This is a genomic window from Dorea sp. AM13-35, from assembly GCF_003473885.1.
In the GTDB taxonomy this organism is placed as follows: domain Bacteria; phylum Bacillota; class Clostridia; order Lachnospirales; family Lachnospiraceae; genus Dorea_D; species Dorea_D hominis.
The window spans coordinates 114,150-171,820 of record NZ_QUCZ01000006.1 but is presented as its reverse complement, the minus strand read 5'-3'; the positions used below and the strand labels follow the sequence as shown (position 1 = coordinate 171,820).

Here is a 57,671-nt window from a genome sequence, read left to right as displayed (position 1 = left end):
AGCCTGTCCTGCCGGTGTGCCTGCGACACCACCGATACCCGTCTCACGAAGAGTAACATCCATCTTATCTCCAACATCTTTCATTGCATCAATCACCTGATCGATCGGAATCTTACTTGTAATTCCAGCCAGCGCCATATCTGCAGCTGCCAGTGCATTCACTGCACCTCCGACATTTCTCTTCACACATGGGACTTCTACCAGTCCCGCTACCGGATCGCATACCAGTCCCATCAGATTCTTAATCGCCATTGCACATGCATTGGCGATCACTTCACTGTTGCCACCACGTACATGACAGATTGCACCTGCTGCCATTCCGGAGCCGGAACCGATCTCAGCCTGACATCCACCTGATGCACCTGCAAGATATGCTCTGTTGGCTATGATCTGTCCCAGACCTGCTGCTACATATAATGCTTCTATCATCGTTTCCTCCGGCACCTGATACTCTCTGTAATAAGTAACAAGAACTGCCGGAAGTACACCACATGCTCCAGCAGTCGGTGCTGCTACTATTCTCTTCATGCATGCATTATTACAGCCCATTTTCAATGCATTTGCCATAACTTTTGCCATAAAATCGCCACATAACGGTTTCTCATTCTCTCTGTAGGCATCCATCTGACCGCCGTCTTTTCCGACCATTCCACTTTGTGAAACCAGATTCTCTTCATAGGCATCCAGGTTTTCCAGCATAGACTGCCACATACCTGTCATCTGTTTCCAGGAGTTTTCCAGTGTAACTCCTCTTTCATTTGCATCTTCTATCTGTACAGCCTTCCAGAATGGAATGCCATCTTTTTTGCAGCGTAGCTGCGCTTCTTCCATTGATTGATATGACATACGCTTCTATCTCCTTTTACTATTCTTACTCTACTCCGTTCGGATCCAGGAATTTTACCCGGATAATTCCCGGCTTACTTTCCAGATCTTCGATTGCTTCCTTCGGAATCACCTGATCTGTCTCAACAACCATTACTGCACAGCCGCCACGTTTATCGCGAAATACCTGCATTGTCGCAATATTAATTTCCGCTTTGGAAAGTGCTGCTGATACATCCATGATCCGTCCAGGTTCATCTATATTTCGAATAATCAAAGTGCATGTCTCACCGCTGAAATTCACGTCTATTCCATCCAGCTTGCAGACTTTGATACGACCACCACCGATGGAATGTGCCTGCATCTTCATCGTCGGAACACCTTCTGCTTCCATCACAATCTGTGCTGTATTCGGGTGTGCACCTTTAATGTCCTTGTTCTCAATTGTAAATTCCATGCCTTCTTCTTTTGCTACATCAAAACTTACCGGAATCCGCATATCATCTGGCAGCATCCCCAATAATCCTGCGATCAGTGCTTTGTCCGTTCCGTGTCCTTTCCCCGTTGCAGCAAATGAGCCATGCAGATATACTGTAGCTTTCTCTGGCTGTCTCCCGAACAATTGTCTTGCAATAAGACCGATACGCGCTGCACCTGCTGTGTGGGAGCTTGATGGACCGATCATAACCGGTCCTAAAATGTCAAAGATATTTCCCATTTTTTTACCCTCTCTTTTCTATTTTTTGACACATATCTACTTCTTATTATACGTTTTCTCACCTCTCTTTACAATCTTTTTCTGTACGCCGTTCTACTTATTTTCTTTCTCTTTTTTGTTATAAAAATCACATAATTTCCACCGCACTTTCCACTCCTGTATTCATCTATTTTGACACTGCAAACTTGTAAACAAAGTCATGATATGCTAACATTGAAGTCAGTCTGAAAAAGGGAGTGTATGACCTATGAACAAGAAAGAAGTACTGGAAATCCGCAAGCAGTTCACGCCGGAAAACTGTGCAATTACACGTATTTGCGGCTGCTATGTGGATCACGAGAAAGAAAAAAAGACAGAACTGAAAAAGGCTTTTCTTTCCATGCCGGAAGAAGAAGCCTTCAAATATTTTGATATTTTCAAACATACGTTATCCGGAACACTTGGGAAAAATCTGATGAACATGGAATTTCCGACAGAGCAGGAGATGCCGGGTGGAACGCAGGAATTTCTCTTAAAGCTCCGTGACAGCAAGCTTACCGATGATCTTCTGGTTGAGGAATTTTACGATAAGGTCATTGAAAATTATATTTACCCGGAAAATTATTACATCATACTGATCCATGCGGTCTATGATGTGCCGGGCAAATCTTCAGACGGTCTGGAGATGTTCGATGCTTCCGATACTGTATATGAACATATCATGTGCAGTATCTGTCCGGTAAATCTTACCAAAGCGGGACTTACATACAATGCAGAGACGAACAATATTGAGGACCGTATCCGCGACTGGTTTGTGGAATTACCTGTCAAAGGTTTCCTCTTCCCGGCATTTAATGACCGTGCAAGTGATCTTCACGGAGTTCTGTATTACTCCAAGAAACCAGAAGAGCTGCAGCCGGACTTCATTGAAAATGTTCTCGGAAGCCAGATCCCACTTACCGCAAAAGATCAGAAAGCATCTTTCCAAACGATCATCAGTGACACACTGGGGGAAGATTGTGATTATGAAGTTGTAAGAAATATTCACGATAATCTGAATGAAATGATCGAAGAAGCCAAAGAAACACCGGAACCGCTAGAACTCGGCAAACCGGAAATGAAGAATCTTCTTGCCAGAAGCGGCGCTTCCCAGGAACATCTCGAAACTTTCGATGAGGAGTTTGAGGAAGTGGTCGGCGAAAAACAGACATTACTTGCCGCCAATATTGCAAGCAGAAAGACTTTCCAGATTGAAACTCCGGATATTGTTCTGAAAGTAAACCCGGAGCGGTCTGATCTCGTTGAAACCCGAGAAATTGACGGACGGAAATGTCTCGTTATTCCGATTGATGAACATCTGGAAGTCAATGGAATTGAAGTTCATTAAGCATGGGATAAAAAGTATGGACTTTCGTTTTGCAATTGAATGCAAATAAAAATTTGCATATTTTTTCAAAATAATGAAAAAAAACATTTGCATTATCTGCCAGAATGTGATATTATACTTTTTGTCAGCGAGCGGAGATGGCGGAATGGCAGACGCGCTAGATTCAGGTTCTAGTGGGAGTTTATCCTGTGAGGGTTCAAGTCCCTTTCTCCGCACTAGCGATAAGAACTCTTGAGTAATCAAGAGTTTTTTTTATTGTAACGAAGCAAATGCATCATATTTGCATGACAGCATTTAACGACCGCTAATCAGAGCAAGATTCTCGAGAGCGTATCTTGTCTCTGTGTATACGATGAGCCAAGTACAGATTTGTGCTTGCACAAGGATCTGTATTTGGCGAACAAAACAAAAAACTTCACTCTGGGCACGCCCAAAAATGAAGTCTTTTTCGTTCCCTTACTATTTTCCTGCGAAACTTATTTAATAGCATCTCTCCATGTTGCAGGCTCAAACTTGTCCTGGATTGGGATCAGTCTCTGGTCAACATCGATCTGTAATACAGAGTTGAAATTATTTGTTGCCATCATCTGGCATGCAAATCCAACAATAACTACGATCTCTTTGTCAGTGTAATATTTCTTTAACTCTGTAAATGTCTCGTCAGATACTTTTGTAGGGTTCTTAACGATCTGCTCTGCAAGACTCTTCAGAAGTGCTTCTTTCTCAGTTGGTTCAAAGTTAGATGGATCAATTCCAATCTCTGCCAGGTCGCTTACGAAGAATAAGGAGCACAGAAGACATCCGTTTGTTGAAGATACAGAATGTGCATAAACAATTGCTGCACGCTGTCCAATAATTTCAACCAGTCTGTTCCATGATGTATACCATCCCATAAATGCGTCATATGTTGCATAATCCTGAAGCAGTGCTTCTTTCATATTTGTTAATTTTCCCTGATTCTTTAACTCAAGATAAGCTTCCAGTTCTTTTCCTGTAGCTTCTTTTTCATTTGTAAATGCTACTCTTGCCATTTCTTAATGCCCTCCATTTTATAACATATTCTTTCAGTAGGTTTATAGGAACATAATACTACTTTCCACATTTTCCGTCAATCATAATTCACATTTTCTCACTTTTTTGTTTGTTTTTTTGGTGTTTTGACAAATGTATTTCTGTTAAAACGATGTAAATTTACTTTATTACATATAAAAGCACTTGCGCCTCATTATCGAAAAGGCTATAATATTCTACGGGAGATTTTGCAATTTTCGCAATAATTCCAACAATCATTTCTAAAATTATTTTAAAGGCAGGTGAACAGCATGGACGGTTGTGATAGTCACGGGCGAAGTAAGAATATAGAATCGGGAACAAGCAACAGTCGATGCTGTTGTTTTCTATAATTTTTGATTCTATTTTCCATGCCCTGATTTTCATTTCTTAAGACAGCACAAATTCATTTCTTAAGGATATTTAAACAACTGAAAATCACACAGCAACTTGGAGGTAAAAATGGAAAATAAAACACAGAATTACACACCGGAGATTCTAAAAATCATCCGGAGCAACACCTCTCCGGGCATTATGCGAAACAAACTGGAAGACTACCACGAGAATGATCTCGCAGAAGTTTTTCCGGAACTGACCGTAAAAGAGCGTGTCAAACTTTGTCGTATTCTCGACCTGGATATGCTTTCTGATATCTTTGAACACACCGATGAAAAAGAAGCAGCAGAATATTTGAATGAAATTGATGTCAAAAAAGCGGCATTAATTTTGTCTGCAATGGAAACAGATGCCGTTGTAGATGTTTTGCAGATGGTTCCAAAAGACAAAAAGAATCTTTTTATCGAACTGATGGATGATGATGCCAGAAAAGACATCGCCGTTATTGCTTCTTTCGACGAGGAAGAAATCGGTAGCAAAATGACAACCAACTGCATTATGATCCGTGAAAATCTCACGGTCAAGCAGGCAATGAGCAGCCTTATTGACCAGGCGGCAAAAAATGATAATATTTCTACTATATTTATGGTGACAGACAAACAGACTTTTTATGGTGCTATGGATCTGAAAGATCTGATCATCGCAAGACAGGATCAGCCGTTGGAAGACTTGATCGTAACGTCTTATCCTTATGTATATGGAAATGAACTGATTGATGATTGTATTGAAAAGTTAAAAGATTATTCCGAGGATTCTATCCCGATTCTTGACAATGAAAACAAACTGCTAGGTGTCATCACATCCCAGAGTATGGTAGACCTGGTTGATGACGAGATGGGTGAAGACTATGCAAAGTTCGCCGGATTGACCGCTGAAGAAGATTTGAAAGAGCCATTGCGCGAGAGTATTAAAAAGCGACTTCCATGGCTTCTGGTTCTGTTAGGTCTTGGCATGGTTGTTTCTTCTGTTGTCGGATTATTTGAAACAGTTGTAAGCCAGCTTACATTAATTATGTGTTTCCAGTCACTGATTTTGGATATGGCCGGAAATGTCGGTACACAGTCGCTTGCTGTTACGATTCGTGTCCTCATGGACGAGTCATTAACCGGAAAACAAAAATTTGAACTTGTATTAAAAGAAATGAAAATTGCATTTTCCAATGGTTTTATCCTTGGTGTTCTGTCCTTTGTATTAATTGGATTGTATATTGCACTTTTCAAAGGAAAGAGTTTCCTGTTCGCCTATGCAGTCTCCGGCTGTATCGGTGCTTCACTGTTATTGGCAATGGTTATTTCCGGCGCCGTTGGCACATGTATTCCTCTCTTCTTCAAGAAAATACATGTCGATCCAGCTGTCGCATCCGGTCCACTTATTACAACCGTCAACGACCTTGTTGCCGTCGTATCCTATTACGGACTTAGTTGGATCCTTTTAATCAACCTGATGCATTTAGCAGGTTAGAAAAGGGGACGGGGATTTTCTAAAAAGGGACAGGTGCAACCGCAAAAGGGGACGGGGATTTTCTAGAAAATCCCCGTCCCCTTTTGCGGTTTTTTACATTTTCATCATGCCAGACATGATACACCCACCAATTGCTCCACATTTTCCCAATTCTATCCACTGGTCCATGTGGAATTTTATTCCACCGATTCCATATACAGAAATATCCACAGCTTCACAGACTTCTCGTAAAAAGAGCAAGCCTCTCGGCGGCAGCCCTTTTTTGCAGTCTGTAGCGTAAACGTGCCCTGCTGTTATGTAGGTTGCACCGAGTTTTTCTGCTTCTATGGCCTCTTCTACAGAATGTACAGAAGTGCCAAGTTTCGCAAATTTTTCTCTCCACCGCCCAGATGCACTTTTCCCAGCCGTCACTTCCCGTAACAATGGCAGTGGCAAATGAAGGCCGTCACACGGCAATTCCATCGCCACTTGATAGAATGTATGCAAAATACATGGAACCTGATACTCTTTGCAAATTGCCAGCACTTTCTCTGCAAGATCTTTATATTCTTTTTCGGTCAGATCTTTTTCCCGCAAAATTATGGCATCCGGTCCCCATTCACAAATTTTTCGGATCTGTTCTAAATATGGTCTCTTGCTTAATGTACGGTTTGTCACTGCAACTACATGAAACCCTTGCACTTTCTCATTTGTACATCTATCATCCGTATTTTTTATTTCTTTACACATACTATAATCTCTTTATATCTTTTACTTGTTCACACATAAAATATAATCGCTTCGTGCATTTTATTTCTTTACGAAAATATAATCGCTTTATATCTTATAATTCTCTATACATAAATATAATCACTCATGACCGGCTGCAGATCATTTTTCAGCAATGCATCATAAACTTCCTTCACACTTCTGCCATCAGAAATTTCAAACTGATCATCGCCTTTGTCCTCGATGTCTTCCACATGGCTTCCGATTCCGGTGCTGACTCCTGCAGAAATCTTAGTAGCCGCAATACCTACGAGATGATCTCGCACGCGTGCGCACTCTCTTGTTGACACGGTAATGCTTGCAAATGGCATAAAGAGACGATATGCGCAAACAACCTGCAATAGCTGTGTCTCATGCACATCCATCGGGTTGATCCGGTCGTTATTGATGATCGGACGCAACCGTGGACAGGAAAATGCAATTTCTGCATGTGGATATTTTCTCTGTAATAAATATGCATGATATCCGGTTGCAAATGCATCTTTGCGGAAATCATCCAATCCCAGAAGTGCGCCGAATCCGACACCACGCATGCCACCTTTTAAAGCACGCTCCTGTGCATTAACACGATATGGATAAATACGTTTATGTCCTGCCAAATGTAATGTTTCATATTTATCAGAATTGTATGTTTCCTGGAATACGGTCACATAATCTGCACCACATTCGTGTAAATATGCATATTCGTCTGAATTGACCGGATAGATTTCAAGTCCGATTACTTTGAAATATTTTCTTGCAATCCTACATGCATTTCCGATATATTCCACTGTGGACTTACTTCTGCTCTCCCCAGTCAGAATGAGAATTTCCTGTAATCCAGTTTCTGCAATTGCCTGCATTTCTTTCTCAATTTCTTGATCATTTAACTGCGCACGGTTAATTTTATTGTGACAGTTGAATCCACAGTAAATACAATAATTCTCGCAATAATTTGCAATATAAATCGGCGTAAACATATACACACTGTTTCCAAAATGTCTGCGTGTCTCGTCTTTTGCTGCCTGTGCAATTTCTTCTATAAACGGAAGTGCCGCAGGTGATAAAAGCGCCGCAAAATCTTCTGGTGTTCTGGATGTGTGTGCGATTGCACGCTTTACATCTGCCGCCGTGTATTTATCATAATCGTAAGCTTGCATAGCTTCTACAACCTGATCCAATACTTCTGAGCCGATATCTTCCATTCCCGGCAAATATGTCATATGATCGATTCTGTTTTTCTTCTGATCTTCCAGAATCTCCTCACTTAATATACTTTCATTGATATGTTGATTTTCCATCTTTTTTACCTTCTTGTATTTTTGCAATTTTTGTTAAGATTAATCCTCTAAAAATCCCGTAAGCGGAGAGGATGCGCTGGCACCTCTTTCGATTGTTCTTCCAAGTCCGGACAGATAAGCACTGCGCCCTGCCTCGATTGCTTTCTTAAATGCTTCTGCCATGACCGGAACATCACCTGCTGTTGCGATTGCTGTATTTGCCATCACTGCCGCTGCGCCCATTTCCATTGCTTCGCATGCCTGTGATGGGCGACCGATTCCGGCATCCACGATGATCGGTAGATCCATTTCATCAATGAGAATCTGTATAAATTCTTTCGTCGCAAGTCCTTTATTGGAACCGATCGGCGCTCCAAGTGGCATAATGCATGCTGCTCCGGCATCTGCCAGCGCTCTTGCCGCATTCAGATCCGGATACATATATGGCATAACTACAAATCCTTCTTTTGCAAGAATTTCCGTTGCTTTTATTGTTTCGTAATTATCCGGCAATAAATATTTGGAGTCGCGGACAACTTCGATTTTTACAAAATCCCCGCATCCAACTTCTCTTGATAATCTTGCGATTCTGACAGCTTCTTCTGCATTTCTTGCTCCGGATGTATTCGGAAGTAATGTTACATTGTCCGGAATATAATCCAGAATATTTGCCAGTCCGCCTTCATTTGCGCGGCGAAGCGCCAGTGTAATGATCTGCGCATCTGCTTTTTCAATGCATGCTTTTACAAGATCCAGTGAAAATTTTCCTGATCCTAAAATAAATCTGGATGTAAATGTGTGTCCTCCCAGACTCCATGTGTCTTTTGTACTCATATGTTTGTCCTCTTTTCTTATTATTTTTTGATTTATATCTCTTCCTCACCAAGAAGTAAGCGTGTGATCATATTTGCTTCATGGGCAGCGCAGATTGCAACTCTTGGCGCCATCAGTCCATTTCCATAACCTGGCTCTGTCACACGGTCACCACACAGGTAAAAGTTCTTCATCAGATGTTCTGTGCGAATTGTATTACTGCTCCCATAGCCTGCCATTCCGGTTGCCGATACCAGTTTCTTTTTCGGAAAATGCTGTAGAATTCCATTTACCAGCATTGCTTTTGCTTCTGGATTATCAAACGCTTCGCATACAATTCCTGCATCTTCAAAAAGAGAAATCAGATTCTCTTCTGTCACTTTCACACAGTCTGTCCGGATATCAAGATATGGATTGATTTTCAAAAGCAACGATTTCAACGCATCGGTTTTATACATTCCAAGATGTTCCATAAAGTACTGCTGCCGGTTCAGATTCGTAATATCCACTACATCAAAATCAATCAAGTGCAAATGCCCGACACCAATTCTTGCAAGTGCATACGCTACATTTGATCCAAGCCCGCCAAGTCCGGCAATTGTCACATGTCCGGCAGATAATTTTTTCTGGATCTCCGGCGAATGACGTTCTTCCAACGCCGCCTGGATCTCTTCTTTTGTTAATGTCTTTGTTGTCTGTCCTTCCATCATTTTCTCCTTTATGTCATTAACTTCCTGGCTCATCTCCTTTTGGTCCGGAACTTCTTTTTCCTCATCGGTTTCCTCACGCAACTGTCATAATCCCTGTGCTCATCGCTTTCTGTCCCGGACTACTCTTTCTTCCGCTTTAGCCTCCTCCGACAAATGTCACAACTTCCAGACGATCACCGTCTTTCAACATCGTATCGGAATATTCATATTTCGGAAGAATATCTCCATTTAACTCTACCGCAATCCTTTTCATCTGATATCCTGCGTTTTCCAGATAAGCAGCAACAGATATTGACTGTTTCATCTGAATCTCTTTTCCATTTACTGTGATCACTTCACCGCACCTCCTTTTAATCTTAGAAAAAAAGAGTTCACAAAGAAACGTACCCGCGGTGGTGCGCCCCTTCATGAACTCTTGTTCACTCTCAATCTTTTATACCTGTTAATAACAAAAACGGAAGATACCAAAGTATCTTCCGCTCATAACATATTCCTCGCGTTCCTACGTTGGCATTATCCAAATCAGGTATATGGGTCGAAGTTTTAAACTTCCTCTCAGCCTATCACATAAGCTCCCCGGTTCTATTTGATTGTTCTTCTCTAGTATAAATATATTTCACAGATCTGTCAAATATATTTTATATCACATCCTTATCTGGAGCATCTGAACTGAAGTTCTTCCCATCTTCTGTCTACTTCTTTCTGGAAAGCCTCTAACAGATACTCATTGCCTTTCTTGAAAAGATGTTTGAATCTTCCCTGTGGTCTTAAGAAATCTTCGATTGGGAGTTTCTTCTTCGGCTCATAGTTCAGAATCCATTTTCCTTCTACGACCTCAAATAACGGCCAGTAGCATGTCTCTACACCAAGTTTGCAAATCTCCATAATATCCGGCGTATTGTATCTCCATCCACGCGGACATGGTGCCATAATATTTAAGAAAGCAGCGCCTGGTGTATAAATCGCTTTTTCGGATTTGATATGCAGATCTTTAAAGTTCTGTACAAACGTTGTCTGTGCCACATACGGAATATCATGCGCAGCAATTACAGATGCAAGATCTTTTCTGTTCTGTGGTTTTCCGTTACTCTCGCTTCCTACCGGTGTAGTTGTTGTATCTGCATACATCGGTGTTGCAGAAGAACGTTGGATACCGGTATTCATGTAAGCACCGTTGTCATAACAGACATATACCAGATCCTGATTTCTCTCCATTGCTCCGGACAGTGACTGCAGACCAATATCATAAGTACCGCCGTCACCACCAAATGTGATAAATTTGTATGTTTCGTCTAATTTTCCTTTTCGTTTTAATGCTTTGTAAGCACCTTCCACACCACTCATGGTTGCGCCTGCATTTTCAAATGCATTATGAATGTAGCTGTCTTCCCATGCTGTGTATGGGTATGTAAATGTGGATACTTCCAGACATCCTGTTGCATTTCCGATGACTGCTTTATCACCTTCATGAAGACCGCGCAGTACATTACGAACTGCGATTGTTCCACCACATCCGGCACACATTCTGTGTCCTGGCGCCAGACGCTCTGATTTATTCATTGTCTCTTTAAAATTATAACTCATCTTCTCTACGGCCCTCCTTATTCTCTAATTCCAAGATAGCGGTAGGTTTCTCCTGCATCGCCATCTGCGATCATCTGTTTCAGGGCTTCAAATACGCCTTCCATGTCTTCTACGCGCACGTCACGTCCGCCAAGACCGTAGATGTAATTCACTGCCAGCGCATCTGCTTTTGCGCGGTATAATGCACTCATCACATCTGCACCTAACGGTCCGCCATGGTTCGTATAGCTTTCTGCACGGTCCATAATTGCAACTGCTTTCATATTTTTGAGCGTCTCCACGATCTCATCAGCCGGAAATGGGCGGAACAGACGGATCTTCACAAGTCCGACTTTCTCTCCCTGTTCTCTTAAGCGGTCAATTGCATCTTTTGTTGTTCCTGCTGCAGAACCGATCATTACAACTGCACGTTCAGCATCTTCCATGCAGTAAGATTCAAACAGACCATATTCACGTCCGGATACTTTCGCAAATTCCTTTGCAACCTCCTCTACAACTGCCGGTACATGTTTCATGCCTTCTGCCTGCGAGCGTTTTGCTTCCATATAATAATCTGTGATCGCATATGGACCAACTGCCATCGGGCATTCCGGATTCAGAAGATAATTTTCCGGTTCATATTCTCCAACGAAATTCTTTACCTCTGCGTCATCCAGTAATTCGATATTTTCTACTGCATGACTGGTGATAAATCCATCCTGACAGATCATGATCGGCAGTCTGACATCTGCATGTTCGGAAATGCGATATGCCTGCACCATGTTGTCATATGCTTCCTGATTATTTTCTGCGTAAATCTGGATCCAGCCTGCATCTCTTGCTCCCATACTGTCGGAATGGTCACAGTTGATGTTGATCGGGCCGGAAAGTGCACGGTTTACAAGAGCCAGTGCTAACGGCAGTCTATTAGATGCCGCAATATATAATTCTTCCCACATGTAGGCAAGTCCGCAGGAAGAAGTCGCTGTCAAACTTCTTGCTCCTGCTGCCGAAGCTCCGATTGCAGCGCTCATGGAACTGTGCTCACTCTCTACCGGAATAAACTCTGTATCTACCTGTCCGTTTGCTACAAAAGAAGCGAAATACTGTGGAATCTCTGTGGACGGAGTAATCGGGAATGCCGGGAACACATCTGGATTAATCTGTCTCAATGCGATTGCAACCGCTTCATTTCCTGATAAACGTTCTCTTTTTCCCATCTTATTTCACCCCTTCCATCTTAATTGCGTCAAATGGACATGCTTTTACGCAAATGCCACATCCTTTGCAGTGTCCATAATCAAAATCCAGTCTCTTCATGTCTTTTACCGGGATGCAGCTGTCCGGACAGACCGGTACACAAAGTAGACACTGTTTACATTTATCTGCGATAAATTCTGGTTTTACTTCTGACCATTCCCCTGTGTTGAACTCTTTGGAGGTTCCTGCACCGGCAACGATCATACCTTCTGTCAGCTCTTCCCATGTTGCTTTTACACCTAATTTACTGATATCTGTAGCCATTAGTGCACCTCCTTAAATGCCATCTCAAGTGCTTTCATATTGCCGTCAATAACTTCCGGCTTGCTGGCGAATTTGTGCTTGAAGGATGCTTTCATTTCTCTTAAGAAAGTCTCCTCATCCATAATCCCTGCTACTTTTACAATTGCAGCAAGAAGTGGTGTGTTCGGGAAATATTTTCCCATTGCCTCCATTGAGACTTTGTGTGCGTCAATAATATAAACTTCTCCTTCGTATCCATGAAGATGCGGAATGATCTCCTCTTTTGTGCGCTGTGTATTTACAAGAATTGCTCCATCTTTTTTCAAACCGCTAGTCACATCCACGGATTCCAGTAAGGATTCATCTACTACAACTACATACTGTGGATCATAAATATTAGAATGTACACGGATCTTTGTATCGCTGATTCGGTTATATGCTGTAATCGGTGCTCCCATACGTTCCGGGCCATACTCCGGAAAACCCTGTACGTATTTGCCTGTCTGGAATGCTACATCTGCCAGCAACAATGCGGCTGTTTTTGCACCCTGACCACCACGACCGTGCCATCTGATTTCTGTATGATTACTCATCTTTCGTATTCCTTTCTTTAAAAATTAGTATTACTCTGATTATACTGTATAAATATGCGCATGTCTAGAGCGCACTCTGTTTTTATGTTTTTTATAATTCTTGAGAATTGCATCTGCATCTTGCTTTTTCTTGCAGATGTAAATACTTTTCCGGCGTAAGACACCAAGAATCAGCTTGTATCTCACAAGTCCACAGAAACATCTCACCACGAAAAAGCACCCCAGAAGATCTGCTCATCGACAATTCTCCTGAGATGCTTTTTCGTGACTTTCGACTGTTATTACGGATATTTACTTTTTCTTATATTTTTACTTTTTCATTCTACAACCCTGGTATCACTATTTGATACCGTTATCTACCTGATACATATGTTTGATCAGGCGGAAAATCTGATTTGTGTACCCCCACTCATTATCATAGAAACTGATAAGCTTGAAGAAATGTCCATTGATCTGGATTCCTTCACGTGCATCAAAGGATGATGCATGGCTGTCTCCGATAAAGTCAGAAGATACTACTTCGTCATCGATATAATCTAAAATTCCTTTCAGATATGTCTCTGAAGCTTCTTTCATTTTCTTACAAATATCTTCGTAACTGGTTTCTGTTTTTAAAGCAACATTCAAATCCACAATGGATACATCTGAAGTCGGTACACGGTAAGAAATCCCATTCATGCGATCTTTTAATGTTGGAATAACGAGTGAAATCGCTTTTGCAGCTCCTGTTGTGGATGGGATCAGGTTGCCAAATACGGCACGTCCTGTACGCCAGTCTTTAAGTGAACGGCAGTCAACTACTTTCTGCTTAGCTGTAGCAGAATGTATCGTAGACATTAATCCATACTCAATTCCGTAATTGTCTTCTAAGACTTTACACAATGGTGCAAGACAGTTTGTTGTACACGATGCATTCGAAACAACATGCATAGACGGCTGATAAAGTTCGTGGTTGATTCCCATTACAAATGTCGGTGTATCCTGGTCTTTAGCAGGTGCGGAAATGATTACTTTCTTCGCGCCACCTTTGATATGTGCCATTGCTTTCTCTGTAGTACAGTAAGCACCTGTCGCATCTATAATATATTCTGCTCCACATTCCCCCCAACGAATGTCTGCAGCATCATTTTCCGAGTATACACGAATCTTCTCACCATTAACGATGATTCCATCCTCATACTTTTCGAGCGTTCCCTGAAAACGTCCGAATATTGAATCGTAACGGATCATATAAAGAATATAATCCAGATCAGCGTTTCTTACGTTGATCCCACAAAGTTTAAACTGCTCCGGCTGATCGATGGCAATACGGAATGCGACTCTGCCAATGCGTCCAAATCCGTTGATGCCAATTGTTATTGCCATAATAAATACCTCCTGTGTATGACATATTAATACTTTTGTATCTTTCCCCATTTGCAATAACAGTCCGCCACAATCTATCGCGAGTGTAACATACTTTTTCCCGGAATACTACCGAATTGACAGTAATTAATCATTTAACGGGATACGTAAATATTTAACAAGATTTCGATTTTTTCACAGATATTTCTGACTGAATATGTTTCCTTCCGACAACCTCCTAATCAGGATTAAAAAGAATAGAAATGAAGTTTCCTATTATATAGAAAATGGTGCCCTGCGTATCTGCGCAAAGCACCATTTTATTCGTATTATATTCTTTATTTATAAATCATTATGCTTAAACCATTTCATACCTGTAAGCACTTAGATTCATTTTATTGAGCCGGGCTTACAACAACTTTGTATGTTGCCTTATTTCCAGCTTTTGTTCTTGCAGTAATAGTAGCTTCTCCTGCTGCGACTGCTGTAACTTTTCCAGTTGCATCTACTGTTGCAACCTTCTTGTCGGAAGAGCCGTAAACAACTTTACTGCTTACACGTGCCGGCCAGCAAGCCAGTTTATTTTCTGCTGCAGAAGCTCCTGCAACAAGCATTTTACCGGAAGCATCTTTGTTTACTTCTTCTGCTGCAAAGCTAAGCTGTGCATAGTTCTTTACAACATCTGCAGATACGTCCTGGATTGGCCATGCAGCTTTGTCTTTCTGCCAATTCAGCTGCCATAACCACCATCCGCCATCATACACGCTGATGTTCTTCACACCATTCTGATAGCAGATCAGGAATGGGATTGTAGCTCTCCATCCGGTTCCGCAATAGAATGATAATTCATTGTCTAAAGAAGAGTCAGACTCTGCAAGAATAGATTTTACTTTGTCGATTCCTACAACTTTACCGTTTTCAACATAGCTTCCGTCATCTGTGTTATGTCCCCATACAGCACCTAAAGGCTCTCCTGCATAGTCGATATATCCATAACCTGTTTCTTCGCCTTCAAATTCTTTTGTAGAACGGATACTTACCAGACGGAAGTTTGCGTCATTCTGTAGTTTGTCTTTTGCATCCTCTGCTGACAGGATGTACTCTGGATGCGCCGGAACAGTTGTACCGAAGCTGTAATTATCTCCTCCGGCTTTCTGCTCGTTTACTTTTGTCTCCACATCGTATCCGGCAGCTTTCCATGCCTGCATACCGCCATCGACAACTTTTACGTCTTCAACTCCTGCATAAAGCATTGAAAACGCAACTCTTGTTACGCTGGAATCAGATGCACTTCTGCCGTATAAAACTACTTTTGTATCTTTTGTAATTCCGTTTCTCTTCAGGAACTCGCTTAACTGTTTACCGCTGCGGATATTAAAGTTATCTTCCGGTTTTACATCTTTTTCGTCATAAAGTCCGAAATCGTCTTTTCCATCTCCATATGGCCATGGAGCACAGTCGTCATATTCTACTGCATCTGAGTTGATATGATATGCTCCCGGAATATGACCTGCATTATAGTTTTTATCTCCTGCTGTGTCTCCCCATGCAACTTCTGATACGAATACATTTTCATATCCTTTCTGAAGTCCGGACATTGCGCTCTTTAACCATTCCGGCGATACATATACCTGCTGTTTGGATACGGATGCAGCTGTTGTTTCTACAGAATTTGTATTCTTATTGTAGAATACTTTATTTCCGTTTGCATCAATGTATGGATTTCCTTCGTTACTCCAGCCGATCCAACCATCGCTGTAAAGAGATACATTATCATATCCTAAAACAAGAGCATCCCACATAGTCTCAGCAGCTCTCCATCCACTTCCGCAGAAGAATGACAGATGTTTGCTTACATCTATACCCTGAGATTTCCAAAGTGTTTCCAGTCCTTCTTTGCTTCTCATAGATTTATCAGCATTACGATAATAGATCATAGAGCTTGAATATCCACGTCCTGATGGGCCAAATACGGATCCCTCGATTCTACCTTTCAGATCATGGTAACTATATCCTGAACTCTTACCGTCCCATTCTTCCTGAGTACGTGTATCTACTAACTGTACGTTATCATCTTTCAGAAGTTCTTTTGCTTCTGAAATTGTATCAATATATTCCGGATGTAAAGGTTTGTCGGTTCCAAAGCTTGCTACTGCTTTTGGTTTGTTGATGCCTTTTTCCATCTCATATCCTTTGGCATTCCATCCAACCATACCTTCGCTCATTACGTGAACATCCTCGCATCCAAGATATTTAAGGATAACACCCATACGTGTTGTTGCCATCGGCTCTGAACCAACGATGATTACACTGCTATCTTTTGTAACACCTTTGTCTGCTGCAAGTTTCAGAAGTGTTGCATCATCATTCAGTCTCCACTCTGAACGGTAGGCTTCGTCTTTTTCCGGTACATATACCTTTGGAGTCTCATATTCATCTGTATTTACATGAACAGATCCCGGTACATGTGCATCTTCATATCCAGATCCTGTATCCGGGTTATTTGTCTCATCTCCCCAGGCTACATCCAGTATTACAATATTGCTTCCACCTGTTACTTTCTTAGCTTCTGAAGAAAGTGCTGTATTCTTTGTAACATGGTCGCTGACATTCTTTACAACTTCTGCCGGAACATACAGATCATAATTCTTGTATGATTCCATTGTAAATGTTCCTTTGTTGATTGCAGATTTTGCATTGTAAATGGAAAGGTCCTTGTATCCTTTTTTCTGCAGATAAGCTGCAACAGTTGCTGCATCTTTTCCGTTTGTATCATAGATTACATAGCTTTTAGCAGTCGTAACACCAATCGCTTTTAACTCCTGCTCGATATAATCTTCTCTTGTAGAATTTTCGGCAGATTGTGACGAAAATCCGGCTGTCATCCACTGTGAAGATACGTTTACAGAATTTTTGATATGTCCGCCTTTGCTGACACCATCTAATGCCCATCCCTGATAAGCATCTGTAAGTCTTGCATCAACTAATACTTTGTTGTCGCTTGCGCTCTTTGCATACTCTTTTACCTGAGTTGTTGTAGCGGTTGCGAAATCAACAACTGTCACCTTGCATGTAGTTGACAGATATTTGCCTTTGCTGTTTTTCTGTGTTGCTTTTATAGTAATTGTTGCTGTACCAGTCTTCTTAGCTGTTACTTTCCCATTGCTGCTTACAGTTGCTACTGCTTTGTTGCTGCTTGTCCATTTTACAGGGCAGTATACGCCAGCCGGTTTTACAGCTGCTTTCAGTGTGTTTATTTTTCCGACTGCTACAGTAGCTTTGGAAGCACTTACTTTAACACTGCTTGGTTTTAAGTTCTTAACAGTGATCTTAACAACTTTTTTCACTTTTTTGTTCTTCTTGGATGTTACAGTAATGTTTACCTTTCCGGCTTTCTTACCTGTTACAACACCTTTGGAAGATACGGTTGCAATCTTTTTGTTGCTTGATTTGTAAGTAACTGCCTTGCTTGCATTTGCAGGCTTTACTGATTTGACCGAAATTTTAGACTTTCCTTTGATATCAACTGTTTTTGTTGTTACCTTCACGGAAAGGCTCTTCGGTGCTTTGGACGCTGCCTGTGCCGGTACGCTTGTACCGAAAACTGCTACAACTGCTAACATAGCAATCATTGCTACCGCAGCCTTTTTCATAAAATTTTTCATGATTTACCCTTCTTTTGTAAATTTGTATCAGGGTATATAATCCCTGATAATATTTTACTGCAATAGAAACTTTCACTCCAATTGGTATTTTTGATATATAAAAGCACTTATAGATTCTTATTGATATTTATTATCAATAATCGTCATCGGATACTATAGCAACAAAATTCCCGACATACACATCCGATTATGTACATGCCGGGAATTTTTTTATTCGTTATTCTCTTCGACTATTTTGTTTTCACTTTTTTAGCAGCTGACCAGCCTGAGTAAATCTTCACACTCTTCTTGCCAACTTTAACTGTCTTATAAGTACGAACTCTTACATAGTAAGTTTTCTTCGCCTTTAATTTCTTCACTGTTTTCTTAACAGTTGTATTTTTAGAAATCGTAGATGTCTTTACAGATTTTGCGAACTTTTTATTTGTAGAATACTGTACCTGGTATCCGCTCGTCTGAGTTTTCTGTGCTTTCCAGTTTGCGGTGAAGCTCTTCTTTCCGGCTTTTACCGACTTTAGACTTGTTCCTTTTGGATCAATCGTAAATGTCTTTGTAACTGTACCCTTATAATTGCCTGAAAATGTTATTTTCACAGTATACTGTCCGACATTTTTGCATCCACTTGAAAATTGTGTTTTATAATCGGAAGATGCAATTGCCTTTCCGGCTTTATTTTTCACGGTCAGTTTTGGCTGCTGTTTCTTTCCATTATAAGTAAATGTTGTCTTTGAAAGCTTTACCTGCGTTGCGGATACTGTTTCTTTATCCACATCCGGTTTGCCATCTGTTTTTGGCCATACAGACACTTGTTTTTCAAAATCAACAGACGCCGGTTTTCCATCAATTGTCTTAAAATACCAGCTTCGATCCTGCTGTGCGGTTGTCACGCGGATTGGCTCCATTTCCAGCGTCTCCTGCACACATGCACGTACTTCCCAGGTGGTATCTGTGCTCCATCCCGGAGAAACTTCAATATAAGCAACACCGGTGTCAGCGTCTGTGTATTCGTTCCATGCATGACTTGGATTGTTGATATCGCGAATCTGGAACTTGAATGCACGACCAATGTGTTTTCCTTTTTTATCACGGATTGTCAATTTCAACGTTGTCAGCTTGTCTGTTTTTTTCAGTCCCTGCAAAGCCTCTTCTAATTCTTTCGCTGTCTGCTGCATCTGGGCAACAGTTCCGGAACTGGTATTTAACATATTTTCTGCTTTTTTTAGAAGGCTTTCATACGGAGTCCATGTTTCTTCTGTATAACGATATCCCTCTTTTGCATTTACTTTTTCATTTGCTTTTGTAAATGCTGTTTCTAATGTCTGTCTTGCTTCTTCTTCGCCCTCTTCACTCAAAATAAATTGAAGTTTCTCTTTTCCGGTTGCCTTTACACCATTTACCGTTTGGGTAACACGAGTTGGTCCGCCTTCAGCACCATAAGTAACCGTATAACTGATTTCTTCCGGTGTTGTTTTCTGTCCGTCTGCCGGTTTGATTGTAATCTTATCATAGATAGCATCAAAATCTTTATGCTTAATAATTAACATTCCATTTTCGTCACTTACAAGCTCATCCTTCGCCACCTCATCCGGTTCATCCGGAAATTCTCTTATTTTCTCTTTTACGAATTTTACACCTTCCAGCGGGATTCCGTTTTTATTTATTACCTTGATTTCAAGGCGGTCCCAGATCGGTGTCTGTTCTGCCGTATTTTCAAACTCCGGATAAGCATCCGGTGTTTCGCCTTTTTCTACCTTCTCTTTATTGCTCTTAATTGCATCAATTTTACCTGCTTTTATATAAGACTTCTGCTCATCCGTTAATTTGTCATAAGCATCCAAGGCTTTTTGTACAAGTTTCAGATCACCGGATGTCATATTGCTGATGCTGAACTCGTCAATATATTTGTTAACTGCGATAGCCGCAAACAAATCATCCTTTTTCGTATTGTCCGGAAGATAAGTCTGTTCTTTATCTAACGATGTCAATTCAGCAAGCGGTTTAATATCTGTAATGCCAGAATCTCCGGTAAGGCTTAAACGCTGAAGAGATTTTACTTTCTCAAGTGGCGAAATATCCGTTAATTCTTTAATATCTGACAAATCAAGGGATGTAAGACTCTTTAAGCCACTCATATCCGGAAGTTCCTTAATCGGATTGTATGACAGATCCAGCGTCCGCAAGTTGGAAAGTTCCTTAATTGGCGTGACATCTGACACCTGGTTCCGGATCAGGCTCAACTGCGTCAGTTTTTTCATGTCCGCTACCGCTGAAATATCTTTGATCTGATTTTCATTTAGCCATAAGCTGTACAAATTCGTCAGATTCTTAATTGCAGAAATGTCTGTAAGTCCATCTCCTTTTAAGAAAAGCTGTTCCAGCTGCGTCAGACCGGAAATCGGTGACAGATCCTTGATCTTCATTCCTTCCTTGTATGCTGTATAACCAATATCAATCTGTTTTGCTGATTTCGCATATTGCAATCCTTCCAGACTCTCCACATACCATGGCATCTTCCAGTCCACAAAGTTTTCCGGATGAGAGCTCTGCTCGTAAGAAATATATTTTACATAGGAAGAGCCTACATCTTCTTTCGTTAATTTCAGTTTTTGTCCGGTTGCATTCATCGCAGCCCGGATCGCCCAGTGAAGTGCCGGATCCTGGATCACATCATCTTTCTCCGGATAGAATACATCTACTTCTTCCAAGCCGCCACAGTTTGAGCCTGCCGCCCGGACATTTCCTGTCCATATCATTGTCGCTATCATTATCCCTGAAATAATCACCGACAGTTTCTTTTTTATCCACATCTTGTGCATAACCTTCCTCCTTTTTGATTGGGGACGGGGATTTTCTAGAAAATCCCCGTCCCCAATTAGAAATGACCTGTCCCTTTTGTCTATTTAACTTTTATTTTTTTCATTACAGACCATCCGGAATACATTTTTTCCACATTTTTACCAATCTTTACTTTTTTATATGTACGCACTCTTACATAATATGTCTTCTTAGCCGACAGTTTCTTAACTACTTTCTTCACAGTTGTACTTTTAGATACAGTTGTTGTTTTTACGGATTTTGTAAATTTCTTATCTTTTGCATACTGTACCTGATATCCGCTTGTCTCTTCCGTTTGCTTTTTCCATGTTGCCGTGAAGCTCTTCTTACCGGCTTTTATAGATTTAAGGCTTGTTCCCTTCGGCAGAATCTTAAATGTCTTTGTATAAGTTCCTTTGTAATCGCCTTTAAATGCTATTTTTACAGTGTACTTTCCGACTTTCTTGCAATCTGAAGCATATTTTACAGTATAAGATGTTTTTGCAATTTTCTTACCATTGCTGTCTTTTGCAATAACTTTTGGTTTCTGTGTCTTTCCATTGTATGTATAGCTCGTTTTTGTGAGCGCTACAGAACCGACTTTCTTCTCTACCGTTGGTTCCGGACTCGGTGTCGGTTCCGGACTTGGTGTATCCACTTTCTGTAATGCTATCTCGGCATTCCTTACTGCCTGAATTGCTTTCTGATATTCTGCATTTGTTGCATCTTCTTTTTCTGCAAGTGCTTTTGCAACTTCGACAGCTATCTGGTATGCTTTCCAGCTGTCTTCTGTATAATCCGATGCTGTTTTCTTCTCCGCTTCTGCAAGCACCTCAGACATTGCTTTTTTGGATTCTTCTGTTACGATATCCTTTTCGATCTTAACAACTTCATTATCTTTTGTTACATAATATCCGTCTTCCGGTTGAGAAACAGTCTCTACACCAACTACCCAGTGATCTGCTGTAGGATAATCCAATACGGATGGCAGTTCTGCGATAAATTTTCTCTCTGTCTCTGTTCCTGTTGCCTGCACTTCTTTTTCATTTACCTTACCTACATAAGTTCCGTTTGCAGAATAGCAATATAATACATAATAAAATGTTGTCGGAAGTTTCGTTCCTTTTACTGTAATTTCTGCTGTATCACCTGCACGTTTTACTTCGGTTCCAGGACCTGCTACTTCTGTAATACTTAATTCTGCTTTTTTTACAACTAATGTTACTTCTTCACCGTTAAATTCTTTGCCATTTACTTTTGCAATATAATTTTCCTTCTTATCTGCATCTCTTGCGATATAAATTTCATTCAATGCCGTCACAACTTCATAATTAGAACCTTCTACCGGTGCAACGGTAAATGGAAGATTAATTCCTTCATGCTGTGTCAGTGTATAGCTAGCCTTTCCATTTGCATCTGTTACATTTTTAAACTGATTATCACAGCAATAAGGAGACGATATATGTAATTGCATTCCAGATATCGGATTACCTTTCTGATCTACAACTTTCACATTTAATGTCTTAAGATCTGCGCTTGGCTGATCCGGTGTTTCACTCCCACCAGTCTTCAGTGCCAGATCCATGGTAGCTCCTGTAAATGCTTCACCGTTAACTTTTGCAATGTAAGGAAAACCATAACCTGCTGTAGCCATCTCTACATCGACTTTCATAGATTCTCCTGCAAGTGCATATGCACTGTCAGAAGATGGTTTTACTTCATACGTTCCGGTTCCTTCTCCACCGGCATCCTGATCTGCAAAGAACATTTCCTGAAGCCCATTTTCGTCTAAAGTAGCTTCTCCATCTTTGTCTGTTGTGTCAAAATCATAAGTCTCTCCATCTTTTTCAAAGATCAGTTCCACGCCACTAAGTGCTTTGCCTGATTCATCCACTGCACGGACTGTCAGCTCTGTCTCATATGACGCTGCTGCTTTCGCCACCAGTGGCCCTGCTCCTGCTAAAGTTCCAATCACCATCGCTGTCGATAGAACTCCTGCTAAAATTTTTGCCTTCAAATTCTTCATTCGTAACTCTCCTTTCTTTGGGGACGGGGAATTTCTAGAAAATCCCCGTCCCCAATTAAAAATGACCTGTCCCTTTTTTATTTAATCTTAATTTTCACCGACTTTTCCACATTACTACCATCCGTTGCCTTTGCTGTGATTTTTATTGTTTTGCCTTTTCCGGCTTTCTTAGCTGTAACTTTTCCTTTTGTGTTGACTGTTGCATACTTACTGTTGGAACTGCTCCATGCAAGTTTTGTGTTAGCATCTTTTCCTGTTGTCTTCACTGTTGCTTTTACTGTTACGAATTTTCCGGCCTTTACTGTCTTTGCTGCTTTCAGTGTAAGCTTCTTCACTGCGGATTTGCGGATTCTGATAGTATAAGATGCACTCTTCTTGCTACCATCCATAGCAGTTGCTGTAATTTTAACTTTCTTTCCTGCTCCGGCTTTGTTTACAGTTACTTTTCCAGAAGCTGTGACAGCAGCATACTTCTTATTAGATGTTGTCCATTTCACTGCTTTGTTTTTCGCATTTACCGGAGACACAACCGCTTTTAATTGTAGCTTTTTGCCTGCTGCGATATCTTTCAATTCGCCTTTAATTTGTATTTTTGTAACTTTCTTGCCTGATATCGGTGTTGGCTCCGGGCTTGGTGTCGGTTCCGGGCTTGGTGACGGCTCTACTACCGCTCCCTTCTCGTATTCCATAACTACCGGATACATTCCCAGACTATGCATTGTGAAATAAATCTGGTCTCCTTCTTTTGTAAATGGAAGTTCCACAAGTTTCTTCTCTCCGTCCAGATAATAAAGATTCTTCACCGTTTTCCCAGATGGTACTTTTTCTGTAACCTGATATTCTCCTGCTGCCAGTTTTGATCTTTCCCAGCGGTGTGGATTCACAACACTGATATCCACTACATCATAATCTTCACCCGAAAGACCCGGCACCGAGTCTTTGCTTAATGTTTTATCATAGAGAAGCATATCTTTGAAATTCAGTCCTGCCACAACCGTATTACCGGATTTACTCATCAATACCGTATCTTCCTGATGTGTCTCGCCTTTGTTCACCAGTCGGAGTTCATCCACTTTGGCACAGCTGGAATGATTATATGCGTATCTCGCCCCTCCATACTCCGACTTATCCTTGGCAACCAGCGGGAAAGAATCGATATCCCAATTATCATTTTCCACTTCTATCATATAATTCTGATCTTCTAATAATTGAGTAAATATTCGTCCGCTTTCACCAGTATTACATTCAAGTGTCTCCGCCGGACTTATCAATTTGATTTTTACATTCCGAAGCATTCCTGTATTATTTTTATAATACACCGGTAAATTAACGGAAACTCTTCTGTCATTTTCCGGGTTTGGTTCTTCTTTATCACGCTTATACATCTGAATGGTATCTACTTCCGGATAATCAAAATCATATTTTCTGTTTCCGTTCACCTCTGTCCAGCTGATTTTCTTGATATTATATAATTTTCCGTCCTTTACCCAGACATACAGACACGGCATACGGTATTCTGTATCTTCTGCGTAAATCATATAGTTGTTATTGTTGATCAAACTCAAATCCGGCAGCTTTCCGTTTTCTGATACAACGGTCTGATCTACTTCCTGCTTTGTCGTATTGTAAATAACAAATTTAATGGATTTTTTTATTGGTACTGTGTAAATCGGATTCATAGTAGCATTGACAACCTCGTCTACTGCAAGGGCTTTAATCGTCACTCGCGCTGTTGTGTACAAATCTTTATACTGATATGCCGGTACCGGTACATCATTGTACTTCTTCTTTTCCAATGCTTCCGTAGTACGTTTTATATCGCCCGACTTCACGCTTCCCAATTGCGTTGTCATCTGTGTTTCTGCTGCCTCTGTTGTCAACAGTGTCCCCGGTATAATTCCGACCGCCATATTACCGACAACTGCTGCACATAACAACTTTGTCAGTAGCTTTTTCCTTTTCATCTTTTCCTCCCTTGTTTCTTGAAAATATCTGATTTTACTGTCCTTTTTCTATCTATTTATTATAATATATCCTGCATTCCCTTTCCAATTGATTGCACTTATATATGTTGTTATTTATTGTTTTTTTCTATATCTATTACCTCCAAAATCCACACCTGTTTCTTAATGTTTTCCATATCTATTATCTCCAAAATCCACGCCTGTTTCTTGATGTTTTTTATATTTACCATATTAAAAATCCCCAGCCTTTTTTGCTTTCTCTCCAGCACATTAAAAACATGTAACTATCGATTTCTCCATATAGCAATAAAACAGTTTTTGTCCTATAATGCTAAATTTTATTCGCTGATTAGCGGCTGTGAAATGTCATCATACAAGCATGCCACCGTTTTCTCTTTTCCTGACAGCAAGTATCCTTTTGCACGAAGAATATTTCCGTAGCGTCCGCGAATCGTGTCTTCCGGAAATCCAATTAATTTTTACACTGAATCTATTGAAACATTTGTTTCTAACAACCGCAGCCATCCTTCTTTTAAAAGTGAAGAATAATGTTCTACGATGATCGTACCAGCTTCCCGTATCTGATTTTCATATAATTCTGTACTCATCCCGTCGCATACACAATAAAAGGGCATTTCGCAAAACGAAACGCCCTTTCACTTTTCCATATTCTTTTGTCAGGCAATCATTTACCTGTTACTTTACAGTCGCTTTCTTAACTGTTGACCATCCGGAATAATATTTTGTACTACCTACTTTTTTATAGGTACGAATACGTACGTAGTATTTTTTCTTTGATTTTAAACTTCCGAGAGTTGCACTTGTTGTACTATTTTTAGAAACCGTCTTTGTCTTGATGCTCTTTTTAAATTTCGCATCTGTTGTATATTGGATCTGATAACCGCTTGTCTCTTTTGACTGTTTACTCCATTTCACAGACAGTTTCTTTTTAGAAGCTTTCAAAGATTTGACGGATGTTCCTCTCGGATTGATCTTAAATGTCTTAGTATAGCTTCCGCTATATGGCTTCTTAAATGTAATCTTTACCTTATATGTGCCGACTTTTTTGCAGCCAGACGCATAAGATACGCTATAGTAAGATTCTGCAATCTTCTTGCCATTCTTCTCTTTTGCTGTCACTGCCGGTTTCTTTGTTTTGCCGTCATAGGTGTAAGATGTCTTTGCAAGGCTTACGGTTCCGACTGCTTTCTTCACATCCGGACTCGGTGTCGGTTCCGGACTCGGTGTCGGTTCCGGACTTGGTGTCGGTTCCGGGCTTGGCGTTGGTGCTTTTACTAACGCTGCGATTGCCGCCTCCAGGTTATTTTTTGCTGTGTCAACTTCCTCCTGGATGGCATTCAGATTCTTTCTTACATTATTGGCTTCCTCAAATACCGGATAAAATGCATTCCACGACTCTACAGTATAATCCTTTTTGTTAAGACGATTTGCAATCAGAAGCTGTTTTTGTAATTCTGTAAAATCTACCGGTGCCTTTTCTTTCTCTGTAAGAACCAGTTTTACTTGCAAATCTTCTTCTGTCTGTACCTGCTTTCTTCCATCCGGCAAAGTTATGCTTGTAATCTTGCTGTTCTGCTCCTCCAGGCGAATTGTAACACCTTCATAATTCTGACCTTCTGCCAGTGTCATCGTATAATAGTTATAATCTTTGCCCTGTGTTGTATAGCTGGCAACACCATTCTCATCAGATACCATTTCCGTTGCACTGGATGTCCAGGAATTCGTTATGTTAAATTTCACTCCGGACAAAAGCTTTCCTTTATCATTTACTAAAGTAATATTTACCGTTTTATAATCTGCACCTTTCACAAGGCCATCAATGGCTTTTGTCAGATTATCTTCTGCTTCATTAATCTCTGCCTGTGTTGCAGCATCATCACTATTTACAATTTTTGCCTGTGTAAGTGCCTTCGTCAACGCTTTATAAGACGCCTCTGTGTATCCATTTTCTTTGATATTCCCTGCCTGCGCAATCACTTTTTCCAGATTCTGCTTATTTATACGAAGTGTCTCTCCGTTCTTCAACTGCAATGTACGACTGACAGATGCTTTATCCACTGCTTTTCCATTAATCTCAATGATTTTTCCATCTGCATCTGCTTCAACCGTAATATCGCCTATATAACCGGTAAATTTTGATGCTTCATCCAATGAAATTGTATATGTAATTGCCTTTACCGCTTCCGGAATTTTATATTCTGCAATTCCGTTTCCATCTGTACTGATTTCAGAAAGAACATCTGCGGATCCTTTCTTTTTCACTTGAAATCTTACATTCTTCAAAGGTTTTCTGTTAGCATCAGCTACATAAATATTCAATGTAGATTTATCGGCGTCGTAGTATTTTTCATACTTATTCAGATCACTGTCTTTCTGAATAACCTTTCCCTGCTCCAAAAGTGAAATATTCTTCTCCGCAACACTGATTCTCTTCTCGTTAATATATGCTTTAGCTTTATCAGAAACCTTATCATATGCTTTTCTGGCTGCCACAACATTTGATTTATCACTCAGTTCTACAGTATTGGCATCGAACTTTTCAATCAGGCGATTGACATCTAATACTTCAAAAAGTAAATTTTTCTTCGTTTCGATCTTTGTCCCGCTTAAATTCAACTTGCTCTTTGTAAGCTTTGTCAACTCCGTCAATGGGGTGATATCAGAAATTTCTTTATTATTACCGAGGTTTAATTCCTGAAGATTTCGCAGATCCTGAAGCGGTGTAATATCAGAAATCTGATTGTTAAATAAATCTAATTCTTTTAACTTTGTCATACCTGCCAAAGCGGATATATCTGTAATTTGATTATCGCTCAGCCACAGCATCTTTTCCATATTCGTAAGACCCTTCAACGCTGAAATATCCTTAATCTGATTGCTTCGAAGTGTCAATTCTGTTAATCCTGTACATCCCTCAAGCCCACTCAGGCTGGTAATTCCATTGTAATCCAGATCCAGATGGTTAAGCTTAGACATCTTCTTGAGCGGTGTCAGATCATGAATCTGATTCTGTCCACAATTCAGTCGCTCCAGACCTGTCAGATCTTTCAGTGCGCTGATGTCCGTTAATTTATTCATATAAAATGTCAGATCTCTTAAATTTGTCAGTTTACTGATCGGACTTAAATCCGAAACCATATTATAGGACAGATCAATCTTCCACAAATCGGTGCCATACTGTAAGCCATCCAGTTTGTATACATATACATCGATCGGATATGCCTCCGGATGCGCACCTGCCGAATAAGTAAACTGTCTCAGTCCCTCAAAGCGTCCCGGTGTAATCGGAATATAATCTTCTTTTTTATAACTTTGACTCAATGTCACACCACGGATTACCCAGTTCAACATCTTGTCCTGAATCACATCCTCCGGTGCCGGTTGGAAGACATCCTCTTCCTCTACATTCACTCACGCATCTGCCGCTGTAGCTGCCATCGATATGCTCCCCACGCATAACAAGACAGCCATGAATAATATCGTTACCTTTTGCATTAATTTCTTCCAGTTCATTGTCTTTTCCTCTCTTTTGTTTGTTCTGTCAGGTGTTCTCCCATTGCCTGAATATTCCTTAATCGCTATCTGATTTTCATTATAAAGGCGCTGTATCTGTTTGTAAATTTATTTCTTGTATAATACTTATAGATAATTTTCATATATGAAGCGATATCATATGCAAGAATTTTCTCCGTCCATAGCTAAACCTTAATTTACCGAATAGTGTCTGTTAAATTTTAAAATACTATAATAACACAAAAAACCTGCCGCACAGGAAGCGTTCTTCCCATACGACAGTTTTTCATAGATCACTTTATACGGTTATAAAATGAATGATTATTTTGTTTTCACTTTCTTCACTGTTGACCATCCGGAATATAATTTTACGGATTTTCCGCTTACCTTTACAGTTTTATAAGTACGAACGCGAACATAATATGTTTTCTTAGCTTTTAATTTCTTCACTGTTTTAGAAACAGTCTTGTTCTTAGAAATTGTAGATGTCTTAACGCTCTTCTTGAAGCTCTTGCTTGTAGAATACTGTAACTGATATCCGGTTGTCTGTGTTGCCTGTTTAGACCATTTTGCTGTAAATGCTTTCTTAGCTGCTTTTACAGATTTGATCTTCGTTCCTTTCGGAAGAATCTGGAATGTCTTTGTATATTTTCCTGTATAACCATTCTTAAATGTTACTGTTACAGAATATTTACCGACATTCTTACGACCTGATGCATATTTTACAGTGTAGTTATCTTTAGAAATAACTTCTTTCTTGTTATTCTTAGCAACAACTGCCGGTGTTTTTACCTTACCGTTGTATGTATAAGTAGTTGTCTTAAGTGCTACAGAACCTACTTTCTTCACTTCCGGTGTTGGTGTCGGCTCCGGCTTATCCACTTTTTTCAGACCTTCTATTGCTGCTGCAAGTTTTTCCTGGGCTGCATCAACTTTGGACTGAAGAACGTTATCTTCTTTTTCCAGTGCATCAATCTCTGCAAGTGCATCCTCTACTGCTTTCCATGATTCTTCTGTATAATCACTCTTATCCAGCTTGGAAGCCTTGTCTTTTTCTGCATTTAATTTCTCTTTATCTGCAGCTCTCACGCTCAGGTCCTTCATTGCTGTCGCAAGTTTCTCCTGGGCTGCATCAATCTTAGACTGTGGAACATTTTCTTCTTTTTCCAGTGCATCAATCTCTGCAAGTGCATCCTCTACTGTTTTCCATGATTCTTCTGTATAATCACCTTTATTCAGTTTGGAAGCTTTGTCTTTCTCTGCGTTTAACTCGTCTTTCTTAGCCGGTTTTACAACTAAAACCTTAATTCCTGCTTCCAGTTTCTGGATCTGATCATCAACATCTTCTTTGTTAACAAAACTGTTGTCATATGTTTTCTGTGCTGTATCCAGAACCAGTTTGAATGCTGACCAGGAATCATCTGTGTAATCAGATTCTACAAGAGCTTTTGCTTTCTCTAATGCTTCACCAAGCGCTGTCTTATCCACTTTCTTACGAAGAATGTAACTATACTTCTCTGTATATCCTGTTTTACCATCAACCGAATATATATTGGCCATTGCATCTGTTACAATCTTATGCTCATCTAATGTTGCCCATGTATCATTATCTTTTAATTTGACTGTGATTGTTGCATCACTGTCATTCTCGATGTCAAATGCATATTCAATGACACCTTTTTCATTACTTGTAATCTCATGTGTCTTACTACCAGGAGTTACTTTTACTTCAAATGCAACATTTGCTACCGGAGCACCTTCTATATCAACAACTTTTGCACGAAAATGTGTTGCATCACAGCTTACCTTGTCTTCTACTGCTGCTTTCTTAACAGTAAATACAATTTCACCTGTGGTTGCAATATCATCACCGTCTACAGAAATAATCTTCGTGTTTCCCGCATATCCATCTGTTGCAAATTTATGAGCCTGGCTACTTGCCCATCCCTGATTCTCTGCTACAGTAACATCAAAAGTAAGATCATAATCCATTCCCGGATTAATTGTATATTCTGCGACACCTTTTTCATTACTTGCTGTAGATTTGTTAAAAATATAATTTAACTCATTTGCAACAGAAAGTTTTACACCTTCTACCGGATTGCCTTCTTCGTCAACAATCTTTGCGCGAAATGTAGATGCATCACTCAGAACTTTCTCTTCTTCTGATGAAGATCCATTCTTCTTTACAACGAATACAACTTCATCTGCTTCTGCAAGATCTTTTCCATCTACAGAAATAATGGTCGGAGCTTTTGTTGGTGTTCCATCTGTTTCAAATTCATGTTCATTCTCGGATGTGTAGTTTTTATCATCAATGACAACATCAAAGTTCAGCATGAAGTCTCCACCTGTTAATGCGTATGTTACCATACCATTTTTGTCAGATTTCACATCGTAAGAGACAGAAGAGTCTTCTCTTCCTGTCAAATTAACATTCACACCCTCTACCGGATTCCCTTTTTCATCTACTACTTTTGCACGGAAGTTCTTCTCATCGCATTTTGTAGAAGATGGTGTTGGATCAGGTATCTCACCAGAAGCTGATGCAACTGTAAAGCTTACTTCTTTCCAGCCGGTATAAGCCCAGCTACCCATGCTATTGAATCCAACTTTATATGTTTTGGCAGTGGATGTTGTATTTTCAGGAAGTGTTACTGTTGCGATACGTTCCTCTGTTCCTTCGCCATATTTTACATTAATATCAGAATCTCTCAATGAATTGCCATCTGCATCTTTTACACGGACAGCTAAGTTTGTCAGTTCGTCCATTGCTTTTCCGATCAGTTTTATCTGAACTTCTCCACCTTTGCTGGATACATTCTCATCACTTACACGTTCTACTGAATCCAATGCAGGATTCCATTTTAATCCTTTGATTGCTGTATCCAGTTTTGCTGCTGCCTCATCCACAGCAGTCTGCCCTGCTTTGTCGTTCTTATTAATCGCTTTTGCTTCCGTTAAAGCTTTATCTACCTCATTCCATGTAGAAGTCACATAGCTGTAACGATTGTAACTTTTTTCATCTGCATCGGCAATAAGCTCTTTTAATTTTGTCTTATCAACCGACTTTACAACAACAGCGTCTAATGCTGCAGTTAATTTTTCTGTCTGCGCATCCACTTCTTCCTGTGTTGCATCTTCATTATCATATACTTTATTTGCTTCTGTAAGTGCTGTCTGAAGTTCGTCATATCCTGCGCTGTAATCATCTGGATTCTTCACAATTGAAGCACTGTCGATCGCAGCTTTCAATGCTTTTTTATTAATATTTGCTTTTAATACAAACCGCAACTCTTCTGTAATGTTTTTCAGATCTTCATTATTGATTTTCTCGATTTCTGCAAGACTGTCTGATGTTGAATAGGAATATGTTGTATCGCATGTCCAGCTGTCATTTTCTGCAAGAGATACAATCTTGGATGTACTGTAATCCCACTGTCCTACTTCACATTCAATAATTCCGTTTTCGTCACTTGTTACAGTAGTTGCTCCATAAGAGCTCCCTGAATTCTTTACATCAAATTTTACTCCTGCTACAGGCTTTCCGCTTTTATCTACCGCTCTAGCACGGAAATGTGTTTTATCCGGCAGGACTTTCGTAGTTTCAGGCTGGTCTGGATTTTCTGAGCTTGGTGCAGTAACTTTAAAAGAAGTTTCTGCTCCATTCCAGCTTAACTGCCAATCTGGAATCGATGTATTAGAAATCCAAATCTGATAAGATTCTTCTTCCGTACCCGTATTTGCCGGAACATCAATATCAAATGTATTATTTGTTCTGCTTACGTCAACAGTAACATTTTCTTTTCCGCTTACGGTTGCTCCATCTTTTCTCAATCGATAGTAAATCGTTCCTTCATTAGCACTAAAATCGTCAAATGTAAGTGTTACTTTTACAGTTCCACCATCACTTGGAAGTTTTTTTGTGCTTACATCCGCAGATGCAAAACTTAAAGCTGCATCCGCTGCTTTGGCTACACTTGCCTGTCCGCCAAACAGTCCGAAGACCATTGCAAGGGACAGAATCCAAGCCAAAATTCTCTTCTTGTTCCCCATAACGTTTCTCCTTTTCTTTTTTTGAAATCCTTTGATTTCAGACAGTCTTTTACATTTTTATTTTACTTTCTTTTATGATATGCATCCAATCGTTTTTATAAATATATTATCCGATTTATTTATTTTATCTATATATTAATCGAGTAGGAGGCGGTGACTAACCGCCGTCCTCTCACAGCACCGTACGTCAGACTGTCTAACGATTAGCAAAAATGTTATAATTAAATCACAAGAGATCGAATCGAGGGGATTAATTATGGCATATATTGTTGGAATAGATAGAAATCAAGCAAGAATGGTTACTACATCATTAGATGCGCTTATAGATGAAGATAATTCAGTGCGTGTAATCGATGCATATGTTGATTCCTTAGATTTAATTGAATTAGGTTTTAAAGAATACAGCGGAACCAATAGAGGTCAAGCTCCATATCGCCGTTCAGATTTGTTAAAGCTTCATATTTATGGTTATCTTAATAAAATCAGATCCAGTCGTTCCTTAGAAATTGAATGTAAGCGAAATCTTGAACTCATGTGGCTGATTAATGCAATCACGCCAGATCACGGAACTATTGCTGGCTTTGTCAAGAACAATCGTAAAGCCTTTCATGTAACATTACGAAACTTAACTCTCATTCTTAAAGGTTGGGGATTAATTGACGGAAAACTTATAGCTATAGATGGGACAAAAATCCGAGCACAAAACAGTAAGCACAACTGCATTACTAAGAGCGGCTTAGATAAAAAGATTGCTTATCCGTTGATGTCATCTATGTTGTTCTTCATACTTGCAATTCCATAGTAGTTAAGCCATCCCCTCGCATACACCTTGATTTTCTCAAGGCTTGGCTTGATTGACTGACATGACCTACGGGAAGATAACTCCTTCAGTCTCGACTTGAACTTCTTCCATGACTTCGGATGAACTCGGACATAAATGCCCTTTCCGTTCCTTCCCAATGCAAAGCCAAGGAATTTAAAATTTCGGATTGCAAACACGCTGACAGTACGGCTCTTTTCTCGGTTGACTATAAGTTTCAACCTCTCCTCAAGATATTTTGTACTGCTTTCCAAGAGTCTCTCTGATGCTCGCCTGCTCTTTGCAAGAAGCACGATGTCATCTGCATATCTTATGCATGGAACACCGCTTTTCAGATAGCGCTTTATCAACTGTACTACACGTTCATCTTTTACATTCTTTCGGAGAAGCTTGATGAGAATTTCGTGATTAAGAGTGTCGAAGTACTTTGACAGGTCAAGGACTACAGCAAATGTATAGCCTTGTTCTGCGTACTTCTTAACCTTAAGTATTGCATCTTTTGCACTTCTGTTCGGACGATAGCCATAACTGCCCTCTGCAAACAGCGGTTCATAGATTGGCACTAACTGTTGGGTTATTGCCTGTTGAAGTGTGCGGTCTATCACTGTTGGTATGCCAAGCTTTCGCACACCACCATCTGGTTTGGAAATCTCAACTCGTCTTACTGGAGACGGAGTATACTTTCCACGATAAATGCGGTCAGTTATCTCTTGTTGATATTCCTTTAAATATGGAAGAGCCTCTTCAATGGTCATGCCATCAATTCCCAGCGCTCCCTTGTTTGCCTTAACTCTCTTATACGCTCTGTTAAAGTTGTCTTTATACAGTATCGCTTCCAAAAGTCTCGGCTGTGCACTGTCTCTTTCTTTCCATATCCGATTGAATGACCTAGACGCTTTCACATACCCTTCATGTTCCGCATTATCTCTTTGCGAACAGCCATTGTTTTCAATGTTTTCTGTCATAGACGGTCATTCCTCCTTTCTCGGTCATACTCAAGACTCCTATTGATTCGGTCCTTCACCTCTCGGCTACTATGACCTCTGCTGACTTCTGTGCGTTCAGCATTGCTTTATGCAATGGTTACCTCTTTCAAGGCGTACCACACAGACCTCCCTAGGTACCACACGTTTCTTCCTCTCCATCCATCTGCCTCATTTATCATGCATGATTCCGTGTAGTTATTGGGCTTCAACTTGAATAGCAGTTTTACCCTCATGCATGACCTCATATGAGATTCCTGTTCGTCAGACCAGAGATTTGCCCGTGAGTTAGTATGTTCCTCACATCCAGCTTCCTTCAGATTCCATCTCACGATGGACACCCTTGCTTTCGGCTATATCCTTCCCACTACCGGGCGGATTCGGGACTTTAACCCGTTAGAAACGTGCGCCGCTAGGCGCACTATAGCAAAAAAGCGTGGTCTTTTGCCACGCTTTCTTTTTATTTCTCTGTTCCGGTTACAAGCTGGTCTTTGTAATTCAACACCAGATTCTTGCCACCACCAGTCAGGATATACAGTTGTTTCTTCGCAACTCCTGCATCCATCAGGACTGCTGCCGCCCGCTGAGCTCCCTGCGCACCAGCCATACATACAATAACTGTCGGGACATCCAGATCTTTGATCTTCGCTTTTTCTTTCCGCACATTCGCCTGTGCTTCTGCTGTATTCGTCGGCCATGCAGGCGCCCACATAGATCCTTCGATATGTCCGGCTGCATATCCTGCCTCAACACCGTCTACTACTTGTTTTTCAAATCGAATGTCGAGAACATTCAATGTTCCGGCTTTTACCCTTTTCAGAACAGTATCTGCATCCAGATACATATCATCCCACCGCATGAGATAATCTTGGCCCCTTGACACTACAACTTTATAACTTACTTCTTCTGATGCTGTTGTCTTTGCCGTAATAGTTGCATTACCAAAGCCAATTGTATTCACTTTTCCATCCTGATCTACATTAACAATCTGATTACTTAACTCGGAACCATAACCATATATTATGTTCTTACGAACTCTCGCCGGCCAGCAGGTCAGTTTATTTTCGGCAACGGTTGCCTTAAGCGCCATCAGCTTATGTCCTTCACTGTCTGTTGTAACTTCTTTTTTTGCAAATTTCAACTGACCATAAGTCTTTGCATCTTTCGGTGAAACTTTCTGGATTGACCAATTTTCCGGCTCTTTCTGCCAGTTTACCTGCCATGCCCACCAGCCGCCATCGAAGACGCTGATATTTTTTATTCCATTCTGATAACAAATTAAGAATGGAATCGTTGCACGCCAACCGGTACCACAGTAGAAGGATAATTCATTATCGAGGGATGAGTCGGATTCTGCAAGAATGGATTTCACTTTATTAAGTCCGACTACTTTTCCATTTTCAATATAGCTTCCATCGTCTGTATTGTGTCCCCATACTGCACCTAACGGTTCACCTGCATATTTAATATAGGAATATCCTGTCTCTTCGCCGCGGAATTCTTTCTCCGAACGGATACTTACAAGGCGGAAATTAGCATCATTCTGTAACTTTTCTTTTGCATCATCGGTGGACAGAATATATTCCGGATGTGCCGGAATCATCGTACCAAACGTATAATCTGTGCCACCGGCTGTTGCTTCATTTACTTTTGTCTCTGTCGGTAATCCTAGTTTATTCCATGCTGTCATGCCACCATCTATCACTTTGACATCTTCTACACCGGCGTATAACATAGCGAATGCTACTCGTGTAACACTGGAATCCGATGCACTTCTTCCGTACAGTACTACCTTGGTATCTTTGGTGATTCCGTTGTTTTTTAGAAATTCTCCAAGCTGCTTTGCACTTCGGATATTGAAATTGTCTTCTGGTTTTACTTCTGTCTCTTCATATAGCTGCTGATCGTCGATTCCATCCAGATTCCAGTCGTCATACTCTACTGCATCGGAATTGATATGAACCGCTCCCGGAATATGTGCTTCGTTATAAGCTTTGTCATTTTCTGTCTTGCCATAGGCAACTTCTGCTAAAAACACATGTTCATATCCAGGCTGCTGTCCTTCTGCCGCACTCTTATACCACTCCGGTGATACATACACCTGCCTCTTAGGAACATTTTTCACTTTCACCGTTACCTTGCAGCTCTTTGCCAGGTATTTTTTCTTATTGTTCTTCTGTGTTGCGCGAACAGTAATTGTTGCTGTTCCCGGCTTCTTTGCTGTAATCTTTCCGGTGTTGCTTACTGTTGCAACTGCTTTATTGCCGGATGACCATTTTACCGGACAGTACACACCTGACGGTTTAACTATCGATTTCAATGTCTTTGTCCCACCAACATATAAGACTGCCTTTGATGCACTGATTGAAATGCTTGTCGGTTTTAAATCTTTTACTTTCATTGTTACCGACTTTTTCAGCTTTTTATTTGCCTTTGCTGTTACTGTAATCTTAACTTTTCCAGCCTTTTTTCCTTTCACAACACCCTTGGATGATACGGTTGCAATCTTTTTATTGCCGGATTTGAATGTTACCGCTTTGCTTGCTTTTGACGGTTTGACGGATTTTACAGATATCGTTGCATGTCCTTTGATATCAATCGTCTTCGCTGTAACTTTGAGTGACATCTTTGTTGGCTTTTTCGATGCCGCTTCACTCGGGATTGCAGCAAATGCAACTGCCATAACCACAACTAAGGCAAGCAATCCCAGTGCTTGTTTTTTGATTTTCTTTTTCATCACGCATTTCCCCCAATGTAATGATTTATTCCGCAACATTTATCCACAGTATAACATTAACTCTTCGGTTCTTCAATTTGTAAAAGAAGCAGCCGCCTCAGAATTTCCCCGGAAACGGCTGCCTCTCTTATTTAAGCAAAATATTTCTTTATTTTACCTTTACGCTTTTTACTTTTGACCATGTAGAATAATATGTAGTCTTGCCTACTTTCTTGTATGTGCAGATTCTTACATAGTATTTCTTATTCTTTTTCAATTTCTTGATGGTCTTGCTTGTGTATTTGTTCTTTGTTATCGTTGATGCCTTCACAGACTTCTTGAACTTCTTGTCCGTTGTGTACTGGATCTTGTAACCGGTTGTCTGCTTATTCTGCTTCTTCCATGTTACTTTGATCTGTTTCTTACCGGAGCTCTTCACTGATTTCAGACTTGTTCCTTTCGGCAGGATCTTGAATGTCTTTGTAACTTTTCCTGTATAGTTATTCTTCATTGTTACAGTAACTTTGTATGTTCCGACATTCTTTCTTCCGCTGCTGTATTTTACAGTGTAGTTTGAAGCAGCAACTTTCTTTCCGTTTACAACAACTTTCACTGCAGGTTTGCGAACCTTTCCGGTATATGTATAAGCAGTTGTTGATAATGTTACGTTTTTAGATGTAACTTTTTTCTTAATCGGTGTATTGTCAACGTAAACTATTTTCTGGCAATCGCTGGATTCAAATTTTTCTGCCTGACTCTTGGTAAATACACGAACTACTACAACATGGTCGTTGTTTGTTCCCGCATTGCCATAGAATGCATCACTTGCAAGCTCTGTCACAGATGCCGGAATATCTACGCTCTCCAGATATCCTTCTTTGAATGCATATTTGCCAATCTTTTCTACACCGTTTTCGATCGTCAGCTTCTTTAATGTGATTGCTTTGAACGTTCCTTCAAAAGCAGATTCTCCGATCTCTTTTACAGTTCCCGGAATAGTAAGTTCTTCAATGTGATGTAAGTGGAAAGCTTTTCTTCCAATCTTTGTTACGGATGCCGGAATTGTAAGACTTGTAAGTCTTGCTCCTGCAAATGCCATTTCACCGATCTCTGTTACTGTATCCGGGATGTCTACATGATCTAAGCGGATGTTCATTGAGAATGCTCCCTGTGGGATTACAGTTACATTCTTGGATAATGTAAGGTCTGTGATGTCATTCGTTGAAAATGCTCCTGCTCCTAAATCTGTTACCGTATCCGGAATAACAAGTTTCTTCAACTGGTTGGAGTTAAATGCACTTTCCCCGATTTTTGTTACAGATGCCGGGAATTCTACATTGTTAATCTTATTATAACGGAATGCGCTTGCACCGATGGTTGTAAGTGTGTCAGGTAATACAACCGTATCCATACCATTCGGTGATTCTACGCTGTCTTTTCCCTGTACCCATTCGCCATCCGGAATCTCAAATGCTCCGTCTGCAACTTCTGTGATTGCTTCCTGTGTCTCAGGATTCAGTGACGGGATTACGAGTGTGCGTACACCGTCTTTTACAACTGCATCGCTCTTACGTGTTTTATTTCCCTGCTCGCTCCATCCTGTAATTTTATTTCCATCATAAGTGAAGTCCGCGTGTGTCCAGCCGCTTCCTACGATTTCATCATAGATGACTTTATGTCCGGTTCCATCGTTCTTGTCTGCATATTCCGGATAGAATACATTTGTTACTTCTTCTAAATGTGCTTTATTTGAAGTATATAATTTTACCTGTCCCTTTTCACCTTTGACAAATGCTGTATTTGCCAGTTTCTGCAGGCTAGACGGGAGATATACACTTGTTAATAATGTTTTTTCAAATGCTGTCTTTCCGATCTCGGTCAGACCTTCGTGCAATGTTACACTTGTCATTCTCGGTGCAAGACCTTCTCCGGTTACATTCTGTGAGAATGCACTCTGTCCGATGGTTGTTACGGATACCGGAATGTCTACAGACTCTAACTGGTTTCCTTTAAATGCATCTCTGTCAATTAATTTCACTGTAGAAGGCAGGCTTAAAGAAGTAAGCGGTGCATTTCTGAATGCCATTCTTCCAATCGTTTCTACTCCTTCCGGAATTGTCAGTTCTTTAATCTTTGTTGCATTAAATGCGGAAGTCGGAATTTCTTTTATGGATTTGGAAAGTGTTACTTTCTCCAGAGAAGCACTTGCTGTAAATGCTCCATTTCCAAGTGTTGTTACACTGTCCGGAATGGTTACTTCCGTAAGCGCTGTTGTCTGGAATGCTGTTGCACCAATAGATGTTACCGTATCCGGAATCGTTACTTTTGTCATTCCGATTGTGGCAAATGCACCTGCACCGATTGCTGTAATTGCTTCACCGTTTTCATTTGTCTCCGGAAGTGTTACTTCTGTATCGCCATTTGCTATTTTCGCCTTTCCGGCATCATTTAATCCGGTAATGGTTGTTCCGTCAAATGTAAACTGGGAAGTATTCCATGGCTGCTCTTCTGCCGGCATCTCACCGTAAATAACTTTCTGTACCCAGGATTTGGTTCCCTGTGTATTTGTGCCCTTTCCAGTACCCTCTACATGCTGGATCATTCCTTTCTTTCGAAGATCCACATTCTCATTGTACATGTATACGATACGACTTGCCTTTAAGATTGTATTTGTCGGTGCATCTGACTCCAGATCTTCTTTACCTGTGTTTGCTCCAAATGCATATACTGTAACTTTCTCTGTTCTATCCGGAAGTCTTACAGATTTGATGTTGTTATATGCAAAACACATATTATCCAGATTCAGATTGAAATCACATGTCTTCGGAAAGTCAACAGTTGTAATCTGATTTTTAGCAAACGCTGCATTTCCAATCTGCCAGATTGTATGAGAGAATTTTACGCTCTTTAACTGGTTGCTCTGGAATGCTGTTCCGCCAACATAGATTACGCCTTCCGGTAAATCCAGAGATGTCAGCTTATTGTTTGTGAAAGAGTTATTCTGAATAATGAAATTTCCTCTTTCTGTTAATCCTTCTGCAATTGCGCTTCCACTGTAACTTGCCATCACTCCCTTCGGGAATGTTACAGATGTAAGTCCTTTCTTATAGAAAGCTTTTGTTCCGATACCAATAATCGGATTTCTGTCTGTATCCTTTGCAGGAATCACAAGGTCTGTATTTGTTTTTAATTTTTCTTCTCCGGATGCAGATAAGCCCGTGATGCCAACACCACTGATTGTTGTTACATCCGATGTATTTGATGCCGGATATAATTCCTGACTGATCGTATCATATGTAAAGTCTTCTGCGTTCCATTTATCTTCCTGTCCCGGTACTTTCAGGATCAGGCTGTGATAATCAGACTGTGGGAAGTTCTTTGTATCGTTGTACTGTGTTTCCGAACTTACATATACTTTTGTCTTCACTGCTGCAGCACCGGAAGAATATACTTTTTCAAATGTATTTGCCTGCAACTTCTCAACGGTCGATGGTAATACTACCGATTTAATCGTTTTATTTCGGAATGCTCTGCTTCCGATTGACTTTAAGCCTTCCGGCAGTGTCAGTGTACACTCATCTGTCAAATATTCCTTAGTAGAAAATGCATAATTTCCAATCGAAGTTACCGTAGATGGAATGACAATCTTATGGATGTTATTTCCTGCGAATGCATTATTTCCAATCGTCTTAACTCCTTCCGGAATGGTCAGTTCCGTCAGATCCGTCATGTAATTCTGCGCATCGCTGCATCCGAAGGCTCCTCCCGGAATGTCTGTCAGGTTCTTAGAAAGAATAATCTTCTTTAACTTCGGATTTGTTGCAAATGCACCACTGCCAAGTTTTGTAACACTGTCCGGTAAAATAACACTCTCCAACTGGTTTTTCTGGAATGCAGACAGGCCAATTTCTTTAAGCGTCTTCGGGAACTCATTCTTCGTAATACCGCAGTCTGCGAAAACTTTTGCACCAATCTTTTCCAGTTTTGCCGGAAGTGTAACACTTGTAAACTTCTCGTCCGCTGTTGCAAACATGCCATTATTACCATTTCCTGTATAATCAGCAATTGCTGTCACATACTCGCCATCTGGATTCTTGTTCGGTAATACCAGATCTGTATTGTCTTTTCTCTTTTCAATACCACTCTCAGAGAAACCGGTGATCGTTGTTCCGTCAAATGTAAAATCATCTGCTGTCCATGTCTTGTCCGTATTCGGATCTTCACCAAGGATCAGTTTCTGATGCCAGGAGTGCTGTGACTCTGCGGTACGATCCATATGGTGGATACGTTCCATGTCAAACAACTTCTCATTGTCTGTGTACATATAGACAACGCCGCCAAATTCCTGCTCTTTCTCCGGTGCATCTTTGGAACACTCTTCCATTCCCGGATTCCAATAGAACGCTTTCTTCTCTACTACTTCCATGTAATCCGGAAGTCTTACAGATTTGATATTGTTGTGTGCAAATGCAAAGGCATGAATCTGTGCCTGGAAATCACAGGTCTTCGGGAAGTTGACCTTTGTGATCTCATTGTATGCAAACGCAGAGTTCTCCAGCCACCAGAATGTATGTGGAATGGTTACGGATTTCAGTTTATTTCTTGCAAATGAACTTGGTCCGATATAGATCACACCTTCCGGCAGATCAAGAGAGGTCAGTTCATTTCCGTCAAAAGCACCTGCGCCAATCAGGAAATTACCTCTTCTTGTTACTACATGTGTAACTGTGTCATTATAATCTACCATCATACCATCCGGCAGTGTCAATTTTTCAATCCCCTGCTTTTTAAATGCACTGTCAGCGATACCTACGATTGTAGTTCCATTCGGATCTTCAGACGGAATGACAAGATTCTTATTCACTTTAATCTTCTCTGAACCTGTCTCAGAAAATCCTGAAATTGCTGTACCGGATACGGTAAAGTCACGACTGTAATCACAGCCGTTCAGTCTCTGGCTCATCTCTGTGTAAGTGAAATCTTCTGCTGTCCATACAGATGTGTCGATGTCACTTGCAGATGCGTCAGAGTCTGCCTGTTTCTTATCCGTCTTGGTCGTCTTGGTTACTTCTTTTTTCACTTCTGCGTTCTCAGAAGCATCCTCTGCCTTCTCATCTGTTTTGGAAGCTTCTGTTTTAGAATCTTCTGTTACAGTTTTGGCAGACGCATCTTTGGACGTATTCTCGTCTGCAGATACGTTCTCATCGTTCGAAGTTTCCGTTACTTCGGACTGCACAGCCTGGGCTGCGCTTGCTGTATTATCCTGTGCAAATGTCGGCATTGCAAGGGAAAACGACAACGCAAACGATAATACAACCGCTAAAAACTTTTTCATTTTCATGCTTTTAGCCCTCCTTATTACTTATTTATGTAAACTTTATTTACATACACCCTTTACCGGCACACGAAACCAGGTCTCATATATATTATTTTTAAATGGCGCTTCTTCCCCGATTTCCGGAAGATTTAAATTGGTTTGTCCATCCTCGGCCCATCGCAGGAATCCGGTTTTTAAATCTTCTTCTGATAAGCAGTAAGTACCCTTCTGATCATCGAATAACTCCGGATGAACCAGATACACCGCTGCGATCACATCCCAGTTATAGAATCCATGGATTCCGTAATCTCCTTCGTTATAACCGAAATAATAATCGGTTTCTCTCAGGATATACTCACCCATCGGGTTATTCTGCCCACCTAATCTCTGCTGATATTCCTCTTTGGTAAATAGCACTTTCAGGCAATTATTTCCTGTAATAACAGAAACATTATTTCCTTTTGTCAGCACCAGGTATGTTGCCTTTGGATCACAGGAAAAATTCAATTCATCCATCTGTTTCTTTTCAAAAATCAATGGTTCTGTAATTCCACCCATCAATACAATTTCTTTTACATTTTCAAAGAAATGTTCATCCGCATAATAGGCATGCTTTAGATTCGTAAGCGACCCGGTTGCAAGAATGGAAAGTTCGCCTTTGTATTTTCTTGCCATCTCTGCGAGATAATCTCCTGCCGGACTTTGCTCTGTGTCGGCTGATTCACCACCTTTTTTCACAGTCAGATCTGTGCGGCCGATATCTTTTAACAATTTTTCTGTCTGTGCGTACACAACCGGAAGCTTGTTGTTTCCATAAGTGCAAGTCACTCCATGCACAGTTACTTCTTCACATCCGAGCAGGTAGAGAAGTGCCAGTCCGTCATCGACATCACAGTCCTTTACGCCCAGTGTATTATCACAGTCAAATATTACATGTTTCATTCTCTCTTACTCCTTTTCTTCCGGAAACAGGCAGATACTCTCCGGTGCAAATTCTATTCCCGCTCTTGCTCCTTCCTTAAATCCGGCAACATGGATTCTTGCACTGATATCCTGTGCATAGAATGTCTGCTTCTCATCCCGTAAATATAGATCCACTGTCTCTCCTAAGTATGTCATTTCCCTGATCTCCACAGCAGAACCCTCCGCTATAACTTTTACATCAAAAGGCCGGACAAGAAGCTCATACTTTCCATCCGCATAACCTTTCGCCTCACAGGAAATATAATCGCTATCAAACTGTTCTTTCTGTACAATTCCTTCAATATAATTAGCTTTTCCAAAATATGCAGCCACTTGCCGATTTGCCGGATGCAGGAAAATCTCTGCCGGTGAAGCATATTGTAAAATCTGCCCACCATCCATAAGTGCGATCCGATCTGACATCTGCAATGCTTCTTTCTTATCATGTGTGACGAGAATTGTCGTGATCTTCCGTTCTTTCTGCAATTTTTTAACTAATGCGCCCATTTCCAGACGAAGCTTCTCATCCAATCCGGAAAAAGGTTCGTCTAAAAGAAGGATCGACGGTTCACATGCAAGGGCTCTTGCAAGAGCTACACGTTGCATCTGTCCACCGGACATTTCTTTGATCTTACGTTTTTCGAATCCCGGAAGCTGTACGTCTTCCAACAGTTTCTTTATGATCTCTTTCTGTCTTGCCTTCGGGACTTTCTTAAGTTCCATTGGAAATGCTATGTTCTTTTCCACTGTCATATGTGGGAACAGCCTTAAATCCTGAAACACGATCACAGTTCCCCGTTTCTCCGGCGCCATATTCTGAATTTCTTTTGCATCCAAACAGATTCGTCCCTTTTCAATATCGAGTAATCCGGCTATGCTTTTCAACATTGTACTTTTTCCACAGCCAGAAGCTCCCAGTAAGGAAATTAGTTCGCCGCTTTTGACAGTCAGGCTCACTCTATTTAATATTTTATTTTTTTGAAGTGTTACTTCCAGATTTTCTATTTTTAATTCCATTTCTTATCCACCAATTTCTGTACTTCTTTATCTCTTTTCCACATTTCCCGATCTCTTATGTGTAATATTCTCCGCTTCCATTTTTCGTCCACAACTTACTGATTCCTTCAAATATCGCAAACACGATCAAAGTAATTCCCAGGAAAATCATGCTGTAAATACTTGCGATATTGCGGTCGCCACCTTGCAGATACGGCACCATAACAATCGCGAATGTCTTGACACTTCCTCCACCGATCAGCAATGTAATGAAATACTGGCTGAACGAAACAATATAAGACATACTCATAGAAGCTAACATCACAGGCATTAACATCGGAAATGTCACTTTGAAAAATGCTTTCCATGGTCCGGCGCCAAGTACTCTTGCCTGCTCTTCGAGTTTATTTCCAACTGCCTCTGTTCCTTCAATCATCAGATGTACTGCATACGGAAGTGAACAAATCGTATGTGCTACGACGACTCCGGTAACGGTATTGCTCAGTCCCCAGCGTATGAAGGATACTTGGATTCCCATCGCAAATACCGTAGACGGCACTAAAAACGGCAACATCGAAAGGAAATAAAAGAAGCCTTTTCCTGCAAAATCATACAACACAAGCGCTCTTGCTGTCATTGTGCCTATCATTACTGACAACACACCTACAACAGCAGAAATAAAAATGCTGGATGCAAACAACTGTATTAATTCTTCTTTTCTTCCAAATACTTCATCTAATGCACGAGTAGAAAAAACCTGTGGCAGGAGATTCGGCCATGCCCACCGTTCTGTAAATACCCAGACGATCATCGTCAGTATCGGAAATAGAATGAGAAATACAAATATCCCAAGCAGGATTTTGCCTAAATAACTGTTACTTTTTTTCATTGTGCTCTTTCTTAGCCTTTCTACGATTTAAAATCTCTGTATTTTTCTGCATCAGCCGAAAATATGCAACTGCACAGATCATGGAAATAATAGTAATAATTCCATTCAATGCCATTGCATACGGACGATTTTCAAGATCCGGATGAATGTACTGTGTATGTGCCAGGATCGGTAATGCTTCCGGGGAGGTCGGTCCCAGTAAAAGCGGAAGCTCATAAGCGCCCAGTGCAAATGTAAAAATGATCAGAAAACTGCTGCCAATCGCTCTTCTACAAAGCGGCAGGGTGACTTTCATAAAAGCTTTTCTTCTGGAGGCTCCCAGATTAATCGCCGCTTCTCCAAGGCTTCCATTAATATTTGCCATCAATGCAATGACAAAATATATCACAAACGGAATCTCCTTCCACAAATATGCGATAATGATCCCTACACCATTTGTACTATATAAAAGCTGTACAAAATCCTGCTGCTCTTTGATAAATCCCATTGCACATAAAACTCTTGCAAGCAAACCATTCTGTGAAAGAATATTCACTACAAACAGTGCAACGACTACATGAGGCACAATGATCGGGAGCTGAATGATCCGCATCCCTTTTCCTTTTGTATCTGTATTCATAACAAGTACCGCACATATTCCGACTCCGATCAGAACTGCCAGAGTTGCTGATGTGACTGCAATATACAAGCTGTAAATGATTGATTTTACAATATCCGGTCTGGATAAGATCTCTTTATAATATTTAAATGTTGGTTCTGTAAGACCAAAAGCCGGAATCACCCCAAGACTTTGGGTGATTCCGGTTGCCAGTCCTGCTATAAATATGATTCCAAGTATAATCTGCGGAACCAACAACGCATATGGTATGAATTTTTTCCACATGTATTCTTTTCCACACTTACTAAATCGTTTTTTGCTAAATTATTTGCCAACTACTTCTTCCTGCCAGATCTCTTCGATAACCGGAACAAGCTGTGCAGGCATCTCAGGAAGTCTCTTGGAAAGGAGCTCATCCTGTGCGATAACACCTTTTCCTAAGTCAACATTGTCAAATTCTTTCTTCTGGTCATCAGACAGTTTGTCATAAGATACAACCGGAAGAGTCTTCATCTCTTTGTAACGGCTTGCCTGAATCTCCGGTGACATCATCTCATTGATTGCTACCATTGCTCCGGCTTTGTTAGCAGAGTTTGCTGCGATTGCCATAAAGTTCGTATTACCGATTGTTCCTTTGTCAAACTGGAATGTCTGAGTTGTCTTCGGATAGGTTCCGTTGTCAATTCCTACAGCTGCATCATAAGCGCCATATGTCATATACATAACCAGTTCGCCGTCAGAGTACATCTTCTCACACTTTGTAGAGGAATCCGGGAATGATTTTCCACCGTTCCACAGATATGGATTTAATTTCTTCAGGTAATCCAGTGCTGGCTGAATTGCTTTTTTCACAGTTGCTTTGTCTGCTTTCATATCCATGAACTGCTCGTATCCACCACAGGTTTCATAAATGATATTTCGCACAAATACACTTCCTGTGAAGTCCGGAAGTTTTGGATATGTTACTTTTCCTTTGTATTTCTTGCAGAACTCTAAGAATTCTTCTGCATTCTTTGGAGTTTCTTTTGCAGCAGCATTGTCTTTCATAAATACAAACTGTGCTTTTCCGTATGGTGCTTCGTATCCTTTAATCGGATATGCAAAGTCATAATTTACATCTTCAGACTTGGTGTCGATATATTTTGAGAAGTTCGGAAGCTTGTCTGTAAATGGTCCGTACAGCATGTTTTTCTCTTTTGCTGATTTGAAGTTCTCACCGTTGATCCAGATCATATCAATGTCACCGTCTTTTTTGTTTGCTTCCATTTCTCCGGATAACTGGCTTAAGATCTGATCAATATCCATCGGAACACGTTCCATCTTGATATCGTATTTTTCTTTCATATCCGGTGCGAATACGTCGTCCAGCCATTTATTCAGGACTTCATCTCCACCCCATCCATAAAATGTTACGGTTGAGCCTTTGGCTTCCTTTTTCATGTCATCAAATGACATCTCTTCCACTTTCGAATTTTTCTTGTCCGAAGAGTCTTTGCTGCTGTTGCTGCTGCATGCTGCAAGTGAAAGTGTCATCGTAGCTGCAAGCAACACTGACAAAAGTTTCTTTTTCATTGTGTCTCTCCCTTTGTATCATATATTTATGTAAATTTTATTTACATACAAAATGTATCTTTCAGAAACTGATGCATCTTCTCCAGAAAATCTGTGTCCAGATATGCGTTCAATTTCTCAAATGTAGACTGGTTAAATAACATTTTCCCAGGCTCTCTGTACTGTACCCATGCCATGGCACACCATGTAATTCCACGCAGGCAAGTGATTCCTGTAAACTGCATGGCACGTTTCTTCAATCCTGTGACATCGAATCTTCCGGCAACCGCCCTAATATATGTATCGAGGAAATCTAACATCTCCTTTCTTTCTAACAGCACATCCGTCTTCCAGAATGTCGTTGTCGGTGCCAGAAAATGTCCGAGGTCCTGCGCCGGATCGGCATATAACGGTTTTTCCCAGTCTACGAGATAAGTATATCCCTTCTCATCTACAAGAAAATTCGTATTGTTCAATTCTGTATTGACGCAGCACTGGTAAACCGTCTCATTCGGAATGCTTCTTACAATCTCCCAGCCCGTATCCAGCATCTCACGAATCTTTTCTTTCTTCTCTTCTTCACCAAGCGATGATTCCATATATGTCTTCACCATTTCCTCACACTCATCCAGAATCGCTTCCAGCGGATTCTCCGGTGTGATCAGTGTGTGCATACCTTCTTCCGGCATCTTCACACTGTGAATATCTGCAAGACATTCTGCTGCACCGCCCAGCCCTTTGTGATAATCCAAAGTTGTTCCAGACAAAAATTCCATGACCATAATGCCATGGTCTAAATACTCCAGACTGCCATCAACATAAAGTGGCTTCGGTGTTCTTCCTGAAGATTCCAGAAGTTTCAATGCGTGAAATTCATATTCAATCTGATGTCTTAAATGCATCTGGCTTCCGCAGTTCACGCGGAGCACCAGTTTCTTACCGGTCACCGGATGTGTAAATACATAATTACGGTTGTATTCACCCTGCGCCAGCATCTCATATCTCTCTGTCACTTCCTCCGGGAGCCCCAATACCTCCCGGTAAAAGGAATGTCGGACATATTCTTTTAATCCTTTAATGCTATCCATATTTGTCTCCTAAATTACAATACATCTATCGCACATCCTTATAGAGGCTTGCGATCTTCTCAATCGGAACACCATCCCGGTACATCTTGCGTAACCGGTTCATCAGCCACATGAGCTTTAATTTTGGAATGATTCCATCCGGGAAACGTCTGTCCGATGTGTAAATACGGTGTCTTGCCATTCCTAAGCGGATACCTTTTTCTTTTAAAGTCAGTGAAAACTGATAATCTTCCAGTATCGGCAGTTCTGCAAACATTCCTGCTTCAAAGAACAGCTCTCTTGTCACGAATATACCCTGATCTCCGAACATGACTTTCCGGTCTTTGATCCGGTGATTGGAAATCACGCGGCATGTCCACATAAAGAAATTTTTTGAATGAAATGCGATTCCAAAACATCCTGCCTGATGGTCTTTCATTACATACCGGATCTCTGGTACAAGTGTAACCGGAATTTCGCTGTCACAGTGCAAAAAACATAAAATATCTCCGTGGCTGTTCTTTGCACCGACATTCATCTGTGCTGCCTTTCCTTTGTCCGAATGATATACCGGAAATGTATCTCCCAGCAATTCCAATGTCCGGTCTGTACTTCCACCATCTACAAATATAACTTCACATTTATCTTTCAGGCCTTCCATCTGCCGTTTCATAGCAAGGATCGTTGTCTCTTCATTGTAAATCGGTATAATAATTGATATCTTCGTTGTACGCATCAGGTATTTTCCAGTCTGCGTTTTCTGTAATTTCGAATTCTCCCGCATCTTCTGCCGGAAAGCTATGACATCTTCTTTTCTGTCAATGTCACTTAATTCCCGGATAAATCCGACCTGTAATCCGACTTCTTTCAGTCCTGCCAGTGTATTTTCCATCACACTGGCATGTCCATAACTCTGCTTTTCGAATACTTCTTTGTGTGGCTCATTCATTCCAACCAGATAGTAACCGCCGTCTTCCGTTGGTCCGAATACAATATCCTTCGTCTCTAATATACGGAATGCATTTTCCATATCTGTGCTGTGAAGTTCCGGGATATCCGTGCCAAATAAAATACAGGAATCATATCCCATCTTCAAAATATCTTTGATAGCGACATACATCCGCACACCAAGATTTTCCCCTTTCTGCGGAAAATATTTCGCTTCTTTTCCGAAAATCTTACGGATCTTCTTCTCTTTGTCTTCCGGTGTATAACAGACGAAAATATCTGCTGTCGCCTGTTCACATTCTCTCTTCATATCCTTAAGCAGACAAATATGTACTTGTTCACACTGTTTCGGTGTAAAATAAGGCATCAGTCTTGTCTTTGTCTTTCCCGGAACAGGCACTCGTGTAAAGACGATCACCGCCCGTTTATTCTTCATGTTCATTCTCACTCTCTTCCGGCTGTACATAACGTTTTTTGAGGAATGCGCCCATCGCAAGCACAAGCGCTGCGAGTACGACTGCAATTCCGATATATAAAATTCGATTCTCTTTATCTGCCAGTCCGGCTGTTCCTACTGTATACATTGCCGTTCCCGGCAACATAAAAAGGAGGGAACATACAGAGTAGGTCATAAATTTGATATCTGTCACACCATATGCAAAGTTCTGTAAATTATATGGGAACAGAGGCACCAGTCTTGTGATCATTAAGATAAAGATCTCGTTGTTTCCAGATTCATCAAATAACCATTTTTTCAAATATTTGTTCTTCATAGCTGCCGGTTTGATACTGTCTTTCAAGAAAAATCTTCCTGCAATAAATGCAAGCATCGCACCGATTGTTGTTGCTACGGAACATACAATAGTTCCGAGCACCGGTCCGAAGAGAAGTCCGGCTGCAATGGCAAATGTGATTCCCGGCAATGCCAGTACTACACAACCGACAATTGTAAGCCCTGCATAGATTGCCAGTGCCACCGGCAGGTTATTGTCTACCATATCGTCTAACATCTTCAGGTTGTTGATATTGCCAATATATTTCGACCATCCGAATATATGGTTCAGCACCAGAATTGCCATGATGATTGCGACAAAAATAATTAATTTTATATGGTTTTCTTTTTTCTTCTCTTCGTTCATACCGCTACTCTTCCATACCTTTTATCTTTATAACTAGTGTTGGGACAAAGCCCCTGCTTATTATTGAATGTAATTGTGTTTCCTTGACTACCAGATCATTTTCACTATTTGATCTTCCGGAACTTCGATGATTGCAGTGTCTTTTTTCACTTCTTTGATTGTATCTCGTTCGATACAGACATTCCTCCCTCTTTCAAAGTCGCATCAAATTCTACTCCCCAGTTTTCGGATGTGAGTCCTGTTCCAGCCAGCATACAGCAGACGAGAGCAACAGAAAGTGCCTTCTTCCATCTGTTGTTTTTCATGTTTTTCCTCCTAAATGACCCGATAGTCTATTATGTAGCGTATCATATTTTCCGGCTTTTCTCTAATTGATAAATTCAATAAATATGGCTTATTTATCATTTATATCAATAAATAAGCCATATTTTATATTTTTGTCGTTTTAATCAATAGATTTTCTATCTGTTTCCTTCTTCATCGATACTTTTCTTAGATTTCCCTTTAATTTTCTTCTTTAATCGCTTTATTTTCTCATTAAGAGCCAGTAGGAATGCCAGTCTTCTGCGCACCCTGCGAAGCGTATATTTTAACTGGTCTCTGTCATTCATCCGTTCCGTTGCTTTACATAGAAGAAAGTCTCCTGCCGACATCGACTTCATTCGCATGAGATCCGCATACATCCATGGTTCTTCTACCATATCTTCTGTCACGTCCTCCAGATCAACCGCATGCATTCCCTCCTCTTTCAGAAAATCATACAATTCTTGGTAAGCGGCAAAAGAAGTCTGTATATTCAAAGACCGAAACAATCCTCTTATCATCTTATTGCGAAAACTTTTCTCTACCAACGCAAAATCATCTTGCTTTTTCAACTGTTCCCATGTATAACGATACGATTCAAATGGGCATTTCCATGTCTCTGATGCCTGTGACGTTAAACTTCCTGGATTGTTCATTCTATAATAAGCAAGCTCTTTACTGACCGTTGTAATCCGCTCTGCATGATACATTGCCTGCATGACAAATGCAGTATCATTTCCCTGCCGGATATCCTGGAATGTAATCTCATTTTCCACAATGAACGCTCTGCGAAGCATTTTATTCCACAGCATGTTCGATGCAAAGCCAAAGATATCCCCCGGTATGTCATATTTATTAAATGGATCTTTCTCCGGCAATTTATCTTTTTGCAGATATCCGCCTGTTTCATATAATTTGCCGTCCCCGCGAAATTCACACACTTCACAGACACAGATGTCTGCCTGCACCTGCTCGGATTTGTGATACAGTTCCTCCAGTGCTTTTGGATGAAACCGGTCATCTGCATCCCAGAACACAACATATTTCCCCACTGCACATTCCAAACCTTTGTTTCTTGCAACTCCGGCATTGTGCTTTTCCTGCTCGATCAGATAGATTCTCGGATCTTTCTCCATGCGCTCACGTATAATCTTAATGGAGTCATCTTCTGATCCGTCACTGACGCACAGAATCTCAATCTCCCGGAATGTCTGCGCTTCTACAGAATCCATCATCTCTTCCAGGTGACTCTGCGCATTATGAAACGGAATGATCACTGATACCTTCGGCACATGCTCTCCCGACTCTTCTCTGACATTATTCACTTGTATCATTTTTTTATCTTCGTTCTTATCTCTGCTCCTGTTCATAAACTCTCCAGCTTTTCTTTCGAATATTCTGATACTTGCGGTATTCTCCCTTCTGGTAAAAATAAAACGCTTTTTTTCCGTCTATTCCCAGTTCGTGAAACCAGGTTTTCTTTAATATCTGATACAGTTCTTTCTTCTTTGGGCCATTCAGCGTCTCCAGATTCCAGAGCGAAAAATGCAATGCATAATTGATATAGTCCTGCTCCAGTTCATGATAGAGTCCTCTTTTTTTCAACTCCTCTCGAAGTTCCAGAAGCGCTTCATAAAAGCAGGTCCATGACTGTTCTCTTGTGTTAGACAGCGAATTCTGATTGTCTCTGCGCTGATGGATGAGTACTTCATCCAGAATCTCTATATTCTTTGCGGTCACAATAGCAAGGAAGGTAAATAGCAGATCGTTTGATGTGCGCTGTTCCTGGAAATAAAGTCTCTGTTCCTCTACAAAGCTTCGAAGAAAAAGCTTGTCCCATGTCCATCCGACAAATACTTTGAATACATTATCGGTAAACTGTCGGTAATTCATCGGTCGGTATGGAGGAAGTGCATGCCGCCTGATCGTCCATGTCACACTTTTGTACTCGCCGGTTGTTTCGTAGTATTGATCTGATCCAAACACCAGAAGCTCTGCCCGACTTTCTTTTGCTTTTTTATATGCTTTTTCCAGCATATCCGGTTCAAAGAAATCGTCTCCATCCAGAATGGATAAATATTCTCCTCTTGCAATGCGAAGTCCTGCATTTCTCGCCGCTCCGGCGCCGCCGTTCTCCTGACTGATTATTTGGATACGGCTGTCTTTTTCCGCATATTTTTCAAGGATCTGCTGTGTCCGGTCTTTCGATCCGTCATTTACACATATGATCTCAATCTCTTTTAACGTCTGTCCGATGATACTGTCCAGACATTGCGCAAGATATGTTTCTCCATTATAAACCGGAATGATCACCGATATTTTGCACATTTTATCTGCCTCCGCGAAGTTTCTTCTTTAAAAGACTCGGTGCTCCAAAGAGAAGTTTTCCAACACGAAATGTTTTGGAACTCCTGATCTTTTTAATCTCTTGGCGAAGTTCCTGATTTTCTTCTTCCAGCTTCGTAATCTGTTCGAACACCTGCTGATTGATGGTTCTTGGATACACGCACATTTTATAATAATGCTCCGGATCTTGCACTATCCGTTCAATGTTATTCCATGTTTTCTTTGTAAATGTATCCGGATTAACATCTCCTAATGCAATTCCTCTTTTTAATTCCTCACTGAACCGCATCAGATACTCATAGCGGTATTCTTCTGCGATCCGCCAAAGTGTACCGAGGTAATTGTGATATTTTTTAAACCAGTATACATGACGAAAACGATTCCACAACGCTTCATCCCGCATTAAAATATCTTTAATATAGTCATATTCCTGATTAATACAATATACTTTTTCACGGTTATTCACGGATGAATTCGGATTATCTCTGCGATTCATATAATAAGGTGTATCTAAAATCATTGCACGTTTCGCATAGATAAACGTCTGAAACCAGAAGCCATTATCCTGAAAAGATGCTCCTGGTGTCTCATGATGTCTTATTTTATACTGTTCAAGAAAATCTCTTCTGTAAATACCACTCCATGTATTCATAATAAAACGGATTGCATCCGGTGTTTCACTCGGATTAAACACATGATTATAATCTTCCGGATTCAAACTCAGATGATTATAATATAATTCTTTATTTCCATTCTCTGCGGTTACAAAACGGTAAAAATCAGCTTTCACAAAATCCAGATTCTGTTCTTTTGCTTTTCTATACAAATCTTCATACATATTTAACGGAACATAATCATCCGGCTCGACAATGCCGATATATTCACCGGATGCCGCATCCAATCCCTGATTCATCGCTTTCCCATAGCCACCATTTTTCTGTGAAATAATGCGGATCCTGTCATCTTTTTTCGCATACTGCTCCAGAATCTGCAGCGAATGATCCGTTGATCCATCATTAACGCAGAGAATCTCAATCTCTTTCAGCGTCTGATGAATCACGCTCTCCATACATTCTTCCAGATATTCTTCTACATTATAAACCGGTATGATCACCGATACTTTCTTCATATTCCAAATTCCTCGTTTCTTATTGTTCCTTCGCTTTTTTGAAAAGTTTGCGTATCATACGGATGGGAAATCCAATCACTCTGGCTACACGGTAAGTAGCCGAATATTGGATGCCCGACAGCTTTTTCTGTGTCTTTGTAAGCTCTTTTCTGGTTTCCGCAAGTTCTTTTTTCAGCTTCTTAATCTCCACTCCACGGTCAAATTTCTCTCCATATGTGATCTGAAGTTTACGGTTGATCTCGGATTTTTCCTTATATGTCCGAAACAGTTTTTCCGTGATCCGTGTATGCTCTCTCACCAGCGTCTGGAACTGGATCTTATCCAGCCCCCACAATCCTTCATATGCGTACTTCTGTGCCTCCGGCATCTCGGAATATTGTTTTGCCGCACGCCATAATACAGTATGCATTGTATCATAAAGGACATCTGCCATCTCTTCCGGCATGGAATGGATTCCCAGAAAATGTTCCATCGCCACATAGCTCTTCATCAGTCCATAAATATGTTCAAAACTGGTCTTTGCCGTCATAATAGAACCCAATCGCACTCTGCGGTGGAAGAATTCCTTCTTCCAATATCCACATCTCTCTGCCATCAGCATTGTCATAAATGTAAAATCTATATCTTCATGCAAAATCCCCGGCTGAAAAGCAAAATGATGTTCCTCAAGATACCGGCGTTTAAAAAACTGCATGCCTACATTTGTGCGGTACTCTTTTGTTTTCTGCATCCTTTGAAACATTTCTTTCCCATCACAACAAGCAGGATAGTTGCCCTTTCTCTGGTAATATCCGTCAAATTCGTTGTGCACATCCTCCATGTCTTTCTCTTCAAAGAACGCACAGCCATCGTAGTATAAAACTTCCAAATCATGTTCCTGACATCTTCCGGCAAGCTGTTCCAGTGCCTCCCGTTCCAGCCAGTCATCACTGTCCATAAAATAAATATAATCTCCGGATGCTGCTTTCATTCCTCTGTTTCTTGTCACAGACAATCCGCAGTTTTCCTGTGTATATACAGAAATTCTCTCATCTTCTTCTGCATAATGCTTCAAAATTCCCAGTGTATAATCCGTGGAACCATCATCAATACAGATAATCTCCAACTCTTTTAAAGTCTGTCCTGTAATGCTGTCCAGACACTCTTCCAGATATTTTTCCACATTATAAGCGGCAATCACAACAGTAACTACCGGATGCCCGATTGACTTTCCTTCCTTTATGCAACGTATAGCTCCATAATTCTGTCTGCGTTCCCGCTCTTTTTTCACCTCTCTGGCGTATGGAAGTCCACGCAGATAATTGATATTTTCAGGCATATCGTATTCTTCATCCGCATGCTCCAACAAATGCATATCCAGAAATCTGTCCGAACATAATTTATCGATCACTTTCTGGCGCACCTGTTCCGAATGAAGTGTCCGGAGATTATAAACACAGCCGGATGCCACCATATTGCAGAATCCTATCTCCAGTTCTTCATAAATACCTCTTCTTGTCAGCTCTTTATAAACCGATTCATACGCTTCAAGAAAACAAAGCGGGTTCTGATCCTTTCTGTTCTGCAGGCTTCCACCATAATTGACTCTGTAATATACCAGATCTTCTCTCACAGCCGCCACACGGTCCGCTGCTCCAAGTGCCATTAATGTAAAATAGACATCATTGCTATTCGGAAGATTCTGGAACTTAAGTTTCTGCTCCTGAATATATTTTCGCCGGAAAGACTTGTTCCACGGAGCAGGTGTTGTCAGTGTAAACAGTTCCCCCTCCATGGTCTTTCTCGAAAACACTTCCTGTACCGGCAGTAATTTTCTCCAGAGATAACGCGGTACGTGCTCCGATCTCCCTGTCAGATCATCATACCTCCTTGCTCCAAAAAGAATCACGTCCGCATTTGTTTTATTACCTTTTTTGGCAATCTCTTCCACAAGTGTATCTGTGAAAAAATCATCTGCATCCAGAAACAACAGATATTCGCCTTGCGCACTCTCCATTCCCAGATTCCGTGCTGCTCCGGCGCCTTGATGATTTTGCCTTAGTATCTGCACACGCGGATCCTTTTCTGTATACTCTTTCAAAATGGAAGCCGAAGCATCCGTCGATCCATCATCCACACATATGATTTCTATATTCGGATTCGTCTGTTTAAGAAGCGAATCCAGCGCTTCTCTTAAATAAGGTTCTGTGTTATATACCGGCATAATCACCGATACGTCTGTTTTTCCTACTTTTTTCATCCTCTTATCAATTTTCTCCACATTCTGACCGGGAAGCCTATGCATCTTGCAAGGCGGTATGTTTTACATCCTTTGATTCCGTCAATCTTCTTCTTCAGCTCTCTGTTGATCTGTTTTAATTCTTTAATTTCCACACCACGGTCGAATTTCTCACTATAAGTCTGTTGCAATTTCCTGTTAATCTCCGATTTTTCCTCATAAGTCCGCTGTAACTTTTCCTGAAGCTCCGTTCTTTCACGCACCAATCTGTCTTTCCATTCTTCCAGAAATTGATTCCGTTCTTTTAATTTGTCATTTTCTTTTATTTTTTTAGCCGTTTCATCAAGAAGATGCTGTTCCTGCTCTTTCCAGGTTCTCTCTCTTCTTTGTCTTTCAGCAACCTTTATTCTTTCTTTCAGTCCTGGAAAGCAAGATTCAAATTGAATCCGCTTCTTATCTTCCAAAAGCTCTTCAGACCTCTGCGCCATCCACGGGAGCTGCATATACGCTTCCTTTATTGTTGTATATTTATCATGCCATGTCTCATAATCCAGTGTATCCGCTTCGCTTTGTAATTGCTCAAACTTCTTATAAAACATATCAAATATCCCTTGATTTTCTCCCTGCAATTCTTCTCTTAATGTCAGCAGCTGCTCTACACGGCTTTCAAAGGAATATTCTTCTTGCAACATCTGCCACATCTGTTCTACCCGTTCCCGGATTGCAGGATAATCAACCTGTATTTTTTTTGCCTGTTCTACAAATTGTTCTTCATTAGTATAAAACAGTACCGAATCTCCAAATAATTTTTCTATAATATCTACATAATCGGAAAGAACAGGAACTCCACATGCCATTGCTTCCAGTATCCTAGTATTCATGAAGCCATGTTCCGTCATGTCTTCATAATGATCGTTCAATGTAATCTTCGTCTCCCAGTACAATTCCGGCAGCATATAATTAGGAATGTTCTCTGCCATGACTGCATCGGCGTGCTCCGGCAGTAACTTATCCCATCCTTTTCCCCATATCTTAAGCGGGATATGATGCTCCAGCGCCCAAACAACACTTTTTCTTTTAATTCCTCTGGAATTACCTACAAACACCCAGTCATATTTTTTTTCTTTCTCCACTCTTGCCGGGTGAAAGATCTCCATATCTGCACAGATTAACAACTGACGTACCGGAACCTGCACTTTCCTACAGATTTCTTCCAGATACTCTTCTTTTGCGGAACCAATGCAGACCAGGTCATAGGCA

At 40.7% G+C, this 57,671-nt stretch carries 39 protein-coding genes, 1 tRNA gene, 1 pseudogene and 1 riboswitch (2 of these 42 cut by a window edge); of the genes and pseudogenes, 4 read left to right on the top strand and 37 right to left on the bottom strand.

The window, feature by feature from the left end; all coding sequences use genetic code 11:
* On the bottom strand, window positions 1–846 hold the 5' portion of the coding sequence (gene sdaAA, locus DW152_RS08520) for an L-serine ammonia-lyase, iron-sulfur-dependent, subunit alpha (RefSeq protein WP_118288415.1). It extends 24 nt beyond the left edge of the window; only the first 846 of its 870 coding nucleotides appear in the window; the start codon lies at window positions 844–846; the stop codon falls past the left edge of the window.
* A gap of 25 nt (window positions 847–871) precedes the next feature.
* The gene (gene sdaAB / locus DW152_RS08515) at window positions 872–1,543 is read right to left on the bottom strand and encodes an L-serine ammonia-lyase, iron-sulfur-dependent subunit beta (protein WP_118288414.1); all 672 of its coding nucleotides are present in this window, start codon (window positions 1,541–1,543) and stop codon (window positions 872–874) included.
* A gap of 247 nt (window positions 1,544–1,790) precedes the next feature.
* Between sdaAB and DW152_RS08510 the strand changes: the two genes are divergently transcribed.
* Complete coding sequence (locus DW152_RS08510) at window positions 1,791–2,909, top strand: DUF4317 domain-containing protein (RefSeq protein ID WP_118288413.1); 1,119 nt, start codon at window positions 1,791–1,793, stop codon at window positions 2,907–2,909.
* A gap of 131 nt (window positions 2,910–3,040) precedes the next feature.
* Window positions 3,041–3,124 (top strand) — tRNA-Leu (locus DW152_RS08505).
* 261 nt (window positions 3,125–3,385) lie between these two features.
* Here DW152_RS08505 and DW152_RS08500 read toward each other — a convergent pair.
* Entirely contained in the window at window positions 3,386–3,940 is a 555-nt protein-coding gene (locus DW152_RS08500) for a carboxymuconolactone decarboxylase family protein (protein ID WP_021859701.1), read from the bottom strand.
* 481 nt (window positions 3,941–4,421) lie between these two features.
* On the opposite strand from DW152_RS08500, the gene mgtE reads away from it, so the two are divergent.
* Complete coding sequence (mgtE, locus tag DW152_RS08495; protein WP_021859700.1) at window positions 4,422–5,816, top strand: magnesium transporter; 1,395 nt, start codon at window positions 4,422–4,424, stop codon at window positions 5,814–5,816.
* A gap of 93 nt (window positions 5,817–5,909) precedes the next feature.
* Here mgtE and DW152_RS08490 read toward each other — a convergent pair whose 3' ends face one another.
* The 17 genes from DW152_RS08490 to DW152_RS08415 all read right to left on the bottom strand — a co-directional run bounded on the left by DW152_RS08490 (window position 5,910) and on the right by DW152_RS08415 (window position 32,428).
* Window positions 5,910–6,545, bottom strand: coding sequence for a thiamine phosphate synthase (locus tag DW152_RS08490; RefSeq protein ID WP_118288412.1), 636 nt, complete (start codon window positions 6,543–6,545; stop codon window positions 5,910–5,912).
* A 104-nt stretch (window positions 6,546–6,649) separates the two neighbouring features.
* The gene (gene thiH, locus DW152_RS08485) at window positions 6,650–7,864 is read right to left on the bottom strand and encodes a 2-iminoacetate synthase ThiH (protein ID WP_021859594.1); all 1,215 of its coding nucleotides are present in this window, start codon (window positions 7,862–7,864) and stop codon (window positions 6,650–6,652) included.
* Window positions 7,865–7,903: 39 nt separating this feature from the next.
* Window positions 7,904–8,677 (bottom strand): thiazole synthase, encoded by a 774-nt coding sequence (locus tag DW152_RS08480; RefSeq protein WP_021859595.1) that lies wholly within the window; start codon window positions 8,675–8,677, stop codon window positions 7,904–7,906.
* 32 nt (window positions 8,678–8,709) lie between these two features.
* Window positions 8,710–9,366 carry a sulfur carrier protein ThiS adenylyltransferase ThiF gene (gene thiF / locus DW152_RS08475; RefSeq protein WP_408640167.1) on the bottom strand — a complete coding sequence of 219 codons (657 nt, stop codon included), beginning with the start codon at window positions 9,364–9,366 and terminating at the stop codon, window positions 8,710–8,712.
* A 136-nt stretch (window positions 9,367–9,502) separates the two neighbouring features.
* On the bottom strand, window positions 9,503–9,700 hold the full coding sequence (gene thiS / locus DW152_RS08470; RefSeq protein WP_021859597.1) for a sulfur carrier protein ThiS: 198 nt from the start codon (window positions 9,698–9,700) through the stop codon (window positions 9,503–9,505).
* 147 nt (window positions 9,701–9,847) lie between these two features.
* A riboswitch (TPP riboswitch) is annotated at window positions 9,848–9,955 on the bottom strand.
* A 62-nt stretch (window positions 9,956–10,017) separates the two neighbouring features.
* The gene (locus tag DW152_RS08465) at window positions 10,018–10,950 is read right to left on the bottom strand and encodes a thiamine pyrophosphate-dependent enzyme (protein WP_021859598.1); all 933 of its coding nucleotides are present in this window, start codon (window positions 10,948–10,950) and stop codon (window positions 10,018–10,020) included.
* A 17-nt stretch (window positions 10,951–10,967) separates the two neighbouring features.
* Window positions 10,968–12,149 carry a pyruvate ferredoxin oxidoreductase gene (gene porA / locus DW152_RS08460; RefSeq protein WP_118288410.1) on the bottom strand — a complete coding sequence of 394 codons (1,182 nt, stop codon included), beginning with the start codon at window positions 12,147–12,149 and terminating at the stop codon, window positions 10,968–10,970.
* A gap of 1 nt (window position 12,150) precedes the next feature.
* Window positions 12,151–12,453 (bottom strand): 4Fe-4S binding protein, encoded by a 303-nt coding sequence (locus tag DW152_RS08455; RefSeq protein WP_021859600.1) that lies wholly within the window; start codon window positions 12,451–12,453, stop codon window positions 12,151–12,153.
* Window positions 12,453–13,025, bottom strand: coding sequence for a 2-oxoacid:acceptor oxidoreductase family protein (locus DW152_RS08450; RefSeq protein ID WP_021859601.1), 573 nt, complete (start codon window positions 13,023–13,025; stop codon window positions 12,453–12,455). The genes DW152_RS08455 and DW152_RS08450 overlap by 1 nt, the downstream gene beginning before the upstream one ends.
* A gap of 339 nt (window positions 13,026–13,364) precedes the next feature.
* Window positions 13,365–14,390, bottom strand: coding sequence for a type I glyceraldehyde-3-phosphate dehydrogenase (gene gap, locus DW152_RS08445; RefSeq protein ID WP_118288409.1), 1,026 nt, complete (start codon window positions 14,388–14,390; stop codon window positions 13,365–13,367).
* A gap of 374 nt (window positions 14,391–14,764) precedes the next feature.
* A complete protein-coding gene (locus tag DW152_RS08440; RefSeq protein ID WP_118288408.1) occupies window positions 14,765–18,034 on the bottom strand; it encodes a rhodanese-like domain-containing protein in 3,270 nt (1,089 codons plus the stop codon).
* A 230-nt stretch (window positions 18,035–18,264) separates the two neighbouring features.
* On the bottom strand, window positions 18,265–20,850 hold the full coding sequence (locus DW152_RS08435) for a leucine-rich repeat domain-containing protein (RefSeq protein WP_118288407.1): 2,586 nt from the start codon (window positions 20,848–20,850) through the stop codon (window positions 18,265–18,267).
* Between the two features lie 80 nt (window positions 20,851–20,930).
* On the bottom strand, window positions 20,931–22,874 hold the full coding sequence (locus DW152_RS08430) for a fibronectin type III domain-containing protein (protein WP_118288406.1): 1,944 nt from the start codon (window positions 22,872–22,874) through the stop codon (window positions 20,931–20,933).
* Between the two features lie 77 nt (window positions 22,875–22,951).
* A complete protein-coding gene (locus DW152_RS08425) occupies window positions 22,952–24,838 on the bottom strand; it encodes an Ig-like domain-containing protein (protein WP_118288405.1) in 1,887 nt (628 codons plus the stop codon).
* Between the two features lie 479 nt (window positions 24,839–25,317).
* The gene (locus tag DW152_RS13590) at window positions 25,318–25,446 is read right to left on the bottom strand and encodes a hypothetical protein (protein WP_264291374.1); all 129 of its coding nucleotides are present in this window, start codon (window positions 25,444–25,446) and stop codon (window positions 25,318–25,320) included.
* An 88-nt stretch (window positions 25,447–25,534) separates the two neighbouring features.
* Entirely contained in the window at window positions 25,535–28,270 is a 2,736-nt protein-coding gene (locus tag DW152_RS08420) for a leucine-rich repeat domain-containing protein (protein ID WP_118288404.1), read from the bottom strand.
* Window positions 28,271–28,693: 423 nt separating this feature from the next.
* Window positions 28,694–32,428, bottom strand: a complete 3,735-nt coding sequence (locus DW152_RS08415; RefSeq protein ID WP_118288403.1) for a fibronectin type III domain-containing protein — start codon at window positions 32,426–32,428, stop codon at window positions 28,694–28,696.
* A gap of 256 nt (window positions 32,429–32,684) precedes the next feature.
* Between DW152_RS08415 and DW152_RS08410 the strand changes: the two genes are divergently transcribed.
* Entirely contained in the window at window positions 32,685–33,230 is a 546-nt protein-coding gene (locus tag DW152_RS08410; protein WP_330416753.1) for a transposase, read from the top strand.
* Here the strand turns inward: DW152_RS08410 and DW152_RS08405 are convergent.
* The 17 genes and pseudogenes from DW152_RS08405 to DW152_RS08325 all read right to left on the bottom strand — a co-directional run.
* Window positions 33,185–34,213, bottom strand: a pseudogene (locus DW152_RS08405) (reverse transcriptase domain-containing protein); the annotation flags it as partial. The gene DW152_RS08410 and the pseudogene DW152_RS08405 sit on opposite strands and share 46 nt — an antisense overlap.
* Window positions 34,214–34,691: 478 nt before the next feature.
* Window positions 34,692–36,968 carry a rhodanese-like domain-containing protein gene (locus tag DW152_RS08395; RefSeq protein WP_158570033.1) on the bottom strand — a complete coding sequence of 759 codons (2,277 nt, stop codon included), beginning with the start codon at window positions 36,966–36,968 and terminating at the stop codon, window positions 34,692–34,694.
* A 148-nt stretch (window positions 36,969–37,116) separates the two neighbouring features.
* The gene (locus DW152_RS08390; protein ID WP_118288400.1) at window positions 37,117–42,288 is read right to left on the bottom strand and encodes a leucine-rich repeat domain-containing protein; all 5,172 of its coding nucleotides are present in this window, start codon (window positions 42,286–42,288) and stop codon (window positions 37,117–37,119) included.
* A 36-nt stretch (window positions 42,289–42,324) separates the two neighbouring features.
* Complete coding sequence (locus tag DW152_RS08385) at window positions 42,325–43,206, bottom strand: nucleoside hydrolase (RefSeq protein WP_118288399.1); 882 nt, start codon at window positions 43,204–43,206, stop codon at window positions 42,325–42,327.
* 6 nt (window positions 43,207–43,212) lie between these two features.
* Window positions 43,213–44,244, bottom strand: coding sequence for an ABC transporter ATP-binding protein (locus DW152_RS08380; RefSeq protein ID WP_118288398.1), 1,032 nt, complete (start codon window positions 44,242–44,244; stop codon window positions 43,213–43,215).
* 55 nt (window positions 44,245–44,299) lie between these two features.
* Window positions 44,300–45,112: an ABC transporter permease gene (locus tag DW152_RS08375; protein WP_021860902.1), complete on the bottom strand. Its 813-nt coding sequence runs from the start codon at window positions 45,110–45,112 to the stop codon at window positions 44,300–44,302.
* On the bottom strand, window positions 45,099–45,995 hold the full coding sequence (locus DW152_RS08370; RefSeq protein WP_117537827.1) for an ABC transporter permease: 897 nt from the start codon (window positions 45,993–45,995) through the stop codon (window positions 45,099–45,101). Before DW152_RS08370 ends, DW152_RS08375 begins: the two co-directional genes overlap by 14 nt.
* 39 nt (window positions 45,996–46,034) lie before the next feature.
* Window positions 46,035–47,282 carry an ABC transporter substrate-binding protein gene (locus tag DW152_RS08365; RefSeq protein ID WP_118288397.1) on the bottom strand — a complete coding sequence of 416 codons (1,248 nt, stop codon included), beginning with the start codon at window positions 47,280–47,282 and terminating at the stop codon, window positions 46,035–46,037.
* 41 nt (window positions 47,283–47,323) lie between these two features.
* Entirely contained in the window at window positions 47,324–48,349 is a 1,026-nt protein-coding gene (locus DW152_RS08360) for an aminoglycoside phosphotransferase family protein (RefSeq protein ID WP_118288396.1), read from the bottom strand.
* A gap of 25 nt (window positions 48,350–48,374) precedes the next feature.
* Window positions 48,375–49,718 (bottom strand): TIGR04283 family arsenosugar biosynthesis glycosyltransferase, encoded by a 1,344-nt coding sequence (locus DW152_RS08355; protein WP_243059876.1) that lies wholly within the window; start codon window positions 49,716–49,718, stop codon window positions 48,375–48,377.
* Window positions 49,702–50,415, bottom strand: coding sequence for a TVP38/TMEM64 family protein (locus DW152_RS08350; RefSeq protein WP_118288395.1), 714 nt, complete (start codon window positions 50,413–50,415; stop codon window positions 49,702–49,704). Before DW152_RS08350 ends, DW152_RS08355 begins: the two co-directional genes overlap by 17 nt.
* A 146-nt stretch (window positions 50,416–50,561) precedes the next feature.
* Window positions 50,562–50,720: a hypothetical protein gene (locus DW152_RS13265; RefSeq protein ID WP_158570032.1), complete on the bottom strand. Its 159-nt coding sequence runs from the start codon at window positions 50,718–50,720 to the stop codon at window positions 50,562–50,564.
* 156 nt (window positions 50,721–50,876) lie between these two features.
* A complete protein-coding gene (locus DW152_RS08345) occupies window positions 50,877–52,088 on the bottom strand; it encodes a glycosyltransferase family 2 protein (protein WP_118288394.1) in 1,212 nt (403 codons plus the stop codon).
* Complete coding sequence (locus DW152_RS08340; RefSeq protein WP_118288393.1) at window positions 52,069–53,046, bottom strand: glycosyltransferase family 2 protein; 978 nt, start codon at window positions 53,044–53,046, stop codon at window positions 52,069–52,071. Before DW152_RS08340 ends, DW152_RS08345 begins: the two co-directional genes overlap by 20 nt.
* A 1-nt stretch (window position 53,047) precedes the next feature.
* The gene (locus DW152_RS08335) at window positions 53,048–54,193 is read right to left on the bottom strand and encodes a glycosyltransferase family 2 protein (RefSeq protein WP_118288392.1); all 1,146 of its coding nucleotides are present in this window, start codon (window positions 54,191–54,193) and stop codon (window positions 53,048–53,050) included.
* Between the two features lie 19 nt (window positions 54,194–54,212).
* A complete protein-coding gene (locus DW152_RS08330; protein ID WP_158570031.1) occupies window positions 54,213–56,432 on the bottom strand; it encodes a glycosyltransferase family 2 protein in 2,220 nt (739 codons plus the stop codon).
* Window positions 56,429–57,671 carry the 3' portion of a glycosyltransferase family protein gene (locus DW152_RS08325; RefSeq protein WP_118288390.1) on the bottom strand. The gene runs 308 nt beyond the window's last position, so only the last 1,243 of its 1,551 coding nucleotides appear in the window; its start codon lies off the right edge, out of view — the gene reads right to left on this strand; the stop codon is at window positions 56,429–56,431. The genes DW152_RS08330 and DW152_RS08325 overlap by 4 nt, the downstream gene beginning before the upstream one ends.

What these genes read in the sequence shown, in the direction of transcription:
- DW152_RS08490 (WP_118288412.1), bottom strand. Translation starts at nt 6,545, where the DNA reads ATGTGTAAAGAAATAAAAAATACGGATGATAGATGTACAAATGAGAAA.
- DW152_RS08455 (WP_021859600.1), bottom strand. Translation starts at nt 12,453, where the DNA reads ATGGCTACAGATATCAGTAAATTAGGTGTAAAAGCAACATGGGAAGAG.
- DW152_RS08465 (WP_021859598.1), bottom strand. Translation starts at nt 10,950, where the DNA reads ATGAGTTATAATTTTAAAGAGACAATGAATAAATCAGAGCGTCTGGCG.
- DW152_RS08335 (WP_118288392.1), bottom strand. Translation starts at nt 54,193, where the DNA reads ATGAAGAAAGTATCGGTGATCATACCGGTTTATAATGTAGAAGAATAT.
- DW152_RS08410 (WP_330416753.1), top strand. Translation starts at nt 32,685, where the DNA reads ATGGCATATATTGTTGGAATAGATAGAAATCAAGCAAGAATGGTTACT.
- DW152_RS08510 (WP_118288413.1), top strand. Translation starts at nt 1,791, where the DNA reads ATGAACAAGAAAGAAGTACTGGAAATCCGCAAGCAGTTCACGCCGGAA.
- porA (WP_118288410.1), bottom strand. Translation starts at nt 12,149, where the DNA reads ATGGGAAAAAGAGAACGTTTATCAGGAAATGAAGCGGTTGCAATCGCA.
- DW152_RS08365 (WP_118288397.1), bottom strand. Translation starts at nt 47,282, where the DNA reads ATGAAAAAGAAACTTTTGTCAGTGTTGCTTGCAGCTACGATGACACTT.
- sdaAB (WP_118288414.1), bottom strand. Translation starts at nt 1,543, where the DNA reads ATGGGAAATATCTTTGACATTTTAGGACCGGTTATGATCGGTCCATCA.
- DW152_RS08345 (WP_118288394.1), bottom strand. Translation starts at nt 52,088, where the DNA reads ATGAACAGGAGCAGAGATAAGAACGAAGATAAAAAAATGATACAAGTG.
- DW152_RS08500 (WP_021859701.1), bottom strand. Translation starts at nt 3,940, where the DNA reads ATGGCAAGAGTAGCATTTACAAATGAAAAAGAAGCTACAGGAAAAGAA.
- gap (WP_118288409.1), bottom strand. Translation starts at nt 14,390, where the DNA reads ATGGCAATAACAATTGGCATCAACGGATTTGGACGCATTGGCAGAGTC.
- DW152_RS08390 (WP_118288400.1), bottom strand. Translation starts at nt 42,288, where the DNA reads ATGAAAATGAAAAAGTTTTTAGCGGTTGTATTATCGTTTGCGTTGTCG.
- DW152_RS08360 (WP_118288396.1), bottom strand. Translation starts at nt 48,349, where the DNA reads ATGGATAGCATTAAAGGATTAAAAGAATATGTCCGACATTCCTTTTAC.
- thiH (WP_021859594.1), bottom strand. Translation starts at nt 7,864, where the DNA reads ATGGAAAATCAACATATCAATGAAAGTATATTAAGTGAGGAGATTCTG.
- mgtE (WP_021859700.1), top strand. Translation starts at nt 4,422, where the DNA reads ATGGAAAATAAAACACAGAATTACACACCGGAGATTCTAAAAATCATC.
- DW152_RS08380 (WP_118288398.1), bottom strand. Translation starts at nt 44,244, where the DNA reads ATGGAATTAAAAATAGAAAATCTGGAAGTAACACTTCAAAAAAATAAA.
- DW152_RS08395 (WP_158570033.1), bottom strand. Translation starts at nt 36,968, where the DNA reads ATGAAAAAGAAAATCAAAAAACAAGCACTGGGATTGCTTGCCTTAGTT.
- DW152_RS08340 (WP_118288393.1), bottom strand. Translation starts at nt 53,046, where the DNA reads ATGTGCAAAATATCGGTGATCATTCCGGTTTATAATGGAGAAACATAT.
- DW152_RS08415 (WP_118288403.1), bottom strand. Translation starts at nt 32,428, where the DNA reads ATGGGGAACAAGAAGAGAATTTTGGCTTGGATTCTGTCCCTTGCAATG.
- DW152_RS08370 (WP_117537827.1), bottom strand. Translation starts at nt 45,995, where the DNA reads ATGTGGAAAAAATTCATACCATATGCGTTGTTGGTTCCGCAGATTATA.
- DW152_RS08355 (WP_243059876.1), bottom strand. Translation starts at nt 49,718, where the DNA reads ATGAACATGAAGAATAAACGGGCGGTGATCGTCTTTACACGAGTGCCT.
- DW152_RS08450 (WP_021859601.1), bottom strand. Translation starts at nt 13,025, where the DNA reads ATGAGTAATCATACAGAAATCAGATGGCACGGTCGTGGTGGTCAGGGT.
- DW152_RS08430 (WP_118288406.1), bottom strand. Translation starts at nt 22,874, where the DNA reads ATGAAGAATTTGAAGGCAAAAATTTTAGCAGGAGTTCTATCGACAGCG.
- DW152_RS08440 (WP_118288408.1), bottom strand. Translation starts at nt 18,034, where the DNA reads ATGAAAAATTTTATGAAAAAGGCTGCGGTAGCAATGATTGCTATGTTA.
- DW152_RS08480 (WP_021859595.1), bottom strand. Translation starts at nt 8,677, where the DNA reads ATGAGTACAAAAGACACATGGAGTCTGGGAGGACACACATTTACATCC.
- DW152_RS08435 (WP_118288407.1), bottom strand. Translation starts at nt 20,850, where the DNA reads ATGCACAAGATGTGGATAAAAAAGAAACTGTCGGTGATTATTTCAGGG.
- thiF (WP_408640167.1), bottom strand. Translation starts at nt 9,366, where the DNA reads ATGATGGAAGGACAGACAACAAAGACATTAACAAAAGAAGAGATCCAG.
- DW152_RS13265 (WP_158570032.1), bottom strand. Translation starts at nt 50,720, where the DNA reads ATGAAAAACAACAGATGGAAGAAGGCACTTTCTGTTGCTCTCGTCTGC.
- DW152_RS13590 (WP_264291374.1), bottom strand. Translation starts at nt 25,446, where the DNA reads ATGAGTACAGAATTATATGAAAATCAGATACGGGAAGCTGGTACGATC.
- DW152_RS08385 (WP_118288399.1), bottom strand. Translation starts at nt 43,206, where the DNA reads ATGAAACATGTAATATTTGACTGTGATAATACACTGGGCGTAAAGGAC.
- DW152_RS08425 (WP_118288405.1), bottom strand. Translation starts at nt 24,838, where the DNA reads ATGAAAAGGAAAAAGCTACTGACAAAGTTGTTATGTGCAGCAGTTGTC.
- DW152_RS08350 (WP_118288395.1), bottom strand. Translation starts at nt 50,415, where the DNA reads ATGAACGAAGAGAAGAAAAAAGAAAACCATATAAAATTAATTATTTTT.
- DW152_RS08375 (WP_021860902.1), bottom strand. Translation starts at nt 45,112, where the DNA reads ATGAAAAAAAGTAACAGTTATTTAGGCAAAATCCTGCTTGGGATATTT.
- DW152_RS08330 (WP_158570031.1), bottom strand. Translation starts at nt 56,432, where the DNA reads ATGAAAAAAGTAGGAAAAACAGACGTATCGGTGATTATGCCGGTATAT.